We start from the raw sequence: 46388 nt of genomic DNA on the forward strand, positions 1-46388 counted from the left end.
GCAGCTTTCTGAGTACCTGCTGGCCACCCTGCCGAACCGTCAAGTGGCTAGCTTCGATGTCGATGCGATTTTCGATTACCGCTCGCGTCGGCCGCAGCTGACGTTTACCGAGAGCCGGTTTTCTGATTACCGGGGCCCCGCCCTGGAGCTCTACGAAGTGGAGGACTCGCTGGGGCGGAAGTTCCTGCTACTGACTGGAGACGAACCGGACTTCCAATGGGAACGGATCACCGAGACCCTCATCGAGCTGGTCAAGCAACTCGGCGTGCGGTTGACCGTGTTCACCGATGCTCTGGGATTGCCGGCTCCGCACACTCGCCCCTTGGGGGTGACCGCGCACGGTAATCGGCCTGATCTCATCGAGGGGATCTCTACCTGGCAGCCGAATGCACATGTCGAAGCCGGCCTGGTCCAGGTTCTCGAAGCCCGGCTGGATGAGAGTGGACATGACGTCGTCGGCTACACCGTTCACGTTCCCCACTACCTGGCTGCGGGGAAGTATCCACCGGTGGCTGTTGCTGCCCTGGAGTATGCCGGGGCCGCCGGTGAGCTCATGCTGCCCACTGACGAACTGCGCGAAGCCGCCCGGATGGTGGACTCGGATATCTCTGAGCAGGTGTCGCAGAACCCGCAGATTGCCGCAGTGGTTGAACAGCTCGAGCGTAACTTCGACCAGTACGCCACGCCGCAGCAACGGTCTCTGCTGGTGAAGGACAATGAGGCCGTCCCCGACGCCGAGGAACTCGGCGCAGCGGTGGAGGAGTACCTGCGGACTCAGCCTGGCGACGTGATTTTCGGACAGGCAGCGCACGACGACGCCGAAGCCCCCAGTTCTGAGACTGATACCTCAGAGGACACCCCACCTGAGGATGACTCCGGGGACACCAAACGCTGAGTCCTGCGTTTTCCACACCCGACCCGGTGCAGTGGGCGCCACGCCGAGGCCTCCACAGCAACGCCTCACTGACCAGCGAGGGGGAACGTGGGCGCCGCAGCCTGGGGGCATGGATCACACCACAGAACCCCACATGTGGGATACACAGACATCCCCCGCTGTCCGGCTTCACCACCCCGGTGACGCCCTAGCCCTGGTGCAGCATGTCTTCGGGCACATCCCGCGCCAGTCACTGGTCCTCATCGGTGTTACCGGTGGCACCAGCGGTGGACATTTACGCATCGACCTGCCACCGGCCCTCGACCACCCCCAGATGATGGCTCAGCGTTGCGCGCAGTGGCTTGCCGGAGCGGATGCCTCACCGGTGCCCCAGGCCTGTCTTGCCATGGTCTTCGACGAGGATCCGCCCCGTTGCGGCGGTTGTACCCTCGATGAACTCCTCGCGGCACTGCGCGAGGCTCTTGAGCATCTCGGCGGCATCCGTCTGCTTCACATTTGGCACGTCACCGGGGGTCGTATCCGCGACTACGCCTGCCAGGATCCGCAGTGCTGCCCGCCCGAGGGTCATGCCATCAGCACGGTGCTGGAACAGACCTATACGCGATTGCCCCATCTGGCTCCGGTGGGGGAGACCCATACACCGGAGGAAATGCTTGCTGAGTACCTGGCCCCCAGCACTGCGCTGTCCTCGGATCAAGTGGAGGGTGTGGTGCAAGCGGCCCAGGCGGCTGAGGTTCAGCACTGTGAGGCGGTGCTCACGCTCTGGGACGCGGCCCTGCGCCGCAGTTGCCGTGAACAGCACGCCGGTTGGATTCATACCCAGCCGCAGCGGACCGCTCCACTATTGGCTACGCTCCGTCGTTCCGTGGTGGCTGACTGGCTCAAACCGCTCGCCACGATGGGTTATCTCACCGCACTTGCTGGCGCGTACCTGGATCAGGTCACTGGCGAAGGCGTCTGCGTGAGGCAGGACTACCTCCCTGCGGTGATGGAACACCTGCCCGATCGGATCACCGAGGAGCAGGCAGCCCAACTACTGGTCGATTGCGCGGCTGCAGCCGAAGGAGCAACTCCGCATCCACCCGATTGGCTCCGCGTGGAAGCTCTTGACCTCACCCTGCGGGAACTGTTGCCCTATGCCCAGGGTTATCAGCGCCAAACCATCCTCTGCTTGAAGGGGTGGATCGAATGGATTCGCGGTCGGGGCTCAGTGGCCTCTGTTGCGGTCGAAACGGTACTGACAGAAGCACCGGATAGTACACCGGCGACGGCGTTGCGTCGCCTCATCGCTCGGTACCCGGTCTGCGACTGGGCCCGGGTGAAACGGCACAGCTACAGCTGGTGGGCGGCCAACGGTAGGGTCCCGGGACAACAGCGCTGAGCAGAGATGATCCGGCGCGCGGAAGAAAAGTTCGCGTTTCGGGAATGCCCGGGGGCGCAGTATCGTTGGCACTCGCACAGAAGACCCTGCAGACCCGGCGAGGAGTGCATCCTCCACACGGGACTTGACAGGGTCATAGGCGTGTTGGGCATGTCTTCATAGATACCCGGTGCGCCGACCCCGTCTACGGACGGGGCACCCAAGTGTCGAGTCGGAAGGTCATCGTGCCCACTACTGCGTCAAAGACTGAGGAAGAGACTCAGGTCCCCGAGGCTGAGAAGAAGAGTGCCTCCGCCAAGGGGAGCACGCGCTCGTCCGGGGGGTCGGCGAAGAAATCATCGACGACCAGCTCCCGGAAGAAGGCCAGTTCCACCTCAGCTGGCTCGAAGGCGTCCCGGTCGAAGGCCGCCTCAGCGAAGAAGACCTCCACGAAGAAAACCGCAGCCGGGACATCTTCTGCCGGTGCCAAGAAGACCGGCGGACGGAAAAAGACCGACGCGGTGGACGAGATCCTCGCTGAAGTCGAGCAGGAGGAACAGCAGGAAGAGGCCCAGTCACCCACTGAGGCGCTGGAGTCGGCTGTGGCCAAGGCAGAGGATGCCGGTGAGGACGCTTCCAGCCTGGTCGATACAGACACTGGGGAAGCTGAGGAGGAGTCGACCTCCGGGCGGGGCTTCGTCATCTCCAACGCTGATGACGACGACGCCCCTGCTGTCCAGGTCGTTTCTGCAGGGGCAACAGCCGACCCGGTCAAGGACTACCTGAAGCAGATCGGGAAAGTCGCGCTGCTGAACGCCGAACAAGAAGTTGACCTCGCGCTGCGGATCGAGGCCGGCCTCTACGCAGAGCACAAGCTGAAGACTGAGACCATCAAGGACAAGCGTCTCAAGCGCGATTTGGAACTCATCGTCGCTGACGGCAAGAAGGCGAAGAACCACCTGCTGGAGGCGAACCTCCGCCTGGTGGTCTCCCTGGCCAAGCGCTACACCGGCCGCGGCATGCTCTTCCTGGACCTCATCCAGGAAGGAAACCTCGGTCTGATTCGTGCGGTGGAGAAGTTCGACTACACCAAGGGCTTTAAGTTCTCCACCTACGCCACCTGGTGGATTCGTCAGGCCATCACCCGGGCCATGGCAGACCAGGCTCGCACTATCCGCATCCCGGTGCACATGGTCGAGGTCATCAACAAGCTGGCCCGCGTCCAGCGTCAGATGCTGCAGGACCTCGGGCGTGAACCGACGCCGGAGGAACTGGCTGCCGAGCTGGATATGACCCCGGAGAAAGTCGTCGAAGTGCAGAAGTACGGCCGCGAGCCGATCTCCCTGCACACCCCTCTGGGTGAAGACGGTGACTCGGAGTTCGGTGACCTCATCGAAGATTCTGAGGCCGTTGTTCCCTCAGATGCGGTGAGCTTCACCCTGCTGCAGGAACAGTTGCACTCCGTGCTGGACACCCTTGCCGAGCGGGAGGCAGGTGTGGTCGCCATGCGCTTCGGTCTGACTGATGGCCAGCCCAAGACTCTCGATGAGATCGGGAAGGTCTATGGCGTGACCCGCGAGCGTATAAGGCAGATAGAGTCCAAGACGATGTCCAAGCTGCGTCACCCCAGCCGTAGCCAGGTTCTCCGCGACTACCTGGACTGAGTTGGTGCTTCAAGCGCGTACGTGGCGTGCACGCTTCGTGGCAGGCAAAGCTTTGCCCGCCTTCACGCCTGAAGACATGGTCACCCAAGGACTAGCGGGATACGGTTCCCGAGTATGAAAAATGCCCCGGCACAACTGCCGGGGCATTTTTCATGTGACCATTCAGCTGATGCGGTCTGATTCGTCCACCCACTGGGTGGTCTTTGGCCGCAGGCTGGTTTCCAGCTGCCGTGCATGGTGATTGCAGAACAGCAGAATTCCGCCGGAGGCGAGCTCGGCACGCACGTAAGCCTGGGCGCCGCAACGGTCGCAGCGGTCCAGAGCTGTCAGCGTGGGCTGTGCCTCAAGAGTGCCCGTGGTGCTTGTCATCCGTTCGCCTCCTAGCGCATCGGGATATCGATCTCGCCCATACAACCACGTCTGCGGCCAGATTCATCCCTTTTTGGCCCTCCTCAGGCGCGCCGTTCGCCCACCGCGTACCCTCCTGGCTAGGCTGAGCGGGTCATGGCACAACGCGACGAATACAGCGCTCGGCACCTCTCCGTCCTCGAAGGCCTCGAGGCGGTACGTAAACGTCCCGGTATGTACATCGGGTCCACCGACTCCCGTGGACTCATGCACTGTGTCTGGGAGATCATCGACAACTCCGTGGATGAGGCGCTGGCGGGCTATGCCTCACAGATCACCATCACCCTGCATCCCGATGACTCGGTCGAGGTTTCTGACGACGGCCGAGGCATCCCGGTCGACATCGAACCCCGCACTGGCCTGTCGGGACTGGAAGTCGTCTTCACCAAGTTGCACGCTGGAGGCAAGTTCGGCGGAGGCTCGTATAACGCCGTCGGTGGCCTTCACGGCGTCGGCGCCTCGGTGGTCAACGCACTTTCAGCCCGCCTCGACGCGCATGTCACCCGTGGCGGTAAAGTCCACCAGCTCTCTTTCCGCCGCGGAGAGCCGGGCACCTTCGCAGGTGCCGGTCCCGACGCCGCCTTCACTCCCGCTGAGGCCGGTTCACCATTGCAGGTGGCGGGTAAGGCCAAACGTGGCGCCACGGGGACCACCATCCGCTACTGGGCAGACCGGGAGATCTTCACCCCGGATGCCGCCTTCGACGACGCAGAGCTGGCCACCCGTGCCCGCCAGACGGCCTTTTTGGTACCGGGACTGCGCATCACGGTCCGCGATCTGCGGGGCGCCGAACCCACCGAAGAAGTGTTCCAGTATGACGGCGGTATCAGTGAGTTCGTTGAACACCTCAGCCCCGATCAGCCCGTCACAGACATTTGGCGCATCCAGGGGCACGGCACATTTAGCGAACGCGTGCCCGTCGACGGGACGATGACCGATGTAGAGCGCGACTGTGAAGTTGATATCGCCCTGCGCTGGGGAACCGGTTACGACACCACCGTGCGCAGTTTCGTCAACATCATCGCCACACCCAAGGGCGGAACACATTTAAGCGGTTTCGAACAGGCCCTGCTCCGCACGTTTCGCAAAGTCGTAGAAGCCAACGCACGTCGGCTCAAAGCCGGCAACGACAAGCTGGAAAAAGACGATGTCCTCGCGGGACTCACCGCTGTTGTCACCGTTCGGATCGCCGAACCGCAATTCGAGGGCCAGACCAAGGAGATCCTGGGGACGCCGGCGGCACGCCAGATCGTCTCCAAGGTCACCGCCCGGGAGGTGGAAAAGCGACTGACCTCCACCAAGCGCGCCGAAAAACAAGAATCCTCCGTGTTGCTGGAAAAAGTCGTCGCGGAGATGAAGTCTCGCATTTCAGCTCGCCAGCTGAAGGAGACCCAACGGCGAAAGAACGCGTTGGAGAATTCCACGATGCCGGCCAAACTCGTCGAGTGCCGCGCCAAGGACGTCGAAGCCAGCGAACTGTTCATCGTGGAGGGGGATTCCGCTCTGGGCACCGCCAAGCTGGCCCGCTCCTCGGACTACCAGGCTCTGCTACCCATTCGCGGCAAGATCCTCAACGTCCAGAAGGCCTCGGTCTCCGACATGCTGTCCAACGCCGAATGCGCCGCTCTTATCCAAGTCATTGGTGCCGGCTCGGGCCGCAGCTTCGACCTGGAGGCCGCCCGCTACGGAAAAGTGGTGTTGATGACCGACGCCGACGTCGACGGGGCCCATATTCGCACCCTGCTGCTGACATTGTTCTTCCGGTACATGCGGCCGATGGTCGAGGCAGGTCGGGTCTTCGCCGCGGTTCCTCCACTGCACCGTGTGGAGATCATCCATTCCGGCAAGAAGCCCAATGAGGTCCGCTACACCTACAGTGAGGCCGAGCTGGTGACGTTACTGGCCGAACTGGAGAAGGAAGGCCTGAAATACAAGGAACCCATCCAGCGATACAAGGGACTGGGGGAGATGGATGCCGATCAGCTCTCCGAGACCACCATGGACCCGCAGCGTCGATCCCTGCGGCGGATCCGAATTGAGGATGCGGAGGCTGCCGAGCGAGTCTTCGAACTGCTGATGGGAAGCGTCGTCGCGCCTCGGAAGGACTTCATCATCGCAGGGTCCCAGGCTCTCGATAAGGACCGGATCGACGCCTGATCGATAGTGTCTGTGGCCTCACGTAGCAATTCTTCTACGTCACGTAGAAAACGGTACACTGGAGCGGTGACCGAACTGAGCACTCGTGGCGTGGAGGCCTCGCCGAAACCAGCCTCCCCTCGCTGGGCAGGGATCAAGCGCAAGGCCTCGGCCTATCTGGCTCTTACGAAGCCGCGGGTCATCGAGCTGCTTCTGGTGACGACGTTGCCGACCATGTTCTTCGCCGAGCGTGGGGTCCCGGATCCGTGGACTGCCGTGGCCACGATGGTCGGCGGTGCGTTCGCCGCAGGTTCTGCGGGTGCGTTCAACTGCTACATCGACCGAGACATGGACCGGTTGATGAACCGGACGAAACGGCGCCCACTGGTCACCGGAGAGGTCACGCCACAGGAGGCCCTGGTCTTCGCCTCGGTCTTGGGCGTTCTGGCCCTGGCGATCCTCACCTTCGGGGCCAATTGGCTGGCTGGAGCGTTGGGTGCGGCAGCCATCTTCTTCTATGTGGTCGTCTACACCCTGGTGCTGAAGCGTCGGACCGAACAGAACATCATCTGGGGTGGTATCGCCGGCTGCTTCCCGGTACTCATCGCCTGGGCCGCTGTCCGCGAGACGATCGAATGGCCGGCCGTGGTGCTGTTTGTCATCATCTTCCTGTGGACCCCGCCGCACTATTGGCCGCTGTCCATGAAGTACCGCACGGATTACCAGACCGCCTCGGTGCCGATGCTCGGTGCTGTGGCCAGTGCTCGTACGGTCTCCGTCCAGGTGGTGCTCTACGCCTGGGCCACAGTCATCTGCTCGCTGCTTCTGGTTCCGCTGGGCTGGGCCGGGATCACCTACACAGCCATCGCCGCAGCTGCCGGAGGGTGGTTCATCTGGGAATGCCATGTGCTCTACAACCGGGCACAGCGGGGCAACCTCAAGGACAAGGAAGCCATGAAGGTCTTCCACCTGTCCATCCTGTATCTCACCCTGCTGTTCATCGGCCTCTGGCTCGATCCCTTCATCGGTGCACCCCTGATGGCCTGAGCACAGGGGTAAACGCCGAGGGGTAGACCTGCACCTGAAGTGGGTTTACAGTACCTCTCAAGAGTGATTTATGTCACAACTTTGAGAGGAGTCATCATGACTGTCTACGCGCAACCAGGGACTGAAGGCAGTGTGGTCAGCTTCAAGGACCGTTATGACAACTACATCGGCGGGGAATGGGTTGCCCCGGTCAAGGGCCAGTATTTCGAGAACCCCACGCCCGTGACGGGGAAGACGCTGGCAGAGGTCGCCCGCTCCACCGCTGAGGACATCGAAGTCGCTCTGGATGCCGCCCATCAGGCCGCTCCAGCCTGGGGAAAGACCTCTGTGGCAGAGCGCGCGGTGGTACTGAATAAGATCGCCGACCGCATTGAAGAGAATCTCGAAATGCTCGCGGTGGCCGAGACGTGGGAGAACGGGAAACCGGTCCGCGAGACCTTGGCCGCGGATCTGCCCTTGGCGGTGGACCACTTCCGTTACTTCGCTGGGGTGATCCGTGCCCAAGAAGGTGGTATCAGCGAAATTGACTCCACCACCGTCGCCTACCACTTCCACGAGCCGCTCGGTGTGGTCGGCCAGATCATCCCGTGGAACTTCCCCATCCTCATGGCAGTGTGGAAGCTGGCACCTGCTCTGGCAGCCGGTAACGCCGTGGTGCTCAAACCCGCGGAGCAGACGCCCACCTCGATCTTGCTGCTGATGGAACTCATCGGGGATCTCATCCCGCCAGGTGTGGTCAACGTGGTCAATGGTTTCGGCACCGAAGCCGGAGCTCCGCTGGCCTCCAACCCCCGCATCCGGAAAGTTGCCTTCACCGGAGAGACCACAACCGGCCGGCTCATCATGCAGTACGCCAGCCAGAATCTCATTCCGGTGACCCTCGAGTTGGGTGGGAAGTCTCCCAATATTTTCTTCGCCGACGTCGCCCGCGCCGATGACGCCTTCTACGACAAAGCACTCGAAGGCTTCACCATGTTCGCGCTGAACCAGGGGGAGGTGTGCACCTGCCCCTCCCGGGCCCTCATCGAAGACAGCATCATGGATGAATTCCTTGAGGCAGCGGTCGAACGGACCAAAGCTGTCAAGCAGGGCAACCCCTTGGACACTGAAACCCAAGTGGGGGCACAAGCTTCCAATGACCAACTGGAGAAGATCCTCAGTTACCTGGACATCGGGCAGAAAGAAGGAGCCGAAGTGCTCACCGGGGGAGCGAAGGCCGATCTCGGCGGGGACCTCTCGGGCGGGTACTACGTGGAGCCGACGATCTTCCGCGGGTCGAACTCCATGCGCATCTTCCAAGAGGAGATCTTCGGTCCGGTGGTCTCGGTCACCGGCTTCAGCGATTACGACGACGCCATCTCCATTGCCAATGACACTCTCTACGGCTTGGGTGCCGGGGTGTGGTCACGCGAAGCCAACATCGCCTACCGTGCCGGCCGGGATATCCAAGCCGGACGAGTGTGGACTAACTGCTACCACCAGTATCCGGCGCATGCAGCCTTCGGTGGGTACAAACAGTCCGGAATTGGCCGGGAGAACCATCTGATGATGCTGGCCCATTACCAGCAAACCAAGAACCTGCTGGTCAGCTATTCAGAAGACAAACTGGGTTTCTTCTGAGGTGGACCGAAGCGGAGGTCGCGCCATGACGCGGCCTTGGCGATAATCCTTCGCCGCTGAAGAGAAAGGACAAAGAACTGCCATGGGTGCTGAGCGTGTCGCCATCACGGAGGAAGCTGCCGATCTGCTGCGTCGACTCCGCGACGAGCACGGCCAGCCGCTGATGTTCCATCAGTCCGGGGGATGCTGCGACGGCTCAGCACCCATGTGCTACACCCAGGGGACCTTCCTCACCGGCCCGCAGGATGTCCTGCTGGGGGAGCTTCAGCCCGGTACTCCGGAGCCGGTGCCGGTCTGGATCTCCAAGCCCCAGTTTGAGTACTGGTCACATACCCACATCACTATCGATGTGACCGAGGGTCGAGGTTCGGGATTCAGTATTGAGGGCCCGACCGGGAAACGATTCATCGTCCGCTCTCGGCTGTTCACTGAGGATGAGCTAGCAGAGCTGGAACCGGTTCGCTACGGCACCACCGGTTGAGTGTCACTGAGGGGAGCGTCAACGGTTACCTCAGATCACGCCCTGGGCGATCATCGCATCGGCGACTTGGGTGAACCCGGCGATATTGGCCCCGGCCACATAGTCCCCGTCGATTCCGTACTCCTCCGCGGTGGCGGCACACCGGGCGTGAATGTTTTCCATGATCTCGGCAAGCCGTTGCTCGGTGTACTCAAAGCTCCAGGAATCCCGGGTCGCATTCTGCTGCATCTCCAGGGCTGATGTTGCGACCCCGCCCGCATTGGCAGCCTTTCCCGGTCCGAAGAGCACTCCGGCCTGACGCAGCACGCGGATCGCCTCCGGGGTGGTGGGCATATTAGCCCCCTCGGCCACTGCGGCGACACCGGCACGGACCAATGTGGCGGCGTCGTCGTCATTGAGCTCATTCTGCGTGGCACAGGGTAGGGCGACGTCGATGTCGTGGCGTTCAGCCACCGCCCACACTCGGCGCTCGGGGAGAAACTCGGCTCGGGGTCGCTGCTGGGCGTAGTCGGCAATGCGACCCCGTTGGATTTCTTTGACCTCACGCAGCAGGGCCAGATCGATACCTTCGGGGTCGTAGACCGATCCGGAGGAATCCGAGGCGCCGACGACGACGCCACCGAGTTCGTGGACCTTTTCAATCGCGTAGATCGCGACGTTCCCTGACCCGGAGACCAGCACAGTGGCCCCATCGAAGGACCGGCCACGGGTGGCCAGCATGTGCTCGGTAAAGTACACCGTTCCGTAGCCGGTGGCCTCGGTGCGGACCAGTGAACCGCCCCAGGTGATGCCCTTGCCGGTCAGGACACCGGATTCGTAGCGGTTGCTGATGCGTTTGTATTGCCCAAAGAGGTAGCCGATCTCCCGGCGACCAACCCCGATATCCCCGGCGGGAACGTCCACCCGGTCACCTAGGTGCCGGTATGCCTCGGTCATAAACGATTGGCAGAAACGCATGATCTCTGCGTCACTGCGCCCCTTGGGGTCGAAGTCGCTGCCGCCTTTACCGCCACCGATGGGCAGACCGGTCAGTGCATTCTTGAAGACCTGCTCGAAGCCGAGGAATTTCACAGTGCCCAGCAGCACATCCGGGTGGAAGCGCAACCCGCCTTTATACGGTCCCAGCGCGGAGTTGTACTGGACGCGGAAGCCTCGGCTGATGTGCACTGTACCGTCGTCGGCAGTCCACGGGATGCGGAAAATGATCTGACGTTCAGGCTCGCAGAGCCGCTCGAGGATCGAGGCGTCAACGTATTCGGGGTGCCGGGAGAGGACCTTGGGCAGCGAGTCGAAAACCTCCCGAACCGCCTGGTGGAATTCGTGTTCACCGGGGTTCCGGCTGATGACTTGCTCGTAGACCGTCTCGATCCTCGCCGCGCTGGGGGTCACACGTATCCTCTCTGCAGTGCTGATTCCATGATGCGGAATCATGCTAGCTGGTGCGCGGGCACACAGGGGCGATATACCGGATACTGAGACGGCGTCGTCGTGCTGTGTTAGTCGAGTCGTACTGTGTCAGTCGAGTACCGCGTCAGTCGATGAGACCGGCCCGACGCCGGGTGCTTCGGTTGGCGTGGTCGGAATACCGGGGCAGCCATCGCTGCATTCCGGCAGCGGCCAGTGGACCCAGAGTGGAGGCGGCCCACACCCCGGCTGCCAGCGAGCCCAGTGCCGCCCCGGCAGAGAGAATCAACGGTCCGGAGCCCAAGCCAATATCGGTCAGCAGTCGCCAGGCACCCAAGAACTGGGGGCGCGCTTCAGGTGGGGAGACATCAGAGGAGATCGTCATCATGATGCCTGAGCCCCAGCCGTTGGCGAAGCCCAGCAGCATGGCGACCACCGCAAGCCCGGCGGCGGTGGAGGTTAAGGGGAATAGGGCCATGGCGATACCGAGCATGGTCATGGCGGGCACCCCGACCCACAGCCTCCCCAGCCGGTCCATGACCTTGCCTGCGGGGTAGAACAGCAACATATCGATTCCGCCAGCGAGGCCGAAGAGCAGGGAGATCGTCGTGGGGTCGAGCTCGATGTATTCACCCCAGAGGGGGATGACCTGCTGGCGTGCACCCCGGATCGCGCCGACGAACATGCCCACTGTGCCCAATGTCGCCAGCATCCGCCGGTGCTCTTTCAGCACGGACCAGAATCGCGGCGTTGCTATCTGCTGGGTCGCCGAGGCACGGGGAGCTTCTTCTGTGGTCCCGGTCGGTCGGGCCAGCCACACGGTGACCGTGGCGGCCAGGGCAGTGACTACCGCCAGGAGGAAGACCGCGCGCATATCGAACAGGAAAATGATGCCGGCACCCAGGAACGGGCCAATGAACTGCCCGATGCGGTGGACCCCACCGAGGGTGGAGAGCACCGTAGCTCGGTGGAAGGCGGGGGTAACGTCGGTCAAATAGGAATGCCGTGCCAGGTGGAAGACCGCATTTGATGCACCGACCAGCAGGACCGCGGCCGCCAGGGTGATGACCGAAGGTGCCAAGGCGGCAGCGAAAAACCCCAGGGCGGCCACGGAGCCGGCCACCACCATCGCTGGGCGATCCCCGATCTTCGCGGCGAGTTGACCGGCAGGTAGATCCGCCAGGATTTGGCCCAAGGGCAGCATGGCGGCCACAACACCGGCAGCAGCCAGGGTGGCTCCGCGTTCAACACTGTATGGGGCAATGATCGGCAACAGTGCGCCGATGCCGGTGGAGAAGATGAATGCAGGCACCAGAGCCCCCAGGACGACATCCCGGAATGGGAAGGTCGGCTGGCTGACTGGTGTGCTCACAGCCCTAGACTCTACTCCTTCTGAGCGCATTTAGTTGCCTCATGCAATAGTTCGACACGCTGTGCGAGAAACTCCCAGTCAGCGAGGGGAGTGGCGGCTGTGATCCGCCGCTGTGGTCGGTAGGGTGGGAACGCGGTATCCGGCGGACCCGGGTGCTGTATGGATCGCGCAGTAAATTGACCGCGCAGTGACGACGACGGGAAGCGAGGCAGTGATGAGCTCACCGGCCGAACGCTACGCACAATCCCGCCGGCGAGCCGCCGAGGCGAAGACCCGGCTTGGTGCCTTCCGCGCGGAACAGGCCTTCGAACTTGATCCCTTCCAGTTGGAGGCCTGCCGGCACCTCGAGGCCGGCAAAGCGGTCCTTGTGGCTGCTCCCACTGGAGCGGGGAAGACGATCGTGGGGGAGTTTGCCGTCTACTTGGCCCTGGCCACGGGCAAGAAGGCTTTCTACACCACACCCATTAAGGCGCTGAGTAATCAGAAGTACCAGGAACTGGTGGCCGACTACGGGTCCGAGCGGGTTGGGCTGCTGACTGGTGATACGTCGATTAACTCCGAAGCCGACGTCGTGGTGATGACCACTGAGGTCCTGCGCAATATGCTCTACCAGGATTCAGCGACTTTGCAGGATCTGGGCTTTGTGGTGATGGACGAGGTCCACTACCTTGCCGACCGGTTCCGGGGGGCGGTGTGGGAGGAAGTCATCATCCACCTGCCGGAACGGGTTCAGGTGGCAGCGCTTTCGGCCACGGTGTCCAATGCCGAGGAATTCGGCGATTGGCTCGACACGGTGCGTGGGGAGACCGCTGTGGTGGTCTCCGAGCACCGGCCGGTGCCGTTGTGGCAGCACATGATGGTCGATCACCGTCTCTTTGACCTCTTTGTCATCACCGAAGAGTCCAACACCGCACCGGAGTCCACTCAGGTCGTCAACCCGGAACTGCAGCGGCTGATCCAATACCAGCAGGCGCCTGAGTCGCGGCGTTCTGGCGGCCACCGCGGCCGGGGACGTGGGCGCCGCGGACCGCGCCGGCAGTTTGGCTCCAGTGGTAAAGATGTCTCGAGGTTGTCGGGTTCCCCGGTGGGGGCCCGGAGGTTGAGCCGGCCGAAGATGATCCGGACACTGGATCGTGAGGGTCTGCTGCCTTGTATTGCGTTTATCTTCTCGCGGGCCGGATGTGAGGCCGCCGTGGAGCAGTGCCTGCACCAGGGCATACAGCTCACCGATCGGCAGGAGGCCGCGGAGATCGCTTCCCGCGTGGAGGAGATGGGGTGGGAGCTGCCGGCTGAAGATCTCGCCGTGCTGGGTTTTGATAATTTCCGTGAGGCTCTCATTAATGGCGTGGCCGCTCACCACGCCGGGATGCTTCCGCCGTTTAAGGAGCTGGTGGAGAATCTCTTTGCCGAAGGGCTACTGAAGGTGGTGTTCGCTACCGAGACCTTGGCCCTGGGTATCAATATGCCGGCTCGAACGGTCGTGTTGGAGAAGCTCGACAAGTTCAATGGGGAAACCCACGTGGATATCACCCCGGGGGAGTACACCCAGCTGACCGGGCGAGCCGGTCGTCGGGGCATCGATGTCGAGGGTCACGCCGTGGTGGTGTGGCAGCCGGGTATGGATCCTCGTCAGGTCGCCGGTTTGGCTTCTAAGCGCACCTACCCGCTGAACTCCAGTTTCAGTCCCAGTTACAACATGGCGGTCAATCTCACGGCCCAGTTCGGACGCCGCCGGGCCCGCACCATTTTGGAGTCCAGCTTTGCCCAGTTCCAAGCGGATAAGTCGGTGGTCGGCTTGGCGCGGGATGTGGCGAAGCGGCAGTCCTCTCTGGAGGGTTATGAGCGGGCAATGCAGTGTCACCTCGGGGATTTCCGGCAGTACGCCGAGTTGCGTCGTCGGCTCGCCGAACGGCAGAAGGATCAGGCCAAGGCCCGTACTCGGCAACGACGTCGGGAAGTGGTCCGTGTGCTTGCGGCACTGGAGCCCGGCGACGTCGTTGACGTTTCGGGGCGTCGCCGGATGGGCAGGTGCCTGGTGGTGCACTCGGCACCGGAACATGACCCCCGTCCGGCGGTGGTGACCGAGGATGGCAAGCTGCGCACGCTGACGGTGGAAGACTTCAAACAGCCGCCGGAGGTGATTTCCTCGATTCGGTTGCCGCGTAAACCGCAGGTCAAAGTGCCGAAGATCCGGCGTGATTTGGCCAGTTCGATGCGCGCTGCACTGCACGACCGGGTTCCGCCCCGGAAGAACGCACCTAAGCCCGGGTTCGGGTTTGTGGAGCAGGAGACTGCCGAACCGGCTGAGGAGATAGAGCAACTGGAGTCTGCGCTGCGTCGGCACCCTTGCCATGCGTGCAGTGATCGGGAGGAGCACGCCCGGTGGGCTGAGCGATGGTGGGCGTTGCAGCGGGAGACCGACTCGCTCAAAGCCAAAATTGACCGGCGCACCGGCTCCATTGCCAAGACCTTTGACCGGGTGTGCGGTGTCTTATTTGAACTGGGACATCTGCAGCCAGCGGATAACGAGCGGTTGCCGAATGCTGATCCGCTGCCGGAGGAGTTCCAGGCTGAGGAATTCATTGTCACCGAGCGGGGACAACGGCTGCGGCGTATCTATGGCGAACGTGACCTGTTCACCGAGATGCTTGTGGACCGTGGAGCACTGGGGCGCTTGAGTGCCGTGGAGCTGGCGGCTTTTGTCACGGTGCTGGTGTATCAGGCCAAGCGCGAAGACGAAGGCGCGATGCCGCAGATGCCCACTAAGCCGCTGGCTCAGGCGGTGCGCGCTGCCTTGGAAGTTCACGCGGAGTTGGAGACCCTGGAGAAGCGCCACCACCTGGAACCCACCCAGGCCCCGGAGCTGGGTCTCGCCTTGCCGATGTACCACTGGGCCAGCGGGAAAAGTCTGCGTGCTGCGCTGGAGGATTCGTCCTTGGCGGCCGGTGATTTCGTCCGATGGGCCAAGCAGTGCATTGATGTGCTCGATCAGTTGAGTACCGTACCGACGGTGTCGGCGAAACTCAGTTCCCGCTGCCAGGAGGCGGTGGATCTCATTGCTCGGGGAGTGGTGGCCTACTCCTCGGTGGCCTACACCTCAATGGAAGAGGATTTCGATTCAGATGACTAAGCCCGTCCGACGTCCTGCCGAAGATCCCCGTGTGTTGTTCAATGGCACGATCCACTCCACGGCGGAACCTTACGCTGAGGCGATGGTGGTGGAGAACGACCAGATCGCCTGGTTGGGTTCGGATGAGACGGCCGCCCGTCTGCAGGAGGATCGGATGGCGGTTCACGACCTGCAGGGGGCTTTGGTCACTCCACCTTTCGTGGGGTGGATCACTGAGGACGCGGTCGACGACGTCGGCAGCGCAGTTGGTCTCACCGAGCGGTTGGATGCCGCGGCGGCTAGCGGCTATGGAACGGTCCGGCTTGAGGTCCGTTTTGCCGCCGAGGCTATGCACACCGAGGACGTGGCACCGGAGTCGTTGATGGTTGCCTGCTACCGCAGGGGTCGGGACCACCCGGTTGATGTGTACCCGGTGGTGAGTCTGCAGGGCATCACTGATCCGGCTGGGGCTGAGGGCCTGAAGCCGCTGAACATTCTGTTGTCGTTGCTCAGTGACGAGGCCGCCTTGTGGGAGGAGAGTGCCCCGGGCCGGCCCGTTGCTGTGGGGCTGAAGTACACCGAGGTGGCTGGCAATCTCATTGGGGTGCGCACCTGGATGGCGGAGGAGTCTCGTCAGCTGCTGCTCGATGTCAGTGATGCGGATCCGGCGGCGGTGGTCGAGGATATCGTGGCCACAGGGGAGCAGTTGCGCCAGTTGCGGCTGAGTCCGGGCCCTGCGACACCGACCGTGTTGATGAACTTTGATTCTGCTGACCGGGGGCACTGGGAGGCGTTGTTGAACACCGGTGTTCATGTGGTGGCTCGGCGCCAGGTTCATATGGCGACTGCGCTGAGCGTGGGGGTGCCCGTCTCTGTTGCTCCTGTGGAGGGGGAGAACCCTTGGGGGTTGGTGTCAGCCCATGCGCAGGCTGCTGAGGATGCGGTATCTGTACGGGCGGCGTTCAACGCTCAGAGCCGGGGGGCGTTCCGCTCTCTGCCGGAACGGCAGAGTCCGGGTGGGCAGCTGAACCCTGGTGGCTCTGCTGCGTATGTTGTTTGGGAGGCGGATGCTCTGGGGGTGCAGTCGCCGAATGAGACGGTTGCGGCCTGGAGCACGGATACTCGGGCGCGCACGCCTTTGCTGCCGTACTTGGAGGGTGATGATCTGCCCCGCTGGAAGATGACTGCTTTGGCAGGTGTGGAGTGGGCGGCGTCGTCGGCTGTGGCCGAGTAACGTGGTGTCCATGAAGATCCTCACGGTCATTCCCACTTATAACGAGATTGATGCCCTGCCCACCACGATGGACCGGTTGCGCGCTGCAGTTCCGGAGTCTGATGTGCTGGTGGTTGATGATGGCAGCCCTGATGGCACCGGGGAGTTGGCTGAGGAGATGGCTGCTGCTGATGAGCAGATTCACGTGATCCACCGGCCTATTAAGGATGGTTTGGGGGGTGCCTATATTGCTGGGTTCAAGTGGGGCCTGCGCCGGGATTACGACGTTTTCGTGGAGCTGGATGCTGATGGCTCGCATCAGCCCGAGCAGTTGCCTGATTTGTTGGCCAAGATCGATGAGGCGGATTTGGTCATTGGTTCGCGCTGGGTTCCGGGGGGTTCTGTAGTGAACTGGCCGTTACGCCGAGAGCTCATCTCACGTGGGGGGAGCTTGTATTCCCGGACCATGCTGGGGTTGAAAGTGCGGGATATTACCGCCGGTTTCCGGGTGTTCCGCCGTTCCACGCTGGAGGATATTGATCTGAACTCTATTGAGTCTGTGGGGTATGGCTTTCAGGTGGATATGACGTTCCGGGTGGCGTTGCAGGGCAAGGTCATCACTGAGGTGCCGATCACGTTTGTGGAGCGGACCTTGGGGGAGTCGAAGATGAACTCTGGGATTGTTGTGGAAGCGGTGACGAATGTGACCAAGTGGGGCCTGGGTGCACGCGCAAGGGCCCTGGCCACTAAGGCCAGGGCCCTCACACAGTAACGGAGTGGGTTAGACCTTCTCGCCGCGGCGCTCCCGCAGGATTTTCAGCCGGTCTTGGAGAATTTCTTCGAGTTCTTCCACGGAGCGGCGTTCCAGGAGCATGTCCCAGTGGGTACGTGCCGGCTTTTCCGGCTCTTCTTCGGGTTTTTCCCCTTCGGCGAGGACGCCGACTTTTCCGCTGGGTGCCGTCCAGGTGGGGGGCACTTCGGCGTCGGAGGCGAAGGTGACGGTGATTTTCTCACCGTCTTCGCAGACGTACTCGACGTCTTGCCGGGGGGCGGGTTCGACACCCTGCTCAGTTTCCATGGACTGGGCGCCCAGGCGCATGCCGCGCAGACTGCGATCGCTCATCGTGTTTCCTCCAACGTGTCGGCGGTAGGTCGTATCCCGTTGTTCAACAGTTCAGCCGCTACTGGTTATTCCGTGGGGGTTGTTGCCCGTAGCCTTGCTGACCCTGCTGGTCGGGGGTGTCGGGCTGCTGGCGTTCCCAGCTCGGGGTTTGTCCGATGGCCTGCTGTGCCGACTGGGAGGGTGCGCTGTAGTCGCGCTGTTGTGGTTGTTCACCCTGGGGTGCCTGGGGTGTTTCCAGGCTGGGGTCGGCCTCGGGTGGGGCGCTTTCGGCCACTCGCTTGAGCGCTTCAGCTGAGTCTTCCTGCAGGCCGCTTACGGAACTACCGGCGGCTTGAGGGTTGCCGTGCTCGGCGCGACGGGCTTCCTCTTCGAGCTCTTCGGAGCTGACGTAGTGGGGGTTGTCGTCGGTGATGGAGGTCGTCCGGGCGGATTCAGCCAGGTCAGCGATGGCGTCGGAGATGGCCGGTTTGCCTTTGCGTTCTTTGGCTTCGGCTTCTTTCTCTTTGCGGCGCTGCCGGAGACGTTCCAGGCGAGCTTGGCGTTCTTTTTCTCGGTCTTCCCAGGAGCGGCCGTCTGCGCCGTCTGTCGTCTCACCGGAGAAGGCACCGGAGAGGCTCTTGAGGGCTTCGCCGAATTCTCCGGGGATGACCCACATGGTGTTGGAGTCGGATTTGGCGATTTCCGGCAGGGTCTGCAGATACTGGTAGGAGAGCAGCTCCGGGCCGGGCTCGGAGTCGTGCACGGCGTTGAAGACGGTCTCGATGGCCTGGGCTTCAGCGTTGGCTGCCAGGATGCGGGACTGTGCTTCACCTTCGGCCTGCAAGATGGCTGCTTGACGCTCACCTTCGGCGGTGAGGATGGCCGATTGCTTGGAGCCTTCGGCGGTGAGGATGGCGGCACGGCGGTCCCGCTCGGCGCGCATCTGCTTCTCCATGGAGTCTTGGATGCTGTGCGGCGGGTCGATGGCCTTCAGCTCAACGCGGGCCACGCGGATTCCCCAGCGTCCGGTGACTTTGTCGAGTTCGCCGCGGAGCATGGAGTTGATTTGGTCCCGAGAGGTCAGGGCCTCTTCCAGGTTCATTCCACCGACGACGTTACGCAGGGTGGTGGTGGTCAGCTGTTCAACGGCGACGATGTAGTTCTGGATTTCGTAGGTCGCAGCTTTGGGGTCGGTGATCTGGAAGTAGACCACGGTGTCGATGGAGACGACGAGGTTGTCTTCAGTGATGACCGGCTGCGGGGGGAAGCTGACGACCTGCTCGCGCATGTCGAGCAGGGGGAGTAGGCGATCAATGAAGGGGACGAGCAGGGTGAGTCCGGGGCCTTGGGTGCGCTGGTACTTCCCGAGTCGTTCGATGATGCCGGCGCGGGCCTGCGGGATGATCCGTACCGCTTGGGCCAGGATCACCACCACAAAGATGACCAGCGCCAGGAGTACGACGATGAGTACGAATTCCATGGTGTCCGTTCCTGTCGCGTGTTGTTATCGGGTGGGTCAGGCTTGTCGTGTCTGTGGATCGTTCCATTCGATACTGGGTGCTGGCTTGAGGTAGACGATGGCACCGTCAATGGATTCGACAACAGCGTGGGTTCCGGCTTCGATGGTGTAGTTTCCGGCGGCCCGCGCACTCCAGGTGTCTCCGTCGACTTCGGCCAGGCCTTCGGTCGCGGTAACAGTTTCGATGGCCTGCGCTTCGGTCCCGGTGAGGCGATCCACGTTGGTCAGCTGGTCTTCGGGGCCCTTCTTGAGGTGTTTGAGCGCGATAGGGCGGACCGCGCCGATCATCAGGAGGGCGACGACGCAGCCGATGATGATTTGCAGCCACCAGGCTCCGCCGGCGAGGGCGACGGTCATCGCAGCCACAGATCCGGCCGCCAACATAATGAACAGCAGGTCCAGGCTGAAGACCTCGAGGACCAGCAGGATGAAGGCCAGGGAGAGCCATGCGGCCCAGAGGTTCTCGCCGAACCATTCGATCATTGCTGGCCTCCTTACGTGTCCTGGAGTGTGTCTACCTTCACGCTCCACCCTATCGACCCGGCCTGACACAGTCGACCGTCCCCGTCAGACCTGTGGAAAATACGACGAGGTACGGGGATGATCGGACAAGCTGTGGTGACGAGGCCGCGGCGCAACCACGCTCTGTAACGACCCGCAGGGCTCATATCCTCTTGTCCGTGGTGAGTACTTGAGGACTGAACGGTGGCGCGCAGATGATCGGACAAGCTATACCTCGTAGGCCTCGGCAGAGATAGACCTTGTAACGACCCACAGGCCCCAAACCCTCTTGTCTGTAGTAGTGAATGGAGACCTGTTGGTGCAGGAGATTATCGGACAAGCTGTGGTGACGAGGCCGCGGCGCAACCACGCTCTGTAACGACCCGCAGGGCTCATATCCTCTTGTCCGATAATCTACATTATGTCAACTTAGCGAGATCAGGGTATGCCTTGTCCTACTACCCTGGTGCTATGGCTGATAGCTCCGGTGACCGCGAGGTTGAGATCTTCCGCTCCCCGATGGATTACTCCGTGGGTGTCACGGCGTCGATCTTCGGCCTGGATGCGGTGTTGGTGGTGATCTTTGCCGCGTTGGGTAATCGCTCCCACCAGACGGGCCTGGCCCCTGTCGACATTGTTTCTACAGCCTGGCCGTTCCTGGTGGGTTTGGTGGCGGCCTGGTGGCTGAGTTTCACCTGGAAGCATCCGTTGAATCTGTGGCCTTGTGGTGTTTTTACGGTGCTTGTCACAGTCGCAGTCGGGATGATGCTGCGTTATTTTCTGACTGATGGCGGGGTTCAGTTGAGTTTCATTGGGGTCGCAACGGGGACGCTGTTGGTCTTTCTGCTGGGCTCTCGCCTGCTTTTACTGGGTCTCGTCCGTGCTCGGCGTCGGTCCAGGGTCACGCCATGATGTTGACATAACGACGACGCCGTCACTCCCCTCATGCTGTGTCGAGCCTGCCTTCTTGACTCGCCTCTGACCTGCGGAAACTCTGATGCAATAGCCGGGTGATGTCCAGTCGGCTGCAAGGTCTAGCCCCCTAGGGTGGGAATCGTTGTCCTGGATTGCACCCGACCGCAGGAGGCGGAGGATGAAAGCAGTCACGTGGCAAGGAACCCGGAAGATGTCCGTGGAGACTGTCCCAGATCCTACGATTCAGCAGCCTAACGACGTCGTCATCGAAGTGACTTCTACCGCGATCTGCGGTTCTGATCTTCACTTGTATGAGGTCTTGGGGCCGTTCATGACCGAGGGTGACATCGTCGGTCATGAGCCCATGGGGCGTGTCGTTGAAGCCGGCCCGGAGTCCAATCTGCGGGTGGGCGATCGCGTCGTGGTCCCCTTTCAGATTGCGTGCGGGGGGTGCTTCTACTGCACGCAGGGGCTGATGACCCAGTGTGAGACCACCCAGGTCAGCGAACACGGCATGGGCGCTCGCCTGTTCGGCTATTCGCAGCTCTACGGTGCAGTTCCTGGCGGACAGGCGCAGTACTTGCGGGTTCCGCATGCCGACTTTGGTCCTATCAAGGTCGGTGAGGAACTCCCCGACCACCGATATTTGTTCCTTTCCGATGTGTTGCCCACGGCGTGGCAGGCGGTGGCCTATGCGCAGCGTCAGCCTGGCGACAGTGTTGCGGTGATCGGTCTGGGTCCGATCGGTCAGTTCTCGGCTCGCATCGCCAAGCATCTCGGGATGACTGTCTATGCGATCGAACCAGAGCGTGAACGCCGCGATATGGCTGCCCGGCACGGGATCCTCGTTTATGACAATACGGAGGACTCGGTGACGGCGATCCGTGATGCCACTGAAGGGCGCGGCCCGGACGCGGTGATTGACGCCGTCGGGATGGAAGCGCACGGTGACATGCAGTCCGCTGGTGCGAAATTCGCTCAGCTGACGGCGCAGTTTCTACCGGAGAAGCTCAGCCAGCCGATGATGAACACCGTGGGTATGGACCGATTGGCCGCGCTATACACCGCTATCGATCTGGTGCGTCGCGGCGGTACCGTCAGTCTTTCCGGTGTCTATGGTGGGCAGGCCTCTCCCCTGCCGATGTTGACTCTGTTCGACAAGCAGATTCAGGTGACTATGGGGCAGGCGAATGTGCGGCGTTGGGTCGATGAGATCTTGCCGCTGGTTGAAGACCCCACCGATCCCCTGGGTGTCGATGATTTCGTCACTCATCACCTCCCCCTGGACCAGGCACCTGAGGCTTACGAGATGTTCCAGAAGAAGGAGGATGGCTGCATCAAAGTGGTCCTCGATCCGAGGGCATGAGCCACCGCTGGATCTCGGTGACAGCACCATGCGTGACCGCGTCATCTCAACCGAAGGAGGACACGATGACTGAACACACTCAGCAGGACCCCACAACGAAGTACAAGCACGATGACTACCCCAAGCATGAGGACATTGGTCAGCCGGGTCTGACCTCGGAGACTCACCCCGACCCTGACCACGGCGAGGAGTCGTACATCGGTCACGGGCGGTTGGCGGGCAAACGCGCGCTCATCACCGGTGGTGACTCCGGTATTGGGCGGGCGGTGGCTATCGCTTATGCCCGTGAGGGAGCCGACGTCGCCATTGTGCATCTTCCTGAAGAGAAGGAAGACGCCGAAGAGACCCTCCGGTATGTGCACGATGCCGGCCGCCGTGGGCACGCCTATGCCACTGACCTACGCACCGATGGTGCGGCCGAAGGGGTGGTCGGCAATGCTCTGAAGGACCTCGGCGGGCTGGATGTAGTGATCCTCAATGCCGCCTATCAGAAAGCACGTGAGGGTATCGACAAGATCTCCATTGAGGAGGTGCGCAAGGTCTTCGACACCAACCTGGTGGCTCACATCGCCGTGGCCAAGGAAGCAGTCCCCCACCTGCAGCCGGGTTCATCCATCATTACGACGACGTCAGTTCAGGCGGAGAATCCCGCCTCGGGTCTTCTGGATTACGCGATGACGAAATCCGCACAGAAGGCCTTCACTGAGGCCCTGGCCACAGAGCTGGGTCCGAAGGGAATTCGGGTGAACGCCGTGGCTCCTGGCCCCATTTGGACTCCGCTCATTCCGGCCACTGGTTTCCCGGAGGACAAGGTGGCCCAGTTCGGCACTGACACTCCCCTGGACCGTCCGGGTCAGCCGGCCGAACTGGCCGGTGCCTATGTGTACCTGGCCAGTGAGGAGGCTTCCTACACCTCCGGTGCGGTTATCCCAGTGACCGGCGGAAAACCATTCTGAGGACGCATTGTCCTCATCGAGAGTGCGACTGGCATGCGATCACATCAAGGAGGTGAAACCTCATGGCACGTTCCAGTGTGAAGGATGAGGAACTCTACGAGAAACTGCGGGAAGAGCAGGGCTATTCGAAGGAAAAAGCCGCCCGCATCGCCAACTCTGCGAACAAGGAGGGCCGCGACACCCAGGGCAAGAAGGGCGGCAGCTCACCGCAGTACGAAGACTGGACTGTAGATGAGCTGCGGGACAAGGCCAAGGACGTCGGTGTCACCGGTTACTCGGATATGACCAAGGACGAACTCATCGACGCTCTGCGTAACCACTGACTGACCCTCGACCACGGAGCAATTCTGCCCAGGCTAGTCGTCAGACGCCGTCGGGTGTGTAAGAACCCGGCGGCGTCGCCATGTCTGCTGAAGGGCGGGAAGGGCGCAGAGTAGTTACATCGGTGCCGGGTTAATGTGCGATACCGCCAGATGCCCGTTACGGGAGTCGAGGTAGTACAGCTGGGCGATGATGGGTTCATCGGATGAGACCACCAGGCCATAGGGGGTGTCGAGGAATACTGCTGCCGGGTCAATGAGGTCGTTGATCCGCTGGTGCTTGACCCGCTGCGCAGCAACCGGGATCTCGTAAGGCCCCACGGGAGCGGCGTCTTCGTAGTAGATCATCAGCTGGACACAGGCCTCCCGCTGCCCGGTGTTGAGGAGGCAGAGGGTGTTCCGTGAGGTGAACTCCGGTTCTTCTCCAGTGCTTTGGCTTGGCGCGAATCCCACGGAAAACACCCAGCGGGTGCGGCCATCGCCTGCGGCAGCATCGCGGTCACTGGTGAACAGTCCCATCATTTCTCCTTCTCGCCGAAGAGCTCGCGCAGATAGTCGTTCATGAACACCCCATCAGGGTCCATGCGCCGACGGATCCGGTGGAACTCCTCCCACTCGGGGTACAGTTCGGCCAACTCGTTGCCTTTCAGAGTGTGTTTCTTCCCCCAGTGCGGCCGTCCACCGAAGGTGCGGAAAAGCGGCTCCATGTCATCGAAGTACTCCTTAAACGGCAGGGTGTTGTTCTGTAGGAGCGCAATGGTCATGGTTCGGCGCTGTTGCGCATTGGAGAGCATGGCGGTGTCCGGGGCGATCGTGCGGACCAAGACCCGCCAGCCCACTCGGGCGCGGTGTTTGGTTTTGACCCGCTGTCGGACTTCCCGGAAGGCCTCCAGCTCGGTGTCGAAGGGGAGCATGTACTCCATCTCTTCAAAGGGCAGGTGGCGATCATTGGGGATGACCTCATAGGAAGGGCCGATGATGTCTGTTTTCAGCCGTCCCGGCGGAACAAGGTCCGGTTCCTGCCCGGGTTTATTGAGCATCCGGACTTGGGCCATGTCGCTGCGTGGGTACCAGTAGAAGTCCATACTGCGGTTGGTTTCTACTAGCTGTTCGAAGTGCTCCAGTACCCAGTCGATATGGGTGATCCAGTTCTGCCGGTGCAACTGGTAGAACTCCTCTACGCGCAGAGTCAGTGACGTGAGGATTCCCAGGGTGCCAAGAGACAGCTGGGCGGCCCGCAACAGGTCATGGTCTGCATCTTCCCCGGCATCGACACCGAAGGGGACCTCCTCCCCCAGTCCGTTGACCAGTCGACCGCCAAGCACCGTGGAGGAAAGATTCCCTAAGGTGATGCCGGAACCGTGTGTTCCGGTCGATAAGGCCCCGGCAATGGCCTGGTAGTCGACGTCGCCGAGGTTCTCCATGGCCAAGCCGTGTTCGGCCAGTTCGGCACCCAACACTCGAAGTTTCGTTCCCGGTAGCACCTGGGCGCGGGACTGCCCAGGATCAGCGGCGACGACGCCAGTGAGCTTATCCAGAGAAACGAGAGTGTCCTCGGTAGTAAGGATCGGTGTGGACGAGTGCCCCGACCCGACCGGCCGCAAGGTTTCTCCTCGCCGCCGCGCGCGGCGAACCAGCCGTTGAACCGCCCGCGAACTGCCGGGGGCGGCGTAGCGCCGCGGTGTGAATCGGATGCTGCCTGACCAATTGGTGTATGTCTCTGCCACGTGGTGTACCCCGCTGCCTCGCTACTACTTGCTGCCGGTTGTACAACTATCGTAGAGGACACAGAAAGGGTGGCGGAGGAGATGTACTCCCCCGCCACCCTTGTCATGTGTGGACATTCCGCCTAGTCAGCGGACTGCACGGCCAGCGAATCGCGTGAGAACTATCCGACTCGGCTGGCCTCAATGCCGGGATCTAACCTCAGCGGGTGTACTCGAGGTTACCGAGTGTGCCGGAGAGCACCGACTCGGCGTCGACCTGGTGGTTGACCACAGATGAGGTCCACTGTCCCCACTGTGTGGGATCAATGACGTCACCGTTGTGACCGAGGTTCTCCAGGCGCTTGAGCTCCTCATCGGTGAGCTTCTGTGTAGGCAGCGGCTGGAGGTGCTTGACATCCTCCGCGGTGATGCCGATCTTCTCGCCCACGCGCTTGCCGTAGTCATCGTGGACCATGAAGAAGTGCCAGATCATCCGCTCCTGGACGTCCCGCTCGCAGTCGGCGAGCATGCCGCCGAGCACGTTGACCAGTTCGTCACGCTCCCAGTCGTTCATGGTGTTGTACCGGCCACGGGCGTGTAGGTAGTCGTTGCGACGGTCCAGGTTGGACTGGGTGAGCTGACCGCGGATCTCCGGCGGGTTGTTGGGCTTCTTCTCCGCCTCGGTGAGCCCGTTGTGGATGCTGGGCTCAAAGTTGATGTGCGGGTTCTGGTTCGGGTGCAGGTCCACTCCGTAGCTCATCTCACCGCCGCGCTGGTTGGTGTAGACCGCGCCCTTGCGTCCCTTGGGCTGGTTAACCGGCAGCTGCAGGTAGTTCGGACCCACACGGTAACGCTGAGTGTCGGAGTAAGAGAACGTCCGGCCCACCAGCATCTTGTCATCAGAGAAGTCGAGGCCATCGACCAGGACACCGGTGCCCATAGCGATCTGCTCGTTCTCATTGTGGAAGTCCTGGACGTTGCGGTTCAGGGTCATCACACCCACGTGCCGCAGCGGGAACTGGTCCTCGGGCCAGATCTTGGTGTCGTCCAGCGGGTCCCAGTCCAGCTCGGGGTGCTCGTGGTCTTCCATGATCTGCACGTAGAGGTCCCACTGCGGGTAGTCGCCGCGCTCGATGGCCTCGTAGAGGTCCTTCGAAGCCGAGCCCAGGTCCTGACCCTGCACTTTGGCGGCTTCCTCCTCGGTCAGTGAGGCCACACCCTGGCGGGGGTGCCAGTGGTACTTCACCAGGACGGTCTCACCTTCGGCGTTGACCATCTTGTAGGTGTTGACCCCGAAACCTTCCATGTGGCGGTAGGTCGCCGGGATGCCGCGGGGGCTGAAGAGGTGGGTGAGCATGTGCATCGACTCCGGCGTCTGGCTCATGAAGTCGAAGATGCGGTTGGGCTCCTGCCGGAAGGTCACCGGGTCCGGCTTCAGCGAGTGAATGACATCAGGGAACTTGATGGCGTCGCGGATGAAGAACACCGCCAGGTTGTTACCCACCAAGTCCCAGTTGCCGTCTTCGGTGTAGAACTTCACGGCGAAACCGCGGGGGTCCCGAGCCACCTCCGAGGAGTCCCGACCGCCGATCACCGTGGAGAAGCGGATCGCTAGTTCAGTCTTCTTGCCCGGCTCCTGGAAGAGCTTGGCCCGGGTGTACTTGCTGGCTGGCTCGTCACCGATCTTGCCGGTGGCCTCGAACTCGCCGTAGGCCACGAACCCGCGGGCGTGGACCACACGCTCCGGGATGCGCTCACGGTCGAAGTGGGAGATCTTCTCCAGGAAGTGGTAGTTCTCCAAGGTCGCCGGTCCGCGGGACCCAACGGTGCGCTGGTTCTGGTTGTTCTGGACAGGGTGGCCCTGTCGAGTGGTGAGGATCTGGTCGTTGTCTGCCAACTGACTCTCCTTAATCCCTCAGTGATCTGGGTGGACGCTGCCCAGTCTACCCTTATTCTGAGTAACTCATAATTGGAGATCGCTGTGTGACGTGCCCGTTTCACAACTGCGGGGTAAGGGTCTCCACGCCGGTGCGGTAGGCCCGCCGGCGGGCGTAGCGATGGACCTCCTCGAGCTGGCGGCGCTGCTCGGCCGCGGCGGCAATGAGTTCTTCGGCATCCTGGCGGCGGACGCCGAGCTGCTCGGCGTGATCGGCGATGACTTTCCACCCCTGGCGTTTGGCGGTGATCGCCCCCATCATCAGTTCGGTTTCCAGAACTAACGACGACGGCGAGCGCTTCAGTGGCAGCGTTCCGTATGGCTTCAAGCGGGAAACCCGTTCCCCCGCCCAGGCCAGCGGTGCCATGACCGCCGGTCGGGTGAACCCTTGCCGCTCGATGAGCTCGGCGAGCCAGGCGTGTTCCCCGGCGATCTGCTCGGCCACCGAGGACAACTGTGGATAGACCGGGGTGTCGACGAAGTCATCGGCCATGGAACGAATCCGCTGCAGACCGGCGGTGGCACCGGAGAGGTGATCATTGAGGTACTGACGCATCAAGTCGGCGTCGATGTCGTCGTCGAGCACATGATCCTCTGGCGGTAAGGGGTGCGGATAGGGTGTGCGCGCACGACGCCGAGGTCGCATCGGCACCGATTCCGAGCCAGTCCCCTCCCCCATGCCTTCGAGCAGTTCAGCCAGTGCCTGGGCCCCGGTCATCGTGGGTTGCCACTTCAGGTCCTGGCGGGCCTTGGCATTGGACATCACCGGGGCCCGAGTGCCCATGTCCAGCCATCCTTCGTCCATGGGAAGGACATGACTGCGGTGAGCGAGTTTGACCGCTTCGCGTACGGCTTTGGCCGGCAGCGGGATGGTCTTACTACCAGCCGTGCCGGCGTTAGTGAGAGTTCCGGCGATGACCTCGGCGTCGAGGAGGTCATCGGCACAGATGTTGTACCCGCCGTGGGCCCCACTCAGCACCGCCTGAGCATAGGCGGCAGCCGCATCCCGGGCGTGGACCGCTTGGGTTCGGATCCCGGCAGGCAACGGCACCGGCAATGCTCCCGGCTGGAGGGACCGTAGATGACTGAGCAACCCCATGGGGGCGAAGCGTCCGGCGAAGTAACGCTGGATCTCCGAGCCGGCACCAGCCTGGAAGATCAACCCCGGACGCAGACGGGCCAGGGTGATGTCCGGATGGTCTGCTTCGAACGCGTCACAGATGCGCTCCTGGGCGGCTTTGTCCACGCTGTAGTGCGAGGTGGGGATCCCTTCAGTCGGCCAGGATTCATCGCGGGGCTGGGCGTCTTCCACCGGTGAGTAGGCACCTACGGAGGAGGCTACGGCGATGTGCTTCACTCCGGCGTCGGCGGCTGCGTAGAGGACATGCCGAGTGCCGTCGACGTTGACTCGGCGCAGCAGCTCCCGTTTGGAGTTCGGCTGGATAAGCCAGGCTAGGTGGATCACCGCGTCGTAACCGGTAAAGAGCTCAGCTAAGCGTTCCCGGGATTCGGGGAACTGGATGTCCACAGTGGCCCATTCGGCCGCCCGGTAGGGGTCTGCGGAGGTATCCGGTAAGCGGCGAGCGATGCCCAGCAGTCCGGTCACTGCCTCACGCCCGGCGAGATCCTCCAACAGGGCGGTCCCGGTGTTACCGGTGGCTCCTACGATGGCGATGCGCATCTGGTACTCCTTCGTATGGTCTCGACCTCATGATGTCTGTCCACACCACCACGCTGACCTGGAGTTCAGGTGAAAGGATGAAGCCGCTGTCCTGTGGGTTTAGGCTGGCCTCATGGACCAGCCTGACGGCCTCTCCCCCACAGACGGTGGTGCAGATTCCTTCCACGGTGAGTACAAAGTCCCCGGGGGCAAACTCGTGGTGGCCGACCTGCAGGTCACTGCCGATGCTCGCAGTTCCGGGGTCATTTCCCGGGCATCGATCAACGGGGATTTCTTCTTAGAGCCCGATGATGCCCTCTTCGCTCTCAACGAGTCCCTGACCGGGTTACCCACTTCGGCCTCGCGGGCGGACATCATCAACGCGGTGAACGCGGGATTACCGGCCGGTGCGCAGCTGATTGGGTTCGACGCCGAAGCGGTCGCTACCGCAGTGCGCCGCGCCTTGGGTCGGGCCACAGGGTGGGAGGATCACACCTGGGAGGTGTTACCGCCGGTGACGCTACCCATCGCGGTCAATGCTGCACTGGATCAGGTGCTCACTGAGGAGGTCGGTGCCGGGCGGAGACCTCCACTGCTGCGGCTGTGGGATTGGTCGGAGCGGGCTGTGGTCATTGGGTCTTTTCAGTCCCTGGCCAATGAAGTGGACCTCAAGGCTGCTGATGAGCTGGGAGCCGTCGTCGTGCGTCGTATCTCCGGTGGCGGAGCGATGTTCATGGAGGCGGGCAACTGCATCACCTATTCGCTGTGTTTTCCCCAGTCGCTGGTCGATGGGCTCAGTTTCGCCGATTCGTACCCCTTCCTGGACAGCTGGGTGATGCACGCGTTGCAGACCGTGGGAGTACAGGCGGTGTACAAACCACTCAATGACATCGTCTCGGTTGTTGATGGCACCCCGGGAGGCAAGATCGGGGGTGCGGCCCAGAAGCGGCTGGCCAATGGCGGGATGCTGCACCACGTGACGATGAGTTATGACATCGATGCCGAACGCATGGTGCAGCTGCTGCGGATCGGCCGGGAGAAGATTTCGGATAAGGGTATCCGCTCGGCGGTGAAACGTGTGGACCCGCTGCGGCGGCAGACCGGCATGAGTCGCGAGGAGATTATGGATGTCTTCATCGAGACGTTCGTCGGTCAGTACGGGGCGACGGTGGCGAGTCTGCGTGAGGAAGAGCTGCAACGCGCCGAGGCCCTTGCCGCTGAGAAATTCAGCAGCCCGGAGTGGACCGCCCGAGTGCCGTAAACGCACTCGGAGCTCTCCGCTGGGTCACAGTGGGCTCAACAGGTTGAGCGGGCTGCAGGTTGAGCAGGTTAAGAAGAGCAGGATTGACACAGCAGGGCGAGGAGAGCCATGAGTGCACACCAGGTGTTGACACCGGAGTTGTTGGAGCGGATCCGCGGCCGAGCCGCCGACTATGACGCGCGTAACGAGTTCTGCTATGAAGACCTCGACGAGTTGCAGGCTGCCGGATATCTGCGCGCCTTGGTTCCTGCTGAGTACGGCGGGCTGGGATGGAACTTCCCCACTCTGGTTCAGGCTCAGCGGCTGTTGGCTGCATATGCTCCGGCGACGTCATTGTCGGTGAATATGCACCACGTGTGGGTGGCGGTAGCCCGGCAGATGGTCGCCGGTGGGGCCGGTGAGTTTGAGCAGGTACTCACCGAGGCCGCTGAGGGTCATATTTTTGCTTTCGGGATCTCCGAGGCGGGCAATGATGCGGTGCTCTTTGACTCCACCACGCAGGCGCAAACGCACGACGACGGCTCAGTCACCTTTACCGGGACCAAGATTTTCACCACCCTGGCTCCGGTGTGGACCCGGCTGGGTCTCTTCGGTAAGGATGTCGCCGCTACAGGGGCTGAGGATGAGAAGCCTCTGATCTTTGGGTTCCTGGAGCGGGAGGTTGCCGGGTGGCACACCGTGGAGAACTGGGACATGCTCGGCATGCGGGCCACCCAGTCCCACGCCACGGCTTTGGAAGGTGCCCGTGTTCCGGCAGAGCGAATTGTGCGTCGGCTTCCAGTGGGTCCGAATGCTGACCCTTTGGTGTTCGCGATCTTTTCCTCGTTCCTGACTCTGCTGGCTGCGGTGTACACCGGTCTGGGTGATCGGGCCGTGGAGTTAGGGGCTCAGCATGTGGCGGCACGCACCGCCCTGAGCACCGGTGAGAGTCTGGATCGGGACCCGGATATCCGGTACAAACTGGCCGAGGCTCACTTGCAGCAACTGGCGCTGGAGGCTCAGCTGCGTCAGATCGCCTCCGATGTGGAGGCCGGGGCCGACCATGGAACTGGCTGGTTCCCTCGTTTGGTGGCATTGCGCACCAGCGCTACCCGGACGGCACGGGCGGTGTTGGACACGGCTCTGGGTGTCAGCGGTGGCGCTCAGTACCACCGGACCTCAGAGCTTAGTCGGCTCTACCGGGACGCTTTGGCGGGGGTCCATCACCCTTCGGACGACGAATCAGCGCACCGTACGCTGGCGAACCATCTTCTCGGTCCGCTGAATTGACCCCCCTGCTCGGGGTGTCCGGCTAACGTCCACGATCCCAGCGCGGAACCTCGGAACGACAAAGTGCCAGGACAATCGCGGAACGATGTCCTGACACTTCACATGGTGCCCCCGAGAGGATTCGAACCTCTGGCCTTTGGTACCGGAAACCAACGCTCTATCCCCTGAGCTACGGAGGCGGGGTCGCCGTGATGACGACCGATCTAGGCTACCAGTATTTGCACCGGCGTACCTAGCTGACGGGTTCTACCCCGTGGTGAAGACGGTGTAACTCCACAGTTCACTGGAAGCGCCCACCGGCTTCTTCTGTGGCTCATCGCCGTCGTTGTGCCCGTGAGACCTGGCAAACTGCTGAGATTCCCGCCATGCGGTGAAGTCCTCCTCCGAATCCCACCGGGTCAGGACCAGCCACACGTTGCGCTCGTCAGTGGGCTTGAGCAACTCGTAGCCGCGGAAACCGGGGGTACCTTCCATCGACCCCTGGCGGGCGGCGAAGCGCTTACCCAGTTCGTCTCCGGTGTCCTCGGGAACAGTGATTGCGTTGATCTTGATGACCTCATCGCTCATGGTCTTATTCTCCCAGATCTACCGACCGGCTGCGTACCCCTGCGCACCGCGGGCGTTAGCACCGGCACTGAGTTGACCGGTGCGCGGATCCCGGGCCACAGCGGACATACGCCCCAACGACCAGCCATCGACCTCGGTGATTCGGTGTCCCCGCCGGCGCAGACCCTCGATCACCTGGTGACCCAAGCGGGATTCGACGACGGCGCCACCGGGCTCCCAGGTGCGTGGCCAGAAAGATCCCGGTAACGACGTCGAGTGATACGTGGGCGCGTCCAAAGCCTGCTGGATACTGTGCCCGCCCAGAAGGATGCGCAGCAACATCGGCAGCTGCCACTGTTCCTGTTGGTCACCCCCGGGAGTGCCCAGTGCCAGGATCGGCGCACCGTCTTTGAGGACCAAGGTGGGTGTCAGCGTGGTTCGGGGGCGCCTGCCCGGAGCCAAGGCGGAGGGGGACTCTGGATCCAACCAGCTCATCTGCAGTCGAGTACTCAGAGGGAAGCCGAGCTCCGGGATCGTCGGGGAGGCCTGGAACCAACCACCAGATGGTGTGGCGGAGATGATGTTGCCTGCAGCGTCGACGACGTCGATATGGCAGGTATCGCCCTTGGTCTCCCCACTCTTTGCCACAGTGGGTTCACCGGTGCCGGCGGTCTTCTGCATCTCCTCCTGGCCGACCTCAACCAACCGCGGCAACACCTTCGGTGTCCCGGGGACATCCCCGGGGCGGAACTGTGCAGAGGCTTCTTCCGTGATGAGTTCCCGGCGGGCGGCTGCGTACTCATCAGAAAGCAAGTACGTCAGGTTGACGTCAGTGTCTCCGTAGTAGGTGTCTCTGTCAGCGAAGGCGAGTTTCTGTGCCTCCAGGATCAGGTGGGCACCCCGTTCGGTGCTGGGATCAAGTTCGGCGTCGTCGTACCCTTCCAGGATTTTGAGGGTCTGCAACAGCACCGGCCCCTGGCCCCACGGGCCGGTCTTGGCAATGGTGTACCCACGGAATTCGATGGTGACGGGATCTTCATAGCCGGCGTTAAAGGACGTCACGTCCTCAGCGGTGATGACTCCGGCGTAGTCACCACCGTCAGCGTGGCGGTGCGGTACGGAGAGGTGCCGTTCGGCGGCTTCGCCCACACGTTTCTTCCATTCGGTACGGGCCGCATCGATGGCGTCTTCCCTGCTAGCGGCGTTTTCTCCTGCAGCGATGAGGTCGCGTAGCAACTGGGCGTAGGCCGGGTTGGTGATCGTCTCTCCGGCTTCTGGAACGCGGCCTTCGGGGAGCCAGACCTCTGCAGAGGAGGGCCAGTGTTCGGTGAAGAGCTCTTCAACACTGGCGAGGGCGGATGCCACGCGGGGCAAGATGGGGTGGCCCTCGGCGGCATAGTAGATGGCGTATCCGAGGACTTCTTCCAGGGTGGCGACACCGTGATCCCGAACCAGCAGTAACCAGGCGTCCACCGCGCCAGGAATGGGAGCAGCCAGTCCACCGGCACCCGGCACTGTCTCTAAGCCAAGGGCCCGATAATGTTCAATGCTTGCCCGAGCTGGTGCCGGGCCTTGGCCCATGAGCACCCGCGGGGTGTGGGGTTGTTCTGCGGTGGTGAAAATCGCCGGGACCTCTCCCCCAGGCCCGTTGAGGTGAGGTTCAACCACGTGCAGAACAAATGCCCCAGCAGCTGCGGCGTCAAAGGCATTACCACCGCGTTCCAGCACGGACTGGGCAGCCCCAGTGGCTAGCCAGTGAGTGGAAGCGGACATGCCGAAACTGCCCTGAAGGGTCGGGCGGGTTGTGAAGTTCTCAGCCTGCGCAAAAGTCATGACTGCATTGTTGCATCTCGCAATGAAATTGCGCTGGATGTGTCAGAACAGTGCCGGCTGAGGTGGTGCCGCCAGTGGGGTCTCTTCAAGCGCGCCTGGACCCTTGGCGGGGTCGGCCCGTGCCCGCCAAGGCATGCGGGTGCGTTTCTCGAACCCGTGCCGACGTCGGGCGTCTCGTGCTTGGGTGGTCAACCAGTCGCGATAGTCCTGCCGGGCGTAGGTGGTGAATCCTCCCCGGGTGCCGCGGTATAGCCAGCGGTACTTGGGAACCAACTGCGGGTATTCGGCCTGCAGCCACTGCATCCACCATTCCCGCGCTCCGGGCCGTAAGTGCAGCGCCCCGGTGGTGACCCAGCTGGCTCCAGCCTCGGCCAGGCGGGCGTGGAGTGCGTCGAGGTGGTCGAGCGAATCCGTGAGCCAGGGCAGGATCGGCATCGCCATGACATTGACGTCCAGCCCCGCCTCGGCGATGGCTCGAATGAGTCCCAGCCGCGCCCGGGCATCCGGTGTTCCGGGCTCCACGCTTTGTTGGAGGGCCGGATCCAGGATGGCCAGGGAGACGCCGATAGAGACCGGGACCTGTTGGGCCGCTTCCCTCAGGAGGGGAAGGTCGCGCTTCAACAGAGGGCCTTTGGTGAGGATGGAGAAGGGAGTACCCGATTCGGCCAGTGCTTGAATGATGCCCGGCATGAGCCGGTAGCGCCCTTCGACCCGCTGGTATGGGTCGGTATTGGTGCCAAGGGCGACGTGCTCACGGCCCCATGTTGGTTTCGCCAGTTCAGCTCGAAGAACGTGATCGACGTTCGTTTTGACCACGATCTGAGTATCGAAATCCCGGCCAGTGTCCATGTCCAGGTAGCTGTGAGTCTTCCGAGCGAAGCAGTACACACAGGAGTGCAGGCATCCTCGGGTGGGATTCACCGTCCAGGTGAAGGGCATGTTCGAAGCCGCTGGCACTCTATTGAGTGCGGTTTTCGCCGCGATTTCATGGAAGGTGACACCCTCGAACTCGGGGGTCCGGACGCTGCGCAGTAACCCCTTCAGGGGAATGAGGGGTATGGCAGGGTTCGCTGCATCGCTGGCCTCATCGACTTTCTGCTCTTTCCACCGCACCCCACTATTCGAACATAGATTCGATAGTGAGGCAATGGATTCGGCGGTGCCCCGTTCGGGGATTCTGCGGGGATTCAGCGATGCCGGAGGTAAGGCGTTAGGAGCTGAGCCAGTCCTCGTCTGTTTCGGTTTCGGCGTCGTCGGTGGCCTGGGGCAGGCTGATGAGCCCAGCAGCCAGCGTGTTGCCGTCGGCCGGGTCAATGAGCAAAGAAGCACCGGTGCGTTTGGAAGCCGCATAATCATCCACCGGTAACGCCGCGGCCAACTTCACTGTGGCGGTTCCGATGTCATTGAGGTTTAGCTGCGCTGCTGGCTGGGCGGTCAGGGTCGTGAGGTCCAAACGGTCAGAAATCTCGGTGACCAGTGCCTTGACCGTTGCTGTTCCGTGCTTGAACAGCACGCGTGCTCCGGGCGTGAGTGGTTTTTCGTGGAGCCAGGCCAGGCGCACGGTCAGCTCGTCACGCTCCTGCGCAGCAGACTCCACGGCACTGAGTAAACTCCCGCGGGCGACGTCGTAATTCTCACTGAGTTCAACGACGACCGACTCCCCCGCTAAGGCCGCTTCCCCGGGAACGAGGTCCCGTTGAAGGTCAGTCCGGCGTACAGCGGTGACTTCGGCGGTGTGGTGTCCCGGCTGGATGCGTACCCGATCACCCGGGCGAAGAGTCCCCGCCGCGATCTGCCCGGCGTAGCCGCGGAAATCGGTGAAGGAGTCCGGATCGGCGTCGGGAGCCAAACCACCCTGGGGGCGAATCACAGTCTGCACCGGCAGCCGCAGCGGCTCCTGACGCCGGTGTTCGGCGTCAGCATCGGGGAGTTGTTCCAAAATCGGCAACAGCGCCTCGCCGCTGTACCACCGGGTGCGCTCGGAGACGTTGACAACATTGTCCCCACGTAGCGCCGAGACCGGAACCACGATCGGTGCTGTGACAGCAGCGTCCCCGGAATTCTGGGCCCACAACTCGCGGGCAACCCGCTGAATGTCCTCTTCGACGGCGCGGAAAGCAGCCTCACTGTAGTCGACGGCGTCGATCTTATTCACAGCGACGATGATGTGCTCAACGCGCAGCAAAGTGGCCACCGCCAAGTGACGCCGGGTCTGCTCCACCACCCCGTTGCGCACATCGACCAGCAGCACCACCGCATCAGCAGTGGAGGTGCCGGTGACCGTATTGCGGGTGTACTGCACATGACCCGGGCAGTCAGCCAGGACAAAACTGCGCTTGTCGGTAGCGAAGTACCGGTAAGCGACGTCGATAGTAATGCCCTGCTCCCGCTCGGAACGCAACCCGTCCGTCAGCAACGCGAGATCCAGAGGCTGGTCGTCGGCGTCGAAGGCTTCTCCGAATCCGCGTTCAGCAGACGTGCGGGCCACTGCGGCCAACTGATCGGAGAGGATCGCCTGTGCATCATGCAGCAGACGACCCACCAGGGTGGACTTACCGTCATCGACACTTCCGGCAGTGGCCAGGCGGAACAGTGTCCCGGAAGGAGCAGCGGTCTCGGCGGGGGCAGTGGTCATTTAGAAGTACCCGTCTTTCTTCCGGTCCTCCATGGCAGCCTCAGAGAGGCGGTCATCTGCGCGCGTGGCGCCACGTTCGGTGACTGTGGCTTCGGCGACTTCCCGCAGCACGAGGTCATTGTTCACTGCATTGGAGAGCACGGCCCCGGTGCATGACATATCCCCCACCGTCCGGTACCGGACCTGGAGCACTTCTGTGGGTTCATCCGGAGCAGGCTGGCTGAACGGGCCTACTGCACGGATCATTCCGTCGCGGTGGAAGACCTCGCGCTCATGGGCGTAGTACAGCGGAGGCAGTTCGATGTTCTCGTAGGCGATATAGCGCCAGACATCGAGCTCAGTCCAGTTGCTGATGGGAAAAGCACGGACATGCTGACCCGGCTTGTGCCGACCGTTGTAGAGATTCCACAGCTCCGGGCGCTGCGAGCGGGGATCCCACTGACCGAACTCATCCCGCAGGGAGAGGATCCGCTCCTTAGCGCGGGCACGGTCCTCATCCCGCCGCGCGCCGCCGAAGACGGCATCGAATCTGTTCTCCGCGATGGTCCGAAGCAACGGCACCGTCTGCAGGGGGTTGCGGGTGCCATCAGCCCGTTCCTGGAGTTCGCCGGAGTCGATGAGTTCCTGAACCGAGCCGACCACCAGGCGTAAACCGAGCCGCTCCACCGTCCGATCCCGGAATTCGAGGACCTCGGGAAAGTTGTGTCCGGTGTCGATGTGCACCACGGGGAAGGGAATCTTCCCCGGCCAGAACGCCTTGGCCGCCAGGTGCAGCATGACCACCGAGTCCTTGCCCCCGGAGAAGAGCATGGCGGGGCGGTCGAACTCGGCCACCACTTCTCGGATGATATGGATGGCTTCAGCTTCCAGGCGGGCCAGAGCCGTGGTGCCGGCCGCGGACAGGACAGAGTCCGGCCGCGTGGGCGGTGCTTGCTCAGGAGCGGTGGTGGTGTTCATCGGCATCCTTTATGCGGTGCGTGGGGAAGTCAGGGCGTGGACAGACGAGGCGGGTTCAGCCAGTGGCGTCGGTGGTGTGGATCCCGCATTCCACCTTGCCGGTTCCGGCCCAACGGCCAGCGCGCGGATCCTCTCCCGGGGCCACAGGGCGGGTACACGGTTTGCACCCAATGGAGGGGTACCCGTGCTGTAGCAGCATGTTCACCGGCACAGAGTGCTCGGTGGCATAGCCGACCAAGTCGTCAAAGCTCCAGGTGGCCAGGGGGTTGACCTTCACCAGGCCGTGGAGATCATCCCAGGTGATCAAAGGGGTATTGGTCCGGGTCGGTGCCTCGTCCCGGCGCACGCCGGTGAACCAGAGCTTGTAGCCGGTCAGCGCTTCACCCAGGGGTTCCATCTTCCGCATGCGGCAGCAGGCCGCAGGGTCCCGGCTGAAGAGATCCTTGCCGTACTGTTCATCCTGCTCGGCCACCGTCAGCTTGGGCTTCACATCGACGATATTGACGTCCAGGCTGTACTCAACCTCATTGCGGGCAGCGATTGTCTCGGCAAAGTGATACCCGGTCTCCAAGAAGAGAACATCCACGCCGGGAATCTGGTCAGCGACCATAGCCGGTAACACCGCGTCCTGCATGGAGCAGGCGACGGCGACTTCCCGGGTGTCGAAGTGAGTCGCCACCCAAGCGATGACGTCCTCCGCTCGGGCATCCCAGCCCAGCTGGTCGGCACCGTCTTCGGCGAGGCGTTTGAGCGCTTCGGGGGCTAGAGCCGTTGCAGTACTCATCGGTGGCTCATCTCCTTGGGGTTGTCAGGACTATCGCGCCGCGGGTAGGAGCGCGGCGTCATCGCTCCATTCGTGTTGCAGCAGATCTTCTTCTACCCGGTGTGCCCAGGTGCCAAAGGTCTCTGCGGCGGACTCGCGGGTGGCCAGGTAGCGGCGGATGAGCTTCTCGACGTAGTCGACGAGCCCTTCACTGGTGACCTTCAGCCCGCGCACGGTCCGGCCCAGCCCGGGGTCTTCCCGGTCGGATGAAGCCAGTCCCCCACCCAGGTGGACCTGGTAACCAGGGGTCTTCTCTCCGTCCTCACCGGGCAGCAACTGCCCCTTCAGGCCGATATCCGCGGTTTGGATACGGGCACAAGAGTTGGGGCACCCGTTGATGTGCAGGGTGAGTCGTTCCGGCAGCTGGTCGGCGACGTCGGCGAGCCGCTTCTCCAGCTGGCCGATGGCCCGGGCTGCGGTTTGCTTCGTTTCGACGATGGCCAGCTTGCAGTACTCAATACCGGTGCAGGCCATCGTGGAGCGACGGAACACACTCGGCGAGGGATCCAGACCGAGCTTCTTCAGCCCCGCGACCACAGCCTCGACGTGGTCTTCAGCGATGTCAAGCACCACGATCTTCTGGTGAGGGGTGGTCCGCAGCCGGTACGAACCGTGGGCTTCGAGCAGATCGGCCAGTTTCAGCAACAGGCGTCCGTTGACTCGTCCCACCGCGGGAGCCGCCCCGATGTAGTACTTGCCATCCTTCTGCGGGTGAACACCAACGTGGTCCCCCGGGCTGGTGGGAGCCGGCGGGGCCGGACCGTCGGTCAGCTTGTACCCGAGGTATTCATCTTCGATGACCTGGCGGAACTTCTCTGGGCCCCAGTCATTGAGCAGGAACTTCAGCCGGGCCTTGTTCCTCAGCCGGCGGTACCCGTAATCCCGGAAGCAGGCAGTCACCGCGTGCCAGACCTCCGGGGCCTGTTCTTCGGTGACGAAGGCCCCCAGCCGTTCGGCCAGCCGCGGATTGGTGGACAGTCCCCCACCGACCCACAGGTCGTAGCCTGGGCCGTGTTCGGGGTGGACCACTCCGACCAGCCCGAAGTCGTTGGTCTCGTGCACCACATCCTGACTGGGGTGCCCGGTCACTGCGGACTTGTATTTCCGTGGCAGATTCGCCAGGTCTGGATCCCCGATGTATCGGCGGGCGATTTCCTGAATGACCGGGGTGGGGTCGATGATCTCCTCGGCGGAGATCCCCGCCACCGGGGAACCGAGGATCACCCGGGGGGTGTCCCCGCAGGCTTCGGTGGTGCCCAGATCGACGGTCTCTAGTTTCTGCCAGATAGCGGGCATGTCTTCGACCCGTATCCAGTGCAGTTGGACGTTCTGCCGGTCCGTGACATCTGCGGTGTTGCGGGCATAGTCCCGGGAGATCTCCCCGATGACGCGCAGCTGCTCGGTGCTTAGCGCTCCGCCGTCGAGCCGGATGCGCAGCATGAAGTACTCGTCGTCGACCTCTTCTGGGGGCAGGGAATTGTGCGCCCCGGCGGGCACCCCCGGGCGGCGCTGGGTGTATAGACCCCACCAGCGGAAGCGCCCACGCAGGTCATCGGGATCGATCGAGGAGAAGCCCTCTTTGGAGTAGATCTGCTCGATGCGCTGGCGGACATTGAGTCCGTTGTCTGCCTGCTTGAACTCTTCGTTGTGGTTCAGTGGCTCAGTGCCGTCGACCTTCCACTGCCCGTTGGGCTTGGCGGAACGCTTGCGCGGGGTCTTCGGGGGTGCGGTCTCAATGGACATACGCTCTACGGTACGCGGGCAACCATGACGACGACGTCGGCTCCGTAAGGTTTGTTCATACAGTTCGCCTGAGCTGTTCTCACGGCTGGGGACCCACGGCGACGCGGCGGTCGCTGAGTCGGGTCCACTGGCTGAAGCCAGCGGGGTAGAGAACCGCCTCGAAACCGGCCAGACTCAAGGCGAGCACGCTATGTGCGGAGTGCAGTCCGGAGGTGCAGTAGGCGGCCACTGGTTTATCCGGATCCACACCGAGCCGCAGGTACCGTTCACGGAGTTGTTCAGCGGGCAGGAACCGCCCATGCTCGTCGAGGCTTGCGGAGGCGGGGGCACTGATCGCCCCGGGGATGTGCCCTGGCCGGGGGCTCAGCGGGTCGTATTCCCCGGTGTAGCGGTCAGCGGGGCGGGCATCGAGCAGTGTGCCGCGCTGAGGGAAGAGCTCGGTCTCCTCCAATCCCAGAGTGGGCAGGTGTCCCTGGCTGACCTGAGCATTTCCTTCTTCAGGGATCTCGATCCCGGTATCGAGCTCATAGCCGGCCCGGGTCCAGGCCCGCAGAGATCCATCGAGGATGAGGACATCAGTGAACCCTGCCCAGCGCAGCAGCCACCAGGCTCGCGCTGAGGAGAGGTTTTTCAGATCGTCGTAGACCACCACGGTGTCGCCGTCGTTGATTCCCCACCGCCGGACCGTCTGTTCGAATGTCTCCCGGTCGGGAAGTGGGTGCCGGCCCTCTTCAGCTGGGCGCTCCGGGGCGGCGAGTTCGTAGTCGAGATCGACAAAAATCGCCCCGGGGATGTGTCCGCCCAGATACTCCGGTAGACCTTCGGGTCGGTCCTGGCGCCAGCGGACATCGAGGACTGTGGTGGTGGGATCCTGCAGCCTGGAGTGGAGCTGCTCAGCGGTGATGAGGAAGCGTGTCACAGTGCCCAAAGTAGCGGTTGAAGCACCTCATCGTGAACTCAACCTTGAACATATTTCACACTGTGACACATCAGCCCACTGTGGGGACCACTGCCGCAGCCCGCACTGCGGAACATGGTGACTCGTTCAGAGGGTCACTTCAGTCACAGGTGGTTGTCCCTGCAGGACAGCGGCGACGTTGCGGATCACCAGCTCTGCCATCTGCCTGCGCGTCGCGTCCCCGGCAGAACCAATATGGGGTAGCAGTACCACATTGTCGAGCTCGCGCAGCCGGGGGTGGACGTTGGGTTCATCCTCAAAAACGTCGAGTCCGGCACCGCCCAGATGCCCGGATGCCAGGGCCTCGGCCAGCGCGGCCTCATCTACCAGGGGTCCTCGGGCGGTGTTGATGAGGATGCTGCCCGGCTTCATACTCTCCAGTTGTGCCGCGGCGATCATGTGCTTGTTCTCTGTGGTGAGCGGGCAGTGCAGGCTGAGAATATCGGAGCCGGTGATGACGTCCTCGGGTGTGGCTGCAGTGACACCTAATTGCTGCGCGTGAGGCGACTGCGCCCCGCGTCCAGAGGCCAGAATCTGCATACCGAAGGCGTGGGCCCGGCGTGCCACGGCCATGCCGATGCGACCCAAGCCGATAATTCCCAGAGTCCGGCCGGCAGAGACATCCATGCCCACATACCCCTGCGGGTTCCAGATCCAGGTGGACCCGGTGCGCATGAACCGGTCGGCCTCCGGGACTCGCCGGGCCACAGCCAGGATGAGTGCCAAGGTCAAGTCAGCGACGGATTCATCGAGCACACCTGGTGTGTTGGTCACCGTGACGCCGCGCTCCCGGCAGGCGTGAAGGTCGATGTTGTCGAACCCGACGGCAAAATTCGCGACTACCTGTAACTGGTCTCCGGCTGCCTCGAGAACTTCTGCGTCGATGCGGTCGGTGAGCATGGTCACCAGTGCATGAGCCCCGCTGACGTCCTTTAGCAGTTCTTCCCGGGTGGGTGGGAAGTCCGCCCGGTGGTACATACGCACCTGTGCACCGGTGTCATTCCTCAGGCGGTCAACGATTTCGGCGGGTAATTCTCGGCTCAGGTACACCAGGGGCTCATGTGACATAGCACCAGCCTATGTCCAGCCCGGATGGAGGCGGCCTCACTAGCCTGAAGTTGCGGGCAGCTGATGCGAACACGCATGTCAGACCCACCGGAGCACGAAAGCAACTTGCTTGAGGTGAGAGGACCCATGGAGCAGAAGCACGCCGTCGTCGTCGGAGCGGGACTGGCCAGGTTGGCTGCCGCGATTGAGCTGGCTGACGCCGGCCACCGTGTGCGCGTCTTTGAAGCCGCTGGCCAGGTGGGTGGCCGGACATCATCCTGGGTGCAGGACGGGATGGAGGTCGAATCCGGGCTTCACCGCTACCTGGGATTCTATACGGCGTTGCCTCGACTCATCCGCCATGTGGGCAAGCGGCTCGATGACGTGGTGGTGTGGGAGGACGAGATCGAGATCCTGACTCCCGATGGCGGGCCCCGAGCTGTCTTTGGTGCCTCGATGGTGCATAAACCGGTCACTTCGATCGCTGAGGCGTTGGGTAATACGCACTTTTTACCCGCCGGGCAGAAGCTCGCCTTGGGCCGGATGCTTGCCGCCGGGGTGAAGGATTACCTCCGGGATCCGGCCGGCTTGGATGAACGCACCGTGACCGACTACGCCCGCGAGCACGGGGTCAGTGATGAGATCATCTTCCGCATCCTGGTGCCGTTGACTCAGGGACTGTTTTTCGTCCCGCCCGAGCAGTATTCGATGCACAACTTCATGGGACTGATGGTGCCGCATTGGGATTCGGCGGTGCTAGCCCGGGTGGGTGCCTTCACCGGAGGGATGACGGAGGTGCTCACCGGGCCGATGGCGCTGTACCTGCGCAGTCAGGGTGCTGAGGTGCGCACGGGCGCGCCCGTGGATGAGTTGATCGTCGAAGGAGGTCGGCTTATCGGGGTGCGGGTGGCCGGTGAACGTGTGGAAGCCGACGTCGTGGTGCTTGCCGCCTCGATCGGTCCTGCCCAGCAGCTGGTCGCTGAGCAGTTCTCGGGGCATCCGTTCTTTGAGGACTTCTTGGAGCTGAGCTACACCCCGAGTGTGGGATTGCAGTTCGAGCTCTCCGAGCCGCTGATGCCGGTGGACCGGGCGACCTTCGGGCCGGGCACGCTGTTTGCTTCGTTTTCGGAGCAGTCCCGGACCACGTTCCGGCAGGCGCAGGGTCGGGTCAGTGTGATCTGCGCCAACCCGCAGCAGCATATTGACACCGATGTGGAGGAACTGGCCGAGATCGCCTACGACGACGCCACCCGCCTGGGTCTGGATATACGCAGCCGGGTCACCCGGGTGCGTAAGGTGTCGATCCCCTCCGACTTTTACTCGCTGGAGCCGGGCAATGAAGCGCTCCGACCGGGACAGGACACCCCGGTTCCGGGGCTGGTGCTGGCCGGGGATTACACCCAGCAGAAGTACCTGGCGACCATGGAGGGCGCGGTGGTCTCTGGGCAGTTGGCGGCCGAGGCGGCGATGCGCACTCACCTGTCGGCATGATGTAGACTGTCTCGGTGCCTCCGGCGGGGTCTTAGGACCTTGCCAGAGCACGTCAACGGGCTATAGCGCAGCTTGGTAGCGCGTCCGTCTGGGGGACGGAAGGTCATCGGTTCAAATCCGGTTAGCCCGACCATTACCCGGTTACTGAAACAGGCGACTGAAGAGGCCTGAGTAACAGGGGTAGGGGTTTTAATTGCTGTCACCGTTGACCCGTCGGATCCATGAGATTCGGCGGGTTTTCGGATTTTCCGTGTGAACCGCCCTGGTTTTGATGGAAGCCTGTCACGTGTCCTGGGTTTGGCTCAGTTGTCCCTGTGCCGGGGTGTGGTGTGGGTTCTTTTCCGGTGTGCCAGGTGGTGGAGGTCTTCGCCGGTCAGCGGTGTGGCCGGCAGCGGTGTGGTTACTGCTTGGGGGCGGATGCCGTCGAGGATGATAGCCCGTTGCCGCGCCAGGACAATGCCCCGTGCCGGTTCAGGCAACCGAAGTATGGATTCCAGCATGGTAGGGATATGGGCGAGGTCTACGGCTGTGACGTCTGGGCGGATGGCACCCTGGGCGTGGGCACGGCTGACTATCTCTAGCACCTGCTGCTGACCCTGGGCTTGGGGCGGGCCATCGGGTGCCGTTGCTGCGACCCGTGCTGCGATATGAGGGGCCCCGGGGTAGCGGATTAAAAGATCGAGGATGCCGTCGATGGCGGTGACCACCGCCTCCCACCCGTCCTCGATAGCTGCGGCGGCTTCGAAGACTTCCACCATACGGGCAACCTGCCGGTCATAGAGGGCGCGGATGAGGTCATCTCGGGTGGGGAAGTGACGGTAGAGGGTACCGATGCCCACCCCGATCTGGTCCACCAGGGCGTGCAGTGAAGCGTCCAAGTGGTGCTCGCTGAAGTATTCCTCGGCGTGGTTGAGGATCTTCTCCCGGTTGGCCAGGCCATCTTTTCGCGGTGCGCGCTGACGTGGTGAGGTGCTCATTTGGCACATTATCCACCCTCAATCTCACAGTAACAAAAGAGGGATTCCTGCGTCCGTTTAGCGTGCTACGCTAGCACCAGGTGCTCGGACTCCTTAGTCCGGTACGCATCCTGCCGGATCGTTGAGCACCAGACCGTCACCGCACGCAGGCCTATGACTGCCGGGGAGAGCATGAACCGTTTGAGCAGCGCCAAGCAACAGGTCCACCACAGACTCACATGGATCACCGCTGCCCTGATCCTTGCCGCCCTGACACTGCTAGCCCCCTCGGTGGTATCACCCGCCCAGGCTGATACCACACCCAGCCCGGAGCTGGAGTCCTTGTATGTCGGGGGACCTGAGGAGATCACCGAGCCCGAGGAGGTTCCCTACGAGGTCGGCGTAATCGACCAATCCGGTGGTTTGATGGTCCCAGACCTTGAGAATCTCACGGTCTCCTCCACTGTGGAAGCTGACACCATCACCCTGGAGGAGGACCTGGTGTGGGTGGACTATGCCTTCACCCCTGATGGTCCTACCAACCGGGTGCTCACTTTCACCTACGAGGACGACGGCGTGGTGCTGGAGGAGCAGATCGATGTGACTGCTACATCCGACTTCGCCGGGATAGACCTGGAGGTCTCTTCTGAGGTGGCTGACGCGAGCATGGTCCCGGTGACAGTCACGGCCATCAATGAGGGCGGAGAACCCCTCGGGGAAGTCACCGAGTACGCTGAGTTCAGCTCATCAGAGGAAGCCGACGAGTTCACCGATGGGCAGCTGAGCGTCTCCGGGATGGGGCAGCGCACCATCACCGCCGAATACCGCGACGCGACGACGACTGCTGAGGTCAACGTCATCGAAGGACCACCGGCGGTATTGGATGTCACAGGGCCGGCTGAGGTCACAGAGACCGAGACGGCAACCTACACCGTGCAGCTCACCGATGAGGCGGGCAATGAACTCGACGATGTCACCGAGGATGTCGAGCTCACCTCCACCGTGGAAGAGGACCAAGTTGCCGACAATGAGGTGACCTTCGCCTTCACCCCGGAACTGACTGATCGGGCGCTGACTTTCACCTACACCGGCCAGGAGGGTGAAGAGATCACCACCACTCTGGAGGTGGAGGTCTCCAGCGTGGTTGACGCCCTGGTGGTTGACGCCCCAAGCGAGGCTGAGGTCGATGAGGTAATCACCGTCAGTGTAGAAGCACTGGATGCAGAAGGTGCCGTTCTAGGTGAGGTGGCACAATACGCTGAGCTGGCCTCCTCGGTAGAAGACGACGTCGTCGTCGGTTCTGAGGTGATCCTCGCCGACGAAGGCCCACGGAGCATCACCGTCAGCTACCGCGGTCTTACCGACACTGTGGCCGTGGAGGTGACTGCCCCGGAGGATGAGTTCCTAGTACCGGAGGAGGTCATTCCAGGCTCTGACCAAGTCCCGGTCGGCGGGACTCAAGAAGCTACCTCCAGCGGGTACGCACCGGGCGTTGAGGTCAGCGCCACCATGTACTCCGATCCCATGGATATTGGCACCGAGACCGCTGATGAAACCGGCACGGTGACCTTCACCTGGGAGATACCTGAAGACACTGAACCTGGTGAACACACTGTGGTGCTGAGCGCACCCGGATATCAAGACACCTCGACCACCTTCGAGGTCGTAGCAGCAGAGCCGGACCCCACACCGACCCCAACAGAAGAACCGACGCCGTCTCCAACGTCCACGCCGACAGAGACACCGAGTCCGACCGCGACGCCCACTTCGACAGAAGAGCCAACGCCGACGCCAACTGAGGAACCGGCACCCACGGAGGAGCCGTCCCCAACCCCCACCCCAACGCCGACACCAATGTCCCGCGTCAAGTAGTTGGCAGGATTTCCTTGGTTTTGAATGTCGGGGTGGTGGGGTCGGCCAGGCCCAGGTGCACCTCCTTGGGCCGGTTCCATGAGATGGCCTCGTGGGGCCGGAGCTCGTTGTACTCGATCCGGTAGTCCTCGGCCCGCTCGGCGAGCACGATCGCGTCGTCGATCTCGTCCAGGTAGAGCCGTTCGTACTTCAGCGTGCCGAAGCCGCGTTCACGGGACCCGTTCTGCCCCGGGGTCTTCACTCGGGTGCGCACGTGGTGTAGCTCGGGGTGGGCGGCGATGAAGGACTCGAAGCGGAAGGACCGGAA

General features: G+C 62.5%; 39 protein-coding genes and 2 tRNA genes (1 of these 41 running past the window's edge). 19 read left to right on the forward strand and 22 right to left on the reverse strand.

Annotated features, from left to right (window positions below; genetic code table 11):
• The 3 genes from H578_RS13405 to H578_RS0104870 form a co-directional block, all read left to right on the forward strand.
• Nucleotides 1-895 carry the 3' portion of a PAC2 family protein gene (locus tag H578_RS13405; RefSeq protein ID WP_022872577.1) on the forward strand. The gene continues 170 nt to the left of window position 1, outside the view, so 895 of the gene's 1065 nt are visible here — the last part of the coding sequence; its start codon lies off the left edge, out of view; its stop codon occupies nt 893-895.
• 109 nt (nt 896-1004) lie between these two features.
• Complete coding sequence (locus H578_RS0104865; RefSeq protein WP_022872578.1) at nt 1005-2276, forward strand: DUF4192 family protein; 1272 nt, start codon at nt 1005-1007, stop codon at nt 2274-2276.
• 203 nt (nt 2277-2479) lie between these two features.
• On the forward strand, nt 2480-3919 hold the full coding sequence (locus H578_RS0104870; RefSeq protein WP_022872579.1) for an RNA polymerase sigma factor: 1440 nt from the start codon (nt 2480-2482) through the stop codon (nt 3917-3919).
• Between the two features lie 162 nt (nt 3920-4081).
• On the opposite strand, the gene H578_RS0104875 is transcribed toward H578_RS0104870, so the two are convergent.
• Nucleotides 4082-4288: a DUF7455 domain-containing protein gene (locus H578_RS0104875; protein ID WP_022872580.1), complete on the reverse strand. Its 207-nt coding sequence runs from the start codon at nt 4286-4288 to the stop codon at nt 4082-4084.
• A gap of 135 nt (nt 4289-4423) precedes the next feature.
• On the opposite strand from H578_RS0104875, the gene H578_RS0104880 reads away from it, so the two are divergent.
• The 4 genes from H578_RS0104880 to H578_RS0104895 all read left to right on the forward strand — a co-directional run bounded on the left by H578_RS0104880 (nt 4424) and on the right by H578_RS0104895 (nt 9611).
• Entirely contained in the window at nt 4424-6484 is a 2061-nt protein-coding gene (locus tag H578_RS0104880; protein ID WP_022872581.1) for a DNA gyrase/topoisomerase IV subunit B, read from the forward strand.
• Between the two features lie 75 nt (nt 6485-6559).
• The gene (locus H578_RS0104885; RefSeq protein ID WP_245554912.1) at nt 6560-7510 is read left to right on the forward strand and encodes a heme o synthase; all 951 of its coding nucleotides are present in this window, start codon (nt 6560-6562) and stop codon (nt 7508-7510) included.
• A gap of 96 nt (nt 7511-7606) precedes the next feature.
• Nucleotides 7607-9130 (forward strand): aldehyde dehydrogenase, encoded by a 1524-nt coding sequence (gene adh, locus H578_RS0104890; protein ID WP_022872583.1) that lies wholly within the window; start codon nt 7607-7609, stop codon nt 9128-9130.
• Nucleotides 9131-9212: 82 nt separating this feature from the next.
• Nucleotides 9213-9611, forward strand: a complete 399-nt coding sequence (locus H578_RS0104895) for a DUF779 domain-containing protein (protein WP_022872584.1) — start codon at nt 9213-9215, stop codon at nt 9609-9611.
• A gap of 30 nt (nt 9612-9641) precedes the next feature.
• Here the strand turns inward: H578_RS0104895 and gdhA are convergent, their stop codons facing one another.
• Nucleotides 9642-11042, reverse strand: a complete 1401-nt coding sequence (gene gdhA / locus H578_RS0104900) for an NADP-specific glutamate dehydrogenase (RefSeq protein ID WP_051130781.1) — start codon at nt 11040-11042, stop codon at nt 9642-9644.
• Between the two features lie 100 nt (nt 11043-11142).
• Nucleotides 11143-12387 (reverse strand): MFS transporter, encoded by a 1245-nt coding sequence (locus tag H578_RS0104905; RefSeq protein ID WP_022872586.1) that lies wholly within the window; start codon nt 12385-12387, stop codon nt 11143-11145.
• Nucleotides 12388-12601: 214 nt separating this feature from the next.
• On the opposite strand from H578_RS0104905, the gene H578_RS13410 reads away from it, so the two are divergent.
• From H578_RS13410 to H578_RS0104920, 3 genes are read left to right on the forward strand one after another with little or no spacing between them, the layout of a single operon-like run.
• Complete coding sequence (locus tag H578_RS13410) at nt 12602-15517, forward strand: DEAD/DEAH box helicase (RefSeq protein ID WP_022872587.1); 2916 nt, start codon at nt 12602-12604, stop codon at nt 15515-15517.
• Nucleotides 15510-16730: a hypothetical protein gene (locus H578_RS0104915; protein ID WP_022872588.1), complete on the forward strand. Its 1221-nt coding sequence runs from the start codon at nt 15510-15512 to the stop codon at nt 16728-16730. The genes H578_RS13410 and H578_RS0104915 overlap by 8 nt, the downstream gene beginning before the upstream one ends.
• 10 nt (nt 16731-16740) lie before the next feature.
• Entirely contained in the window at nt 16741-17481 is a 741-nt protein-coding gene (locus H578_RS0104920; protein ID WP_028463953.1) for a polyprenol monophosphomannose synthase, read from the forward strand.
• A 9-nt stretch (nt 17482-17490) separates the two neighbouring features.
• Here the strand turns inward: H578_RS0104920 and H578_RS0104925 are convergent, their stop codons facing one another.
• From H578_RS0104925 to H578_RS0104935, 3 genes are read right to left on the reverse strand one after another with little or no spacing between them, the layout of a single operon-like run.
• On the reverse strand, nt 17491-17832 hold the full coding sequence (locus H578_RS0104925) for an RNA polymerase-binding protein RbpA (RefSeq protein WP_022872590.1): 342 nt from the start codon (nt 17830-17832) through the stop codon (nt 17491-17493).
• A 58-nt stretch (nt 17833-17890) separates the two neighbouring features.
• Nucleotides 17891-19291 (reverse strand): SPFH domain-containing protein, encoded by a 1401-nt coding sequence (locus tag H578_RS15875; protein WP_022872591.1) that lies wholly within the window; start codon nt 19289-19291, stop codon nt 17891-17893.
• A gap of 36 nt (nt 19292-19327) precedes the next feature.
• Entirely contained in the window at nt 19328-19813 is a 486-nt protein-coding gene (locus tag H578_RS0104935; RefSeq protein ID WP_022872592.1) for an NfeD family protein, read from the reverse strand.
• A gap of 489 nt (nt 19814-20302) precedes the next feature.
• Between H578_RS0104935 and H578_RS13420 the strand changes: the two genes are divergently transcribed.
• The 4 genes from H578_RS13420 (at nt 20303) to H578_RS0104955 (ending at nt 23391) form a co-directional block, all read left to right on the forward strand.
• Nucleotides 20303-20743 (forward strand): DUF3054 domain-containing protein, encoded by a 441-nt coding sequence (locus tag H578_RS13420; protein ID WP_022872593.1) that lies wholly within the window; start codon nt 20303-20305, stop codon nt 20741-20743.
• 181 nt (nt 20744-20924) lie between these two features.
• On the forward strand, nt 20925-22112 hold the full coding sequence (locus H578_RS0104945) for an alcohol dehydrogenase catalytic domain-containing protein (protein ID WP_022872594.1): 1188 nt from the start codon (nt 20925-20927) through the stop codon (nt 22110-22112).
• Between the two features lie 65 nt (nt 22113-22177).
• Complete coding sequence (locus tag H578_RS0104950) at nt 22178-23068, forward strand: SDR family oxidoreductase (protein WP_022872595.1); 891 nt, start codon at nt 22178-22180, stop codon at nt 23066-23068.
• Nucleotides 23069-23130: 62 nt separating this feature from the next.
• Entirely contained in the window at nt 23131-23391 is a 261-nt protein-coding gene (locus H578_RS0104955) for a DUF7218 family protein (protein ID WP_022872596.1), read from the forward strand.
• 114 nt (nt 23392-23505) lie between these two features.
• Here the strand turns inward: H578_RS0104955 and H578_RS0104960 are convergent, their stop codons facing one another.
• The 4 genes from H578_RS0104960 to H578_RS0104975 all read right to left on the reverse strand — a co-directional run bounded on the left by H578_RS0104960 (nt 23506) and on the right by H578_RS0104975 (nt 28711).
• A complete protein-coding gene (locus tag H578_RS0104960; protein WP_022872597.1) occupies nt 23506-23907 on the reverse strand; it encodes a sensory rhodopsin transducer in 402 nt (133 codons plus the stop codon).
• Entirely contained in the window at nt 23907-25115 is a 1209-nt protein-coding gene (locus tag H578_RS0104965) for a D-arabinono-1,4-lactone oxidase (RefSeq protein ID WP_022872598.1), read from the reverse strand. Before H578_RS0104965 ends, H578_RS0104960 begins: the two co-directional genes overlap by 1 nt.
• A gap of 199 nt (nt 25116-25314) precedes the next feature.
• A complete protein-coding gene (locus H578_RS0104970) occupies nt 25315-26991 on the reverse strand; it encodes a catalase (protein WP_022872599.1) in 1677 nt (558 codons plus the stop codon).
• A gap of 100 nt (nt 26992-27091) precedes the next feature.
• Nucleotides 27092-28711: an NAD-dependent epimerase/dehydratase family protein gene (locus H578_RS0104975; RefSeq protein ID WP_022872600.1), complete on the reverse strand. Its 1620-nt coding sequence runs from the start codon at nt 28709-28711 to the stop codon at nt 27092-27094.
• 112 nt (nt 28712-28823) lie between these two features.
• On the opposite strand from H578_RS0104975, the gene lplB reads away from it, so the two are divergent.
• Both lplB and H578_RS0104985 read left to right on the forward strand, forming a co-directional pair.
• Complete coding sequence (gene lplB / locus H578_RS0104980; protein ID WP_022872601.1) at nt 28824-29951, forward strand: lipoate-protein ligase small subunit; 1128 nt, start codon at nt 28824-28826, stop codon at nt 29949-29951.
• A gap of 108 nt (nt 29952-30059) precedes the next feature.
• Nucleotides 30060-31220 carry an acyl-CoA dehydrogenase family protein gene (locus tag H578_RS0104985; RefSeq protein WP_022872602.1) on the forward strand — a complete coding sequence of 387 codons (1161 nt, stop codon included), beginning with the start codon at nt 30060-30062 and terminating at the stop codon, nt 31218-31220.
• A 103-nt stretch (nt 31221-31323) separates the two neighbouring features.
• On the opposite strand, the gene H578_RS0104990 is transcribed toward H578_RS0104985, so the two are convergent.
• From H578_RS0104990 to H578_RS0105035, 10 genes are all read right to left on the reverse strand, one after another.
• Nucleotides 31324-31399: transfer RNA gene (locus H578_RS0104990), tRNA-Arg, on the reverse strand.
• A 67-nt stretch (nt 31400-31466) separates the two neighbouring features.
• On the reverse strand, nt 31467-31787 hold the full coding sequence (locus H578_RS0104995) for an antibiotic biosynthesis monooxygenase family protein (RefSeq protein WP_022872603.1): 321 nt from the start codon (nt 31785-31787) through the stop codon (nt 31467-31469).
• A gap of 18 nt (nt 31788-31805) precedes the next feature.
• Nucleotides 31806-33599 carry a gamma-glutamyltransferase family protein gene (locus tag H578_RS0105000; RefSeq protein WP_022872604.1) on the reverse strand — a complete coding sequence of 598 codons (1794 nt, stop codon included), beginning with the start codon at nt 33597-33599 and terminating at the stop codon, nt 31806-31808.
• Between the two features lie 42 nt (nt 33600-33641).
• Nucleotides 33642-34712, reverse strand: a complete 1071-nt coding sequence (locus H578_RS16405; RefSeq protein ID WP_022872605.1) for an Rv2578c family radical SAM protein — start codon at nt 34710-34712, stop codon at nt 33642-33644.
• Between the two features lie 97 nt (nt 34713-34809).
• Nucleotides 34810-36234 carry a sulfate adenylyltransferase subunit 1 gene (locus tag H578_RS13425; protein ID WP_022872606.1) on the reverse strand — a complete coding sequence of 475 codons (1425 nt, stop codon included), beginning with the start codon at nt 36232-36234 and terminating at the stop codon, nt 34810-34812.
• Nucleotides 36235-37191, reverse strand: coding sequence for a sulfate adenylyltransferase subunit CysD (cysD, locus tag H578_RS0105015; protein ID WP_022872607.1), 957 nt, complete (start codon nt 37189-37191; stop codon nt 36235-36237).
• Between the two features lie 55 nt (nt 37192-37246).
• Nucleotides 37247-37975, reverse strand: coding sequence for a phosphoadenylyl-sulfate reductase (locus H578_RS0105020; RefSeq protein ID WP_022872608.1), 729 nt, complete (start codon nt 37973-37975; stop codon nt 37247-37249).
• Between the two features lie 30 nt (nt 37976-38005).
• On the reverse strand, nt 38006-39757 hold the full coding sequence (locus tag H578_RS0105025) for a nitrite/sulfite reductase (RefSeq protein ID WP_022872609.1): 1752 nt from the start codon (nt 39755-39757) through the stop codon (nt 38006-38008).
• A 79-nt stretch (nt 39758-39836) separates the two neighbouring features.
• Nucleotides 39837-40676 carry a sulfurtransferase gene (locus H578_RS0105030; RefSeq protein WP_022872610.1) on the reverse strand — a complete coding sequence of 280 codons (840 nt, stop codon included), beginning with the start codon at nt 40674-40676 and terminating at the stop codon, nt 39837-39839.
• Between the two features lie 126 nt (nt 40677-40802).
• Entirely contained in the window at nt 40803-41783 is a 981-nt protein-coding gene (locus H578_RS0105035; RefSeq protein ID WP_028463956.1) for a 2-hydroxyacid dehydrogenase, read from the reverse strand.
• Nucleotides 41784-41909: 126 nt separating this feature from the next.
• Here H578_RS0105035 and H578_RS0105040 point away from each other — a divergent pair, with 126 nt between their 5' ends.
• Entirely contained in the window at nt 41910-43253 is a 1344-nt protein-coding gene (locus tag H578_RS0105040) for a hydroxysqualene dehydroxylase (protein WP_022872612.1), read from the forward strand.
• Nucleotides 43254-43309: 56 nt separating this feature from the next.
• Nucleotides 43310-43386: transfer RNA gene (locus H578_RS0105045), tRNA-Pro, on the forward strand.
• 169 nt (nt 43387-43555) lie between these two features.
• Here H578_RS0105045 and H578_RS0105050 read toward each other — a convergent pair.
• On the reverse strand, nt 43556-44230 hold the full coding sequence (locus H578_RS0105050) for a TetR/AcrR family transcriptional regulator (protein WP_022872613.1): 675 nt from the start codon (nt 44228-44230) through the stop codon (nt 43556-43558).
• A 171-nt stretch (nt 44231-44401) separates the two neighbouring features.
• Here H578_RS0105050 and H578_RS16470 point away from each other — a divergent pair, with 171 nt between their 5' ends.
• Nucleotides 44402-46081 (forward strand): hypothetical protein, encoded by a 1680-nt coding sequence (locus H578_RS16470; protein ID WP_211215177.1) that lies wholly within the window; start codon nt 44402-44404, stop codon nt 46079-46081.
• On the opposite strand, the gene H578_RS15215 is transcribed toward H578_RS16470, so the two are convergent.
• On the reverse strand, nt 46074-46388 hold a 315-nt coding region (locus H578_RS15215; RefSeq protein WP_156837215.1), incomplete at its 5' end, for an integrase core domain-containing protein. The genes H578_RS16470 and H578_RS15215 overlap by 8 nt on opposite strands.

Source organism: Nesterenkonia alba DSM 19423 (assembly GCF_000421745.1).
Lineage (GTDB): Bacteria > Actinomycetota > Actinomycetes > Actinomycetales > Micrococcaceae > Nesterenkonia > Nesterenkonia alba.

Bases quoted from the DNA above. Each gene is read 5' to 3' on its own strand.
- H578_RS0104960 (WP_022872597.1), bottom strand. From the start codon at position 23,907: ATGGGACTGTTCACCAGTGACCGCGATGCTGCCGCAGGCGATGGCCGC.
- H578_RS16470 (WP_211215177.1), top strand. From the start codon at position 44,402: ATGAACCGTTTGAGCAGCGCCAAGCAACAGGTCCACCACAGACTCACA.
- cysD (WP_022872607.1), bottom strand. From the start codon at position 37,191: ATGAACACCACCACCGCTCCTGAGCAAGCACCGCCCACGCGGCCGGAC.
- lplB (WP_022872601.1), top strand. From the start codon at position 28,824: ATGGACCAGCCTGACGGCCTCTCCCCCACAGACGGTGGTGCAGATTCC.
- H578_RS0104875 (WP_022872580.1), bottom strand. From the start codon at position 4,288: ATGACAAGCACCACGGGCACTCTTGAGGCACAGCCCACGCTGACAGCT.
- H578_RS13410 (WP_022872587.1), top strand. From the start codon at position 12,602: ATGAGCTCACCGGCCGAACGCTACGCACAATCCCGCCGGCGAGCCGCC.
- H578_RS0104915 (WP_022872588.1), top strand. From the start codon at position 15,510: ATGACTAAGCCCGTCCGACGTCCTGCCGAAGATCCCCGTGTGTTGTTC.
- H578_RS0104945 (WP_022872594.1), top strand. From the start codon at position 20,925: ATGAAAGCAGTCACGTGGCAAGGAACCCGGAAGATGTCCGTGGAGACT.
- H578_RS0104920 (WP_028463953.1), top strand. From the start codon at position 16,741: ATGAAGATCCTCACGGTCATTCCCACTTATAACGAGATTGATGCCCTG.
- gdhA (WP_051130781.1), bottom strand. From the start codon at position 11,042: ATGATTCCGCATCATGGAATCAGCACTGCAGAGAGGATACGTGTGACC.
- H578_RS0104895 (WP_022872584.1), top strand. From the start codon at position 9,213: ATGGGTGCTGAGCGTGTCGCCATCACGGAGGAAGCTGCCGATCTGCTG.
- H578_RS0104995 (WP_022872603.1), bottom strand. From the start codon at position 31,787: ATGAGCGATGAGGTCATCAAGATCAACGCAATCACTGTTCCCGAGGAC.
- H578_RS0105025 (WP_022872609.1), bottom strand. From the start codon at position 39,757: ATGTCCATTGAGACCGCACCCCCGAAGACCCCGCGCAAGCGTTCCGCC.
- H578_RS0104955 (WP_022872596.1), top strand. From the start codon at position 23,131: ATGGCACGTTCCAGTGTGAAGGATGAGGAACTCTACGAGAAACTGCGG.
- H578_RS0104935 (WP_022872592.1), bottom strand. From the start codon at position 19,813: ATGATCGAATGGTTCGGCGAGAACCTCTGGGCCGCATGGCTCTCCCTG.
- H578_RS0104880 (WP_022872581.1), top strand. From the start codon at position 4,424: ATGGCACAACGCGACGAATACAGCGCTCGGCACCTCTCCGTCCTCGAA.
- H578_RS0104865 (WP_022872578.1), top strand. From the start codon at position 1,005: ATGGATCACACCACAGAACCCCACATGTGGGATACACAGACATCCCCC.
- H578_RS13420 (WP_022872593.1), top strand. From the start codon at position 20,303: ATGGCTGATAGCTCCGGTGACCGCGAGGTTGAGATCTTCCGCTCCCCG.
- adh (WP_022872583.1), top strand. From the start codon at position 7,607: ATGACTGTCTACGCGCAACCAGGGACTGAAGGCAGTGTGGTCAGCTTC.
- H578_RS0105035 (WP_028463956.1), bottom strand. From the start codon at position 41,783: ATGTCACATGAGCCCCTGGTGTACCTGAGCCGAGAATTACCCGCCGAA.
- H578_RS0105050 (WP_022872613.1), bottom strand. From the start codon at position 44,230: ATGAGCACCTCACCACGTCAGCGCGCACCGCGAAAAGATGGCCTGGCC.
- H578_RS13425 (WP_022872606.1), bottom strand. From the start codon at position 36,234: ATGACCACTGCCCCCGCCGAGACCGCTGCTCCTTCCGGGACACTGTTC.
- H578_RS15875 (WP_022872591.1), bottom strand. From the start codon at position 19,291: ATGGAATTCGTACTCATCGTCGTACTCCTGGCGCTGGTCATCTTTGTG.
- H578_RS0104975 (WP_022872600.1), bottom strand. From the start codon at position 28,711: ATGCGCATCGCCATCGTAGGAGCCACCGGTAACACCGGGACCGCCCTG.
- H578_RS0105000 (WP_022872604.1), bottom strand. From the start codon at position 33,599: ATGACTTTTGCGCAGGCTGAGAACTTCACAACCCGCCCGACCCTTCAG.
- H578_RS0104925 (WP_022872590.1), bottom strand. From the start codon at position 17,832: ATGAGCGATCGCAGTCTGCGCGGCATGCGCCTGGGCGCCCAGTCCATG.
- H578_RS0105020 (WP_022872608.1), bottom strand. From the start codon at position 37,975: ATGAGTACTGCAACGGCTCTAGCCCCCGAAGCGCTCAAACGCCTCGCC.
- H578_RS0105040 (WP_022872612.1), top strand. From the start codon at position 41,910: ATGGAGCAGAAGCACGCCGTCGTCGTCGGAGCGGGACTGGCCAGGTTG.
- H578_RS0104950 (WP_022872595.1), top strand. From the start codon at position 22,178: ATGACTGAACACACTCAGCAGGACCCCACAACGAAGTACAAGCACGAT.
- H578_RS0104985 (WP_022872602.1), top strand. From the start codon at position 30,060: ATGAGTGCACACCAGGTGTTGACACCGGAGTTGTTGGAGCGGATCCGC.